The 56,611-nt window shown below is 69.5% G+C and carries 53 protein-coding genes and 2 pseudogenes (2 of these 55 only partly in view); 28 read left to right on the plus strand and 27 right to left on the minus strand.

What is annotated here, in order from left to right:
- From QLQ12_RS01065 to QLQ12_RS01085, 5 genes are all read left to right on the plus strand, one after another.
- On the plus strand, positions 1-387 hold the 3' end of the coding sequence (locus QLQ12_RS01065; protein WP_282756450.1) for a hypothetical protein. It extends 459 nt beyond the left edge of the window; the window shows 387 of its 846 coding nt (coding positions 460-846); the start codon falls outside the window, past its left edge; it ends in the stop codon at positions 385-387.
- Positions 384-1,445, plus strand: a complete 1,062-nt coding sequence (locus QLQ12_RS01070; protein WP_282756451.1) for an amidoligase family protein — start codon at positions 384-386, stop codon at positions 1,443-1,445. The genes QLQ12_RS01065 and QLQ12_RS01070 overlap by 4 nt, the downstream gene beginning before the upstream one ends.
- Positions 1,446-1,686: 241 nt before the next feature.
- Positions 1,687-3,156 (plus strand): hypothetical protein, encoded by a 1,470-nt coding sequence (locus QLQ12_RS01075; protein ID WP_282756453.1) that lies wholly within the window; start codon positions 1,687-1,689, stop codon positions 3,154-3,156.
- Positions 3,157-3,356: 200 nt separating this feature from the next.
- A complete protein-coding gene (locus tag QLQ12_RS01080) occupies positions 3,357-6,773 on the plus strand; it encodes a WD40 repeat domain-containing protein (RefSeq protein ID WP_282756455.1) in 3,417 nt (1,138 codons plus the stop codon).
- Entirely contained in the window at positions 6,766-8,580 is a 1,815-nt protein-coding gene (locus tag QLQ12_RS01085; protein WP_282756457.1) for a phosphotransferase, read from the plus strand. Before QLQ12_RS01080 ends, QLQ12_RS01085 begins: the two co-directional genes overlap by 8 nt.
- Here the strand turns inward: QLQ12_RS01085 and QLQ12_RS01090 are convergent, their stop codons facing one another.
- Complete coding sequence (locus tag QLQ12_RS01090; RefSeq protein WP_282756459.1) at positions 8,581-9,525, minus strand: Gfo/Idh/MocA family protein; 945 nt, start codon at positions 9,523-9,525, stop codon at positions 8,581-8,583. It abuts the gene before it with no gap.
- Positions 9,510-10,280: an SDR family NAD(P)-dependent oxidoreductase gene (locus tag QLQ12_RS01095; protein WP_282756460.1), complete on the minus strand. Its 771-nt coding sequence runs from the start codon at positions 10,278-10,280 to the stop codon at positions 9,510-9,512. The genes QLQ12_RS01090 and QLQ12_RS01095 overlap by 16 nt, the downstream gene beginning before the upstream one ends.
- On the opposite strand from QLQ12_RS01095, the gene QLQ12_RS01100 reads away from it, so the two are divergent.
- Positions 10,182-10,433, plus strand: coding sequence for a hypothetical protein (locus QLQ12_RS01100; RefSeq protein ID WP_282756911.1), 252 nt, complete (start codon positions 10,182-10,184; stop codon positions 10,431-10,433). The genes QLQ12_RS01095 and QLQ12_RS01100 overlap by 99 nt on opposite strands.
- A gap of 439 nt (positions 10,434-10,872) precedes the next feature.
- Here QLQ12_RS01100 and QLQ12_RS01105 read toward each other — a convergent pair whose 3' ends face one another.
- The gene (locus QLQ12_RS01105) at positions 10,873-11,640 is read right to left on the minus strand and encodes an alpha/beta fold hydrolase (RefSeq protein WP_282756462.1); all 768 of its coding nucleotides are present in this window, start codon (positions 11,638-11,640) and stop codon (positions 10,873-10,875) included.
- Between the two features lie 141 nt (positions 11,641-11,781).
- On the opposite strand from QLQ12_RS01105, the gene QLQ12_RS01110 reads away from it, so the two are divergent.
- A complete protein-coding gene (locus QLQ12_RS01110) occupies positions 11,782-12,738 on the plus strand; it encodes a LysR family transcriptional regulator (protein ID WP_282756464.1) in 957 nt (318 codons plus the stop codon).
- Between the two features lie 103 nt (positions 12,739-12,841).
- On the opposite strand, the gene QLQ12_RS01115 is transcribed toward QLQ12_RS01110, so the two are convergent.
- The gene (locus QLQ12_RS01115; protein WP_282756465.1) at positions 12,842-13,084 is read right to left on the minus strand and encodes a response regulator transcription factor; all 243 of its coding nucleotides are present in this window, start codon (positions 13,082-13,084) and stop codon (positions 12,842-12,844) included.
- A 108-nt stretch (positions 13,085-13,192) separates the two neighbouring features.
- Positions 13,193-13,783: a TetR/AcrR family transcriptional regulator gene (locus QLQ12_RS01120; RefSeq protein ID WP_282756467.1), complete on the minus strand. Its 591-nt coding sequence runs from the start codon at positions 13,781-13,783 to the stop codon at positions 13,193-13,195.
- A gap of 79 nt (positions 13,784-13,862) precedes the next feature.
- On the opposite strand from QLQ12_RS01120, the gene QLQ12_RS01125 reads away from it, so the two are divergent.
- The 3 genes from QLQ12_RS01125 to pdxY all read left to right on the plus strand — a co-directional run bounded on the left by QLQ12_RS01125 (position 13,863) and on the right by pdxY (position 16,909).
- The gene (locus tag QLQ12_RS01125; RefSeq protein ID WP_282756469.1) at positions 13,863-14,924 is read left to right on the plus strand and encodes an MBL fold metallo-hydrolase; all 1,062 of its coding nucleotides are present in this window, start codon (positions 13,863-13,865) and stop codon (positions 14,922-14,924) included.
- A 132-nt stretch (positions 14,925-15,056) separates the two neighbouring features.
- Positions 15,057-15,941 (plus strand): NAD(P)-dependent oxidoreductase, encoded by an 885-nt coding sequence (locus QLQ12_RS01130; protein WP_282756470.1) that lies wholly within the window; start codon positions 15,057-15,059, stop codon positions 15,939-15,941.
- A 116-nt stretch (positions 15,942-16,057) separates the two neighbouring features.
- Positions 16,058-16,909, plus strand: a complete 852-nt coding sequence (gene pdxY / locus QLQ12_RS01135; RefSeq protein WP_282756472.1) for a pyridoxal kinase PdxY — start codon at positions 16,058-16,060, stop codon at positions 16,907-16,909.
- A 59-nt stretch (positions 16,910-16,968) separates the two neighbouring features.
- On the opposite strand, the pseudogene QLQ12_RS01140 reads toward pdxY, so the two are convergent.
- Both QLQ12_RS01140 and QLQ12_RS01145 read right to left on the minus strand, forming a co-directional pair.
- Positions 16,969-17,148: pseudogene (locus tag QLQ12_RS01140) on the minus strand (aminoglycoside phosphotransferase); the annotation flags it as partial.
- Positions 17,149-17,251: 103 nt separating this feature from the next.
- Positions 17,252-17,875 (minus strand): TetR/AcrR family transcriptional regulator, encoded by a 624-nt coding sequence (locus QLQ12_RS01145; RefSeq protein ID WP_282756474.1) that lies wholly within the window; start codon positions 17,873-17,875, stop codon positions 17,252-17,254.
- An 83-nt stretch (positions 17,876-17,958) separates the two neighbouring features.
- Here QLQ12_RS01145 and QLQ12_RS01150 point away from each other — a divergent pair, with 83 nt between their 5' ends.
- Together QLQ12_RS01150 and QLQ12_RS01155 are read left to right on the plus strand one after the other, a co-directional pair.
- Positions 17,959-18,555 carry a flavodoxin family protein gene (locus QLQ12_RS01150; RefSeq protein WP_282756476.1) on the plus strand — a complete coding sequence of 199 codons (597 nt, stop codon included), beginning with the start codon at positions 17,959-17,961 and terminating at the stop codon, positions 18,553-18,555.
- The gene (locus tag QLQ12_RS01155; protein WP_282756478.1) at positions 18,552-19,628 is read left to right on the plus strand and encodes an NAD(P)H-dependent flavin oxidoreductase; all 1,077 of its coding nucleotides are present in this window, start codon (positions 18,552-18,554) and stop codon (positions 19,626-19,628) included. The genes QLQ12_RS01150 and QLQ12_RS01155 overlap by 4 nt, the downstream gene beginning before the upstream one ends.
- 87 nt (positions 19,629-19,715) lie before the next feature.
- Here QLQ12_RS01155 and QLQ12_RS01160 read toward each other — a convergent pair whose 3' ends face one another.
- On the minus strand, positions 19,716-20,234 hold the full coding sequence (locus QLQ12_RS01160; RefSeq protein WP_282756481.1) for a carboxymuconolactone decarboxylase family protein: 519 nt from the start codon (positions 20,232-20,234) through the stop codon (positions 19,716-19,718).
- A gap of 157 nt (positions 20,235-20,391) precedes the next feature.
- Between QLQ12_RS01160 and QLQ12_RS01165 the strand changes: the two genes are divergently transcribed.
- On the plus strand, positions 20,392-21,210 hold the full coding sequence (locus tag QLQ12_RS01165; RefSeq protein WP_282756483.1) for an SAM-dependent methyltransferase: 819 nt from the start codon (positions 20,392-20,394) through the stop codon (positions 21,208-21,210).
- A 221-nt stretch (positions 21,211-21,431) separates the two neighbouring features.
- On the opposite strand, the gene QLQ12_RS01170 is transcribed toward QLQ12_RS01165, so the two are convergent.
- Entirely contained in the window at positions 21,432-22,607 is a 1,176-nt protein-coding gene (locus tag QLQ12_RS01170) for a hypothetical protein (RefSeq protein ID WP_282756485.1), read from the minus strand.
- A gap of 455 nt (positions 22,608-23,062) precedes the next feature.
- Between QLQ12_RS01170 and QLQ12_RS01175 the strand changes: the two genes are divergently transcribed.
- On the plus strand, positions 23,063-23,533 hold the full coding sequence (locus QLQ12_RS01175) for a hypothetical protein (RefSeq protein ID WP_282756487.1): 471 nt from the start codon (positions 23,063-23,065) through the stop codon (positions 23,531-23,533).
- A gap of 271 nt (positions 23,534-23,804) precedes the next feature.
- On the opposite strand, the gene QLQ12_RS01180 is transcribed toward QLQ12_RS01175, so the two are convergent.
- The gene (locus tag QLQ12_RS01180) at positions 23,805-25,109 is read right to left on the minus strand and encodes a hypothetical protein (protein ID WP_282756489.1); all 1,305 of its coding nucleotides are present in this window, start codon (positions 25,107-25,109) and stop codon (positions 23,805-23,807) included.
- Positions 25,110-25,253: 144 nt separating this feature from the next.
- On the opposite strand from QLQ12_RS01180, the gene QLQ12_RS01185 reads away from it, so the two are divergent.
- On the plus strand, positions 25,254-25,421 hold the full coding sequence (locus QLQ12_RS01185; protein ID WP_282756491.1) for a hypothetical protein: 168 nt from the start codon (positions 25,254-25,256) through the stop codon (positions 25,419-25,421).
- A gap of 74 nt (positions 25,422-25,495) precedes the next feature.
- On the opposite strand, the gene QLQ12_RS01190 is transcribed toward QLQ12_RS01185, so the two are convergent.
- Both QLQ12_RS01190 and QLQ12_RS01195 read right to left on the minus strand, forming a co-directional pair.
- The gene (locus QLQ12_RS01190; RefSeq protein ID WP_282756492.1) at positions 25,496-26,485 is read right to left on the minus strand and encodes a GNAT family N-acetyltransferase; all 990 of its coding nucleotides are present in this window, start codon (positions 26,483-26,485) and stop codon (positions 25,496-25,498) included.
- 71 nt (positions 26,486-26,556) lie between these two features.
- Complete coding sequence (locus QLQ12_RS01195; RefSeq protein ID WP_282756495.1) at positions 26,557-27,240, minus strand: maleylpyruvate isomerase N-terminal domain-containing protein; 684 nt, start codon at positions 27,238-27,240, stop codon at positions 26,557-26,559.
- A 114-nt stretch (positions 27,241-27,354) separates the two neighbouring features.
- On the opposite strand from QLQ12_RS01195, the gene QLQ12_RS01200 reads away from it, so the two are divergent.
- The 4 genes from QLQ12_RS01200 to QLQ12_RS01215 are packed head-to-tail and all read left to right on the plus strand — an operon-like array spanning position 27,355 to position 34,120.
- A complete protein-coding gene (locus QLQ12_RS01200) occupies positions 27,355-27,714 on the plus strand; it encodes a CATRA system-associated protein (RefSeq protein ID WP_282756497.1) in 360 nt (119 codons plus the stop codon).
- Positions 27,695-29,116 (plus strand): CATRA conflict system CASPASE/TPR repeat-associated protein, encoded by a 1,422-nt coding sequence (locus QLQ12_RS01205; protein WP_282756498.1) that lies wholly within the window; start codon positions 27,695-27,697, stop codon positions 29,114-29,116. Before QLQ12_RS01200 ends, QLQ12_RS01205 begins: the two co-directional genes overlap by 20 nt.
- Positions 29,113-30,390: a hypothetical protein gene (locus QLQ12_RS01210; RefSeq protein ID WP_282756500.1), complete on the plus strand. Its 1,278-nt coding sequence runs from the start codon at positions 29,113-29,115 to the stop codon at positions 30,388-30,390. The genes QLQ12_RS01205 and QLQ12_RS01210 overlap by 4 nt, the downstream gene beginning before the upstream one ends.
- On the plus strand, positions 30,383-34,120 hold the full coding sequence (locus tag QLQ12_RS01215) for a CHAT domain-containing protein (RefSeq protein ID WP_282756502.1): 3,738 nt from the start codon (positions 30,383-30,385) through the stop codon (positions 34,118-34,120). The genes QLQ12_RS01210 and QLQ12_RS01215 overlap by 8 nt, the downstream gene beginning before the upstream one ends.
- Here QLQ12_RS01215 and QLQ12_RS01220 read toward each other — a convergent pair whose 3' ends face one another.
- Both QLQ12_RS01220 and QLQ12_RS01225 read right to left on the minus strand, forming a co-directional pair.
- Positions 34,121-35,248 (minus strand): restriction system modified-DNA reader domain-containing protein, encoded by a 1,128-nt coding sequence (locus tag QLQ12_RS01220; RefSeq protein ID WP_282756504.1) that lies wholly within the window; start codon positions 35,246-35,248, stop codon positions 34,121-34,123.
- 97 nt (positions 35,249-35,345) lie between these two features.
- Entirely contained in the window at positions 35,346-38,594 is a 3,249-nt protein-coding gene (locus tag QLQ12_RS01225; RefSeq protein WP_282756506.1) for a DEAD/DEAH box helicase, read from the minus strand.
- A 271-nt stretch (positions 38,595-38,865) separates the two neighbouring features.
- Here QLQ12_RS01225 and QLQ12_RS01230 point away from each other — a divergent pair, with 271 nt between their 5' ends.
- Positions 38,866-40,296: a carboxypeptidase-like regulatory domain-containing protein gene (locus QLQ12_RS01230; protein ID WP_282756508.1), complete on the plus strand. Its 1,431-nt coding sequence runs from the start codon at positions 38,866-38,868 to the stop codon at positions 40,294-40,296.
- A gap of 28 nt (positions 40,297-40,324) precedes the next feature.
- A complete protein-coding gene (locus QLQ12_RS01235) occupies positions 40,325-41,089 on the plus strand; it encodes a carboxypeptidase-like regulatory domain-containing protein (protein ID WP_282756509.1) in 765 nt (254 codons plus the stop codon).
- Between the two features lie 254 nt (positions 41,090-41,343).
- Here the strand turns inward: QLQ12_RS01235 and QLQ12_RS01240 are convergent, their stop codons facing one another.
- Complete coding sequence (locus QLQ12_RS01240; RefSeq protein WP_282756511.1) at positions 41,344-42,003, minus strand: hypothetical protein; 660 nt, start codon at positions 42,001-42,003, stop codon at positions 41,344-41,346.
- 234 nt (positions 42,004-42,237) lie between these two features.
- Between QLQ12_RS01240 and QLQ12_RS01245 the strand changes: the two genes are divergently transcribed.
- The 3 genes from QLQ12_RS01245 to QLQ12_RS01255 are packed head-to-tail and all read left to right on the plus strand — an operon-like array spanning position 42,238 to position 45,649.
- The gene (locus QLQ12_RS01245; protein ID WP_282756513.1) at positions 42,238-42,549 is read left to right on the plus strand and encodes a type VII secretion target; all 312 of its coding nucleotides are present in this window, start codon (positions 42,238-42,240) and stop codon (positions 42,547-42,549) included.
- Positions 42,550-42,557: 8 nt separating this feature from the next.
- Positions 42,558-44,990: a hypothetical protein gene (locus tag QLQ12_RS01250; RefSeq protein WP_282756514.1), complete on the plus strand. Its 2,433-nt coding sequence runs from the start codon at positions 42,558-42,560 to the stop codon at positions 44,988-44,990.
- Entirely contained in the window at positions 44,987-45,649 is a 663-nt protein-coding gene (locus tag QLQ12_RS01255; protein WP_282756515.1) for a hypothetical protein, read from the plus strand. The genes QLQ12_RS01250 and QLQ12_RS01255 overlap by 4 nt, the downstream gene beginning before the upstream one ends.
- A 245-nt stretch (positions 45,650-45,894) precedes the next feature.
- Here QLQ12_RS01255 and QLQ12_RS01260 read toward each other — a convergent pair whose 3' ends face one another.
- The 7 genes from QLQ12_RS01260 to QLQ12_RS01290 all read right to left on the minus strand — a co-directional run bounded on the left by QLQ12_RS01260 (position 45,895) and on the right by QLQ12_RS01290 (position 50,070).
- Complete coding sequence (locus QLQ12_RS01260; protein WP_282756517.1) at positions 45,895-46,143, minus strand: hypothetical protein; 249 nt, start codon at positions 46,141-46,143, stop codon at positions 45,895-45,897.
- Complete coding sequence (locus tag QLQ12_RS01265; RefSeq protein ID WP_282756518.1) at positions 46,140-47,333, minus strand: WXG100 family type VII secretion target; 1,194 nt, start codon at positions 47,331-47,333, stop codon at positions 46,140-46,142. The genes QLQ12_RS01260 and QLQ12_RS01265 overlap by 4 nt, the downstream gene beginning before the upstream one ends.
- A complete protein-coding gene (locus QLQ12_RS01270; RefSeq protein ID WP_282756520.1) occupies positions 47,330-47,644 on the minus strand; it encodes a type VII secretion target in 315 nt (104 codons plus the stop codon). The genes QLQ12_RS01265 and QLQ12_RS01270 overlap by 4 nt, the downstream gene beginning before the upstream one ends.
- An 8-nt stretch (positions 47,645-47,652) precedes the next feature.
- Complete coding sequence (locus QLQ12_RS01275; RefSeq protein ID WP_282756521.1) at positions 47,653-48,036, minus strand: YbaB/EbfC family nucleoid-associated protein; 384 nt, start codon at positions 48,034-48,036, stop codon at positions 47,653-47,655.
- 259 nt (positions 48,037-48,295) lie between these two features.
- On the minus strand, positions 48,296-48,907 hold the full coding sequence (locus tag QLQ12_RS01280; protein WP_282756523.1) for a PIN domain-containing protein: 612 nt from the start codon (positions 48,905-48,907) through the stop codon (positions 48,296-48,298).
- Positions 48,908-48,916: 9 nt separating this feature from the next.
- Positions 48,917-49,387 (minus strand): helix-turn-helix domain-containing protein, encoded by a 471-nt coding sequence (locus QLQ12_RS01285; protein ID WP_282756525.1) that lies wholly within the window; start codon positions 49,385-49,387, stop codon positions 48,917-48,919.
- 38 nt (positions 49,388-49,425) lie between these two features.
- On the minus strand, positions 49,426-50,070 hold the full coding sequence (locus QLQ12_RS01290; RefSeq protein ID WP_282756527.1) for a hypothetical protein: 645 nt from the start codon (positions 50,068-50,070) through the stop codon (positions 49,426-49,428).
- Between the two features lie 64 nt (positions 50,071-50,134).
- On the opposite strand from QLQ12_RS01290, the gene QLQ12_RS01295 reads away from it, so the two are divergent.
- The 3 genes from QLQ12_RS01295 to QLQ12_RS01305 all read left to right on the plus strand — a co-directional run bounded on the left by QLQ12_RS01295 (position 50,135) and on the right by QLQ12_RS01305 (position 50,901).
- Positions 50,135-50,347, plus strand: coding sequence for a type II toxin-antitoxin system HicB family antitoxin (locus QLQ12_RS01295; protein ID WP_282756529.1), 213 nt, complete (start codon positions 50,135-50,137; stop codon positions 50,345-50,347).
- A complete protein-coding gene (locus QLQ12_RS01300; protein WP_282756531.1) occupies positions 50,347-50,565 on the plus strand; it encodes a type II toxin-antitoxin system HicA family toxin in 219 nt (72 codons plus the stop codon). Before QLQ12_RS01295 ends, QLQ12_RS01300 begins: the two co-directional genes overlap by 1 nt.
- A 138-nt stretch (positions 50,566-50,703) precedes the next feature.
- Positions 50,704-50,901: a hypothetical protein gene (locus tag QLQ12_RS01305; RefSeq protein ID WP_282756533.1), complete on the plus strand. Its 198-nt coding sequence runs from the start codon at positions 50,704-50,706 to the stop codon at positions 50,899-50,901.
- Between the two features lie 366 nt (positions 50,902-51,267).
- On the opposite strand, the gene QLQ12_RS01310 is transcribed toward QLQ12_RS01305, so the two are convergent.
- From QLQ12_RS01310 to QLQ12_RS01325, 4 genes are all read right to left on the minus strand, one after another.
- Positions 51,268-51,867, minus strand: coding sequence for a helicase-associated domain-containing protein (locus tag QLQ12_RS01310; RefSeq protein ID WP_282756535.1), 600 nt, complete (start codon positions 51,865-51,867; stop codon positions 51,268-51,270).
- Entirely contained in the window at positions 51,837-53,357 is a 1,521-nt protein-coding gene (locus QLQ12_RS01315) for a hypothetical protein (RefSeq protein WP_282756537.1), read from the minus strand. Before QLQ12_RS01315 ends, QLQ12_RS01310 begins: the two co-directional genes overlap by 31 nt.
- 268 nt (positions 53,358-53,625) lie before the next feature.
- Entirely contained in the window at positions 53,626-53,940 is a 315-nt protein-coding gene (locus QLQ12_RS01320) for a transcriptional regulator (RefSeq protein ID WP_106131576.1), read from the minus strand.
- Positions 53,937-54,332, minus strand: coding sequence for a type II toxin-antitoxin system RelE/ParE family toxin (locus QLQ12_RS01325; protein WP_282756540.1), 396 nt, complete (start codon positions 54,330-54,332; stop codon positions 53,937-53,939). Before QLQ12_RS01325 ends, QLQ12_RS01320 begins: the two co-directional genes overlap by 4 nt.
- Before the next feature lie 362 nt (positions 54,333-54,694).
- On the opposite strand from QLQ12_RS01325, the pseudogene QLQ12_RS01330 reads away from it, so the two are divergent.
- Positions 54,695-56,094, plus strand: a pseudogene (locus QLQ12_RS01330) (IS701 family transposase).
- A 287-nt stretch (positions 56,095-56,381) separates the two neighbouring features.
- Here QLQ12_RS01330 and QLQ12_RS01335 read toward each other — a convergent pair.
- A protein-coding gene (locus tag QLQ12_RS01335) for a protein kinase domain-containing protein (RefSeq protein ID WP_282756544.1) crosses the window boundary here: on the minus strand, positions 56,382-56,611 show its final stretch. 1,273 nt of this gene lie beyond the right edge of the window; 230 of the gene's 1,503 nt are visible here — the last part of the coding sequence; the start codon falls outside the window, past its right edge — the gene reads right to left on this strand; the stop codon is at positions 56,382-56,384.

Here is a 56,611-nt window from a genome sequence, read left to right on the forward strand (position 1 = left end):
GTGAAGCCGGTCGCGAACCCGGACGTCTCCGAGGAGCCGGTCGATGTCGAGCGGAACAAGCAGACCGAGGAGTTCTTCCTGAGCGGCTACGACTGGGACGACGCCGTCCAACTGGCGAAGCTGTGGAAGATCGCCGACCCGGGCGACGCCAAGGCGGAAGCCGGCAGGCGTCTGCTCGCCGGTGAGACGCTGCCGGTGAAACCGGACAAGAAGCTGGTGGAGGAGGGTAAGAAGGCCCGGCTGGCGACCATCTTCTGGGACGCCGGCTACGACAGCGCGGACGCCGAGAAACTGGCGGTGCTCTGGAAGCTGGACGACACGTACGCGGCCAAGGTCGAGGCCGGGCGGCGGATCAAGGCCGGCGAGACGCTGCCGATCCAGCCGTGACCCCGGTGCTGCGCCGGCGTATCGGCTTCGAAATGGAGCTGATGGCCCCGCCCGGGGTCAGCCGGCGCACCCTGGCGATGGATCTGGCCGGACGCTGTGGGGGCAGCGTCCGGCCCGTCTGGCACCACGACAGCGAACCGTCCCTGGTTCCGGGCCTGGGCCGGTTCCTGCACCTCACGCAGGGGTTCGAGGTGCGCCGGCCGGACTCCGCGCTGCTCTGCACCCTGGTCGACGACGTCACCCTGCTGCACGGCCTGGATCCCCGCGCACCGGCGATCCCGGGCTGGTTCCGGATCCTCACCGACGACACCCGGCTGTTGCGCCTGCTCGCGGCGCGGTGCGACCCCGGTGGCAGCCTGCCGGGGGTCCTGGAGCCGGCGGCCCGCCTGTGGGGCACGACGGTGCAGCGGCACGGCGACATCTACCGGCTCGACGACTCGGCCGGCGCGACGGTGGCCCTGGCCTCCCCCGCCGGCGGCGAGCGGGAACGCCCCTGCGAGATCATCACCCCGCCGCTCGCGGCGGATCACCACGCCGCGCTGACCGAGTTGCTGGGCGCGGCGTCCGGGCTCGGATTCACGGTCCCCCGGGAGGCAGCCGTGCACCTGCACGTGGACGGCGGCCCCTTCCGGGAGCCGGCCGTGCTGGCCAACCTGGTGCGCCTGTTCGCGTTCTTCCGGGAGCCGCTGCGGCAGCTGCTGGCCACCAACCCGGCCTGCCGCCGCCTCGCCCCGCTGCCGGCTCCCCTGGTCGCCGCGGTCCAGGGCACGCCGACGACCGGCGAGCTGCGGAGGGCGGCCACCGACGGCGGCCTCACCAAGTTCTTCGACGTCAACCTGACCCAGGTGCTCACCGACACGCCGGTCCGCGACACCGTGGAGATCAGGATCCTGCCGGGCGCCGTCGACCCGGACGAGATCGTCGAGCGGGCCGCGCTGGTCGAGCTGCTGCTGGACCGCTGCTGCGACCCCGCCCCGATCCTCCCGCCGCCGGCCGATCCCGCGGCCGCGACCGAACACCTCCTGGAGATGGCGGCGCAGTCCCTGGCGACACGTTAGATCTCTTCTTTCGTACGGCTGGTCAAGGCGCCGTGGCATCCCGCGAGGCGCGCCACTCGCGGCCGCCGATCATTTTCTATTCAAGATCGAGAATGTGAATCGGTCGATCATAGGAGCCCAGCATCAGGCGGACTCCGCATATCTCAGGGGCTAAATGGCTGATGGCCCCCACTGAGATTTATGCCACACTCCCGGTGTGAAGTCATCCCCGCCCATATGGGGCCGACGACCGGAGGGCGGAATGATCCACACCGAGGAAGAGACGGTAATCGTCGGCGCCGGAATGGCCGGGCTGGCGGTCTCTGCCGGAGCCCGGCGGAGCACCTTTCTGATCGAGTCCGGCACGGAGACTGACCCCTCTCACAAGAACATTCTGCCGGGCCACCGCGCTCTCGATCTCTGGCATAGAACGAACCGGGACAAGACCTTCAAACGGCACTGGTCGACCAGCCGGGCGCCGCATTTCCGCACCGGTTCCGGCCTGCGGCAGAGGGTGGGCGGACGGTCCCTCTACTGGCACGGGGTCTGCCTGCCGATCGAGGACCGGGCGTTGCTCGACTGGCCGGCCGAGATCGTCGCGGAACTGACCTCGGCCGCACCCCACGCCTGTTCGTACGCCACGACCGGCCGGGCGCTGAACGGCTGGCTCGACGGCCACCGGACGGGTCACCGGCTCGACGAGTGCCGGGGCCCCCGCGAGGAGTCGTTCCTGGCGCACCTCCGGTCGGCGGGCTTCGCCGCCCTGCCGGTCCCCCAGGCCGCCCGCGAGGTGAGCGTCGACGGCGAGATCCGGCAGTTGCCCTACAGTCCGCTGACCGAGTCGCCGGACCGTCCGCGGCGGATCCTGACCGGTGGCCGGGTGCTCAGCGTCGTCCCGCACGGCGACCGTTTCCGGCTGACCGTCGCGCACGGCCGGGCGACCTCCGAGATGACCGCCCGCCGGGTCGTGCTGGCAGCCGGGACCATCGAGAACACCCGGCTCGTCGCGGGCCTGCGCATGCACATCCGCAACACCCGCGAGATGGCCTGCCCGGGGCTCAACGACCACATCGTCCAGGGCTTCGTCGCCAACGTACCCCGCGGGCTCTTCGCCCTTCCGAGGCCCCATGGGCGGGTCTTCTGCTATCTGCCGGCGCTGGACGAGGCCTCCTCGAACCTGTTCTGGGAGGTGACGCCGATCCCGGGGAGCGACACGGAGCGCCTGGCCGTGTGGACCATGGGCGAGAAGCTGCCGGGCGGCTGCTCCGTGGTGGTTCGTGCCGCACCCCGCGACCGGGCTCCTCGGGTGCACATCGACGGTATCCTGGCCTTCGACGATCTGACCGTGGTGCGGCAGCAGGCTCGCCTGCTCGGGGAGGTGGCCGAGCGACTGCTCGGCGTGCAACCGGGGGCGGTCTGGACCACACCGGAGGACTACGCGCGGGGCAAGCCGTCCTGGATGGAAGCCGTCCAGGCCGCCGGGCACGAGACCGGCCGGGGAAAGATCAGGATTCATCCGTACGTCTACCCGCTCGGCAGCGTCGACCACGAATCGGGCACTCTCCCGCTCGGCAAGGAACTCCGGCTCGACGGCGCCCTCCCCGAGGCGCCCGGCCTGTCGGTGGTCGGGCCCGCCACCTTCCCCCGGTCCGGAGCCGCCAATCCGTCCCTCACCACTCTCACGCTCGCCCGGCGTCACCTGTGCGACCAGCCGGCCGATTTCGGAGGGTGAGGTTGAGACTCGTCCGCGCCAGCCGATCGAAGCGGCGTAAGGGTAAGAACAGCGACCGCCAATCCGGAAACATGATCTCCGAGGTCAGTTTCATTCTGCTCGGAGCCCTTCTCGGAATCGTCACGAACATCGCCACGTCGCAGCCCGCGCCATTGGTCCGTCAAGTGGCGAAGATTTCTCTCCCGCTTCTCGTGGCCACGGTGATTCTGCTCGTCCTCGCCCGGGTCATGCCCTATTACGTGCAGCGGACGAATTCACTCGACCGGGTGTGGAATCCGGCGCTCTCCCCCTATCCCGGACTGGACCCGTTCACCTCCGACGACGCCGCCATCTTCTTCGGCCGCGAACAGGAGAGCCACGAGATCCTGGAACGGCTCGCCGACTCGCCGGCCGAGCCGAGCGGCCGCCTGCTCCTGATCATCGGCGCTTCCGGCATCGGCAAGTCGTCGCTGCTGCACGCCGGGGTGCTTCCGATGCTCAACCGGGTGCACCGCCACTGGGAGGTGATCGGCGTCTTCCGGCCGTCCACCAACCCGATCACCCGGATGTACGCGGCGGTCTCGGACCGGCTCGGCGTGCCACCTCCCGACGAGCAGGATCCACTCGCCGTCCTCACCGACCGGGCGGCCCGGGCCAAACCGGGCCGCCCGGTCGAGGCCCGCATGCTGGTCGTCGACCAGATGGAGGAGATCTTCACGCTGAACAGCGCCGAGCAACGCGACGAGTTCCTGCGCCTGCTCGAACGCAGCCTCGAGGCCGACCCCGGGTTGCATGTCGTCGGCATCCTGCGCTCGGAGTTCCTGACCGACATGCTGACCGGTCCGATCGCGTCGCTGGTACGCCAGCCGATCACGGTGGGGCCGATGGATCGCAAGGGACTGTTCCAGGCGATCGAGGGCCCGGCCAAATACGTCGGGCTCGAGTTCGAGCCGGGCCTGGTCAGCCGGATGGTCGACGACGCGCGCAGCGGTGACGCCCTGCCCCTGCTCGCCTATGTGCTGCAGGAGCTCTATCTCAAGTCCGGCCGCGACAGCGAGATAACCCAGGCGCTCTATCTGGACATGGGCGGGGTGTCGGGCGCGCTCGCCAAGCGGGCCGACCGCATTCTGGCCTCGTTCGGGGAGGACCGGTCCACCTTCGTCATCGACGTGATGCTGTCCTTCGTCACCATCGACGGCCGCGAACCGGCCCGCCGGCTGGTCCGCCGCGCCCAACTGTCCGGCGAGGCGGCCGACGTGGTCGGCGCCTTCGTGGCCAACCGCATCCTGACCACGCTGTCGATCGGCTCGGACGCCTTCATCGGGGTGTCGCACGAGGCGCTGTTCCGGGCCTGGGCGCCGCTGCGGCAGGCCATCGAGATCCGTACCGACTATCTGCGGCGCCGCGGCCAGGTCGAACGGTGGGCCGCCGAATGGGAGGCCGCCGGGAGACAACCCGCCTACCTGCTCAGCGGCGAACGGCTCGCCTTCACGCAGCAGTGGCTCTCCTCGGTCAGCACGCCTGAGAAGGGGCACGAGTTCGACGGCTCGGTCGACTCGCTGACGATGGAGTACCTGGAGATCTCCTATCGGGCCGACCGCACGGCCATGGAGCGTCTCGCCGACTCGGTGGCCGCGCACGCGATGGCGAGCCTCAAGGAGGACCCGGAGAAGTCGCTGCTGCTGGCCCTGGCGGCGGTGGAGGAGATCGCACCCACCGCACAGGCCTACCGGGCGCTGTGGGCCGCGGTCCACGCCTCCCGGCTGCGCGGGGTGCTCAAAGGGCACACCGACTGGGTGTTCTCGGCGGCGTGGTCGCCCCGGACCGATGTGGTCGCGACCGGCTCCCGGGACGGCGAGATCAAGGTGTGGGAGCAGAAGAACCAGTACCAGCCGCAGAGATTGGGCCGGCACAACGACTGGGTCCTCGGCGTCGCCTGGAACGCCACCGGCACTCTGCTGGTCTCCTGCTCCCGGGACCAGACGCTGCGGCTCTGGCACATCGGCGGCTTCCACCTGCTGAAGTCGGTGAGTCTCGGCTCCCCGTCCCGGTGCGTCGAATGGGACCACCGCCATCACGAGATCGTGGTGGGCACCGACGACGGCCTCGTCCGGATCTTCGACGAGGACCTGCATGAGGTACGCCGGTTCGCCGCCCACGACAAGGAGGTCCGGGCGATCTCCTCGTCCGTCCTGGGCGACATCGCGGTCGGGCTCGCGGACGGTTCGGTCGTCGTGCTCGACCGGGAGGACGGCCGGGTAGTCCGCCGGATCACCCACCACACCGACTGGATCCACTGCGTCGCCTGGTCGCCGGACGGCGCCGCGCTGCTGATCGGCTCACGGGACCGGTCCACCACCCTGTGGTCGGCGCCCACCTGGCGGATGACCGGCAGCCTCACCCACCTCGGCGAGGAGGTGCGGTGCGCGACCTGGTCGCCGGACGGCCGGCAGATCCTCTTCGGCCTGCACGACGGCACCGGACGAGTGTGGACCCACAATCTGTCACGGGAGCTCAGCGTGCTGCAGGGGCACGAGGACTGGATCCGGTGCGCGGCCTGGTCCCGCGACGGCAACCTGATAGTGACCGGCTCCCAGGACCACACCGTGCGGTTGTGGAGCCCGTTCGCCGAGGACGACGGATTCCTCATCGACACGGCCTCCGGCTGGGTGCACGCGATCAGCTGGGCGCCCGACTGTTCCATGCTGGCCAGCGGCTCCAGCGACTCCCGAGTGCGGATCTGGCGGATGACCGGCGACCTGGTCACCGTCCTCGACGAGCACCAGGACGACGTGGTGAGCCTCGACTGGTCGCGCGACGGCGGCCACCTCGCCAGCGCCTCCCGGGACCGGACCGTCACGGTCTGGCACGCCGGCACGTGGACGAAGGTGGCCCGGCTCCAGGGCCACACCCTCGACGTTCTCGGGGTGCGCTGGTCACCGAACTCCCGCTGGGTCGCGTCGGCCGGCCGGGATCGCCGGGTCTGCATCTGGGACACCCGGGACTGGACGCTCAGCGCCACCCTGCACGGCCACACCGACGAGGTGCTCGGCGTGGCCTGGTCCGCCGACGGGCAGTGGCTGGCCAGCGGATCACGCGATCGGACGGTCCGGATCTGGCGTACCGACGACTGGTCGCAGGCCGACCAGTTGCCCGGACACGTGGACGACGTCTTCGCGGTGTGCTGGTCGCCGAGCGGCGAGTGGCTGGCCAGCGGATCACGCGACCGGACGATCCGGATCTGGCGGGCCTCGACCCGGCAGTGCGAGGCCGTCCTGAGCGGGCACGAGGACGAGGTCCTGTCCCTGAGCTGGTCGCCGGACGAGCGGTGGCTGGTGACCGGGTCCCGGGACCGCACCTGGCGGATCTGGGCCTCCACCGACTGGCACGAGTTTCCGGTCTTCGGCGAGCACGGCGACGAGATCCGCAGTGTCGTCTGGTCACGCCAGGGCGACCAGCTCGCCACCGCCGGACGGGATTCGACCATCCGGTTCTGGCGGCCGATCCTCGACCTGGACGCCCTCATCCGGCTGGCGAAGACACGCACCTTCCGAGAGCTGTCCCTGACCGAACGGGAGCTCCTGTTGCACGAGCCGTTCCTGCCCTCACTGGCGCTGCCCGGGAGCGCCAGTGCCTGACGCGGTGCACGAGCTGCGCCTGCGCGGCGATCTGGCCGGAGCGTTCCGGTTGGCCGAGCGGGCCGGCGAGGGCCGCCCGGACCCGGCCGCCGCGCTGTGCGCCGCCGGCCTGCGGATGATGCAGGGCGCGTCCGTGGAGGCTCTGGACCGGATCGCGGCGGCGATGCGGGAGATCGAACCGGGCGACGACCTCCTGCTCGGTGACGCCCACCGGCTTCGGGCGCTGGTCCGGAGGTTCTGCTTCGCCCCGGAACCGGCGCTGGAGTCGCTCGACGTCGCCCGGCGGCACTACGCGGCCGCGGGCGACCCACGGCGGACGGCGCGGCTGCGGTCGGACGAGGCCCACCTGCTGCTGACCGGCGATCCGCGGCGGGCGGCCTCGGTCGCTGCCGAGGCCATCGCCGAGGCGGACCGGCTCGGCATGGACCGTGCGGCGGCCGAGGCCCGGCACGCGGCCGCCCTCGCCCTCGTCCAGCAGGGCGACCTCGGCGCCGCGGAGGCCATGCTCGCCGTCGCCCTCGCCACGCTGAGCCGCTCCGGGAGCAGGACAGCGCTGGCTCGGGCGAGATGGACAGGGTCGCTGCTGCTCCTGCGCACGGATCGGGTGGACGAGGCGCTCGCGGTCATGGCCGGATGCCTCGGCGACCTCCACCGGGCCGGCGCCTATCCGGCCTGGATCATCGCGGGCGCAGAGCTGTGCGGGTGGCAGGGGCGGCCCTCCGCGGTGTTCGCGGCGCTCGCGGCCGACGCCGCCGGCACGATGCAGGCGCCGGACGGGGCAGACGCCGTCGAAGCGGGAATCCGGAGCTACCTGGAGATCGTCACCGGCCTGCGCGTCATCGACGACTACCGCTTCGCGGCCGGCAGCACCGCGGTCATGGACGGCTTCCACAACCGCAACGTGCCCCGCGACGACCGGGTGATCCGGATCCCGCTGCCCGAGGCCGAGGTCACCGACCTCCAGACCTGGGACGAAGCGTTGGTCCTCGCCGCCGTGCGACGGCGGGTTCCGGCGGCTCCGGTGCTCCTGGCCGTCTCACGGCGGCCCCCGTTCCAGATCCACGAGCGCATCGAGGGGACGCGGCTCGATCTGCTCCATCCACGCGGGCAGGCGCTGCCGGAACATCTGCTGCGCCAGTTGACCGAGTTCCTCACGAGCCTGCGGGACCTCCGCCGCCAGGACCTGCCACCGTTGCCCCCGGACTGGCCGCGCGACGGCGACTGCACGGGGTTCGCCAACCGGATGCTGCACATCTCCCGGGCCATCTTCGAACGCCACCGGAATGCCTTCGGCGCGATGTGGGAACGCCTCGGATTCCCGATTGATCCACTCCGGAACATCGACTTCGGCCGGTTGAGCGGGCGGCCGTTCGCATTCCTGCACGCCGACCTGCACCGGGCCAATATGCTGGTACGCCCGGACGGCACTCTCTTCGTCGTGGACTGGGAATTCGCGACATGGGGCGATCCGGTTTACGAGCTGGCCGCCAACCTGCACAAGACCGGTTATCCGGCTGACCAGGAAAGGATCGTCCGCCAGGCCTGGGAAAAGGATCGGCCGACGCCATCACATGCCGCCCGGCTCGCCGACATCGAGCTCTACATCGCCCATGAAAGGGTGAAGGCGGTGCTCATCGACTCGGTGCGTTACGCGGGCACGCTGCGACGTCGGCCGAACGACCCGGACGCCATCACGCTGGTACGGGATCTGACCACGAAAATAGGTGAGGCATACCGTGTGTGGGGGTTTGACTCGCCTCCCCCGGAAAGCGCGGTGGAGGCCGCGCTGGCCGGGAAAGGTGAATGATCAGACGACCGCGCGGGCGATCCGGTCAGTGATCCGGTGGGTATCCAGCACGGCGGCCGCCGAGACCTCGCATCGTTCCGGCTTTTCCAGCGACTCGAGCACGTGCCCGACGACACCGGAGAAGCCCCGCCGCACCAGGATGTCGTCCCAGCTGCCGAACGACCGTGTCTGCGTGCTCCCGGCGCTCCGCAGGACCGCGGTGTCGAGATCGTCGACCGTCGCCGAGACGCCGTCACCGGCCAGGAACAGGCGCTCGAAATCCTGCCCCGCGTCACGGGCCATCGACACCTGGGCGAATCCGGCCGGGGCGGTGACGGTCAGCGCCGCCGCGAGCAGCCTCCCGCCCTCGGACCGCACCACCGCGCTCACGTCCCCCTGCGCCGTCAGCCCGCCGGCCCAGACCGCCAGGTCGACCACGTGGATCAGGTCGTCGTGCACGGTCTCGCGGGCCGGCCTGGCCTGCAACGACTTCCGGTGCTTCTCGGCCACGATCATGGTGGGCGCCGGAACGGCGTCCACCGCGGCACGGACCATCGGCGCGAAACGGCGGTTGAAGCCGACCGCGAGCAACAGCCCGAGGTCGGCGGCGCGCAGGGTGAGGCGCTCCACCTCGGCGAGGTCCTCGGAGAGCGGCTTGTCGACATAGACGTGAACGCCCGCGTCCAGGCACTCGCCGACGATCTCGGCGTGCGCGGCCGTGCCCGCGTGGACGAACACGATGTCCGGCCGCCGGGCCAGAACCTCGGTGACCGTGTCACAGACCTCGGGCAGCCGGTAGCGCTGGGCCAGAGCCTCCGCTTTCGCCCTGGTGCGGCTGGCGACGGCGACGATCTCGATGCCCGGGTCGGTGCCGAGCAGCGGAAAGTAGACCTTACGCGCGATGTCTCCGGCGCCGACGATGCCGATCCGGTGCCGCGGAGTCTCGGCGGTCACCGGATCGTCCACCCTCCGTCGATCATGATCGTCTCGCCGGTGATGAGCGAGCTGGCGTCCGAGGCGAGGAACAGCACCGCGCCCGCGACCTCCACCGGCTCGCCGATGCGGTGCAGCGCGGCGATGCGCTCGATGATGTCGGCCTTGTTCGCCGGGTCGGCGATGTGCTTGGTGATGCTGCGAGTGTTGATGAAGGTGGGCGCCACGGCGTTCACCCGGATGCCGTGCTTGCCCCACTCCACGGCCAGGCACTTGGTCAGGTGCGACACCGCGGCCTTGGTCATGCAGTAGACGGCCTCGCCCGGCAGGGCCACGAATCCGGCCTGGGAACCGACGTTGACGATGGCGCCACGACCGCGCTCGATCATGTGACGGCCGACCGTCTGACTGGTGAAGAACGTGCCCTTGAGATTGACCGACAGAGTGAAGTCGAAATCCTCTTCACGGACGTTTTCGGCAAGATTTCCCGGGCCGCGGCCGGCATTGTTCACGAGGATGTCGATGTGCCCGAAATGGCCCACCGCGGCATCGACAGAAGCGCGGACCTGATCGAGGTCGGTGACATCCATCTGCAGCGGGAGAGCTTTGCGGCCGAGGGCTTCGATCTCGGCCACCACACCATTGTCGTCATCGCGATTACGGAGCCCGACCGCGATATCGGCCCCCGCGTGAGCGAGAGCGAGAGCAATGGAACGGCCTATGCCGCGAGCGGCGCCCGTGACAAGTGCGACCTGTCCCGAAACGTCAAATCGCGGGAATTCTGTCACGAGTCCTCCTCGGTGAGATCAACGGACGAGCCGGCCATGATCGACAACGACGGACCGGTCGAGTGCAGCCTAGCGGAAAAGAAACTTGACGACGATTGTCATGACATCTCGATCACCCAGGTTATCAACTGTCGTGAATCTCGTTCACATTGATAGATCGCGAAGGCCTGCCCGGACGCCGAACGCCGGACGCGGGGCGCTCGCCACCATCAGGTCCGCCACCATGACCAGCGGAGGCACGCCCGCGCTCCCAGCCGCCCATCCCCGCAACCGACCCTCACACCGATTCCGGCCGCTGGCGCACAGCCGCTCGCCCACAGCCGCAGCCACTCGTCCACAGGCGCTCCCCCGTTCGCGGCCGGGAGCGCGGTCGTCGCACGGGGGCGTTGCGACGTTGCGGGAATCGGCGGCGGGCACGTCGCGGGACGGGGTGGCCGTCCGGCCGGGACCTGCCCGGCGGCCGCGCATCGGCCCGGAGTGGGACGGGCCTCGCGTGGTAGGCGCGGGAGGTGTGGTCCGGCGGGGCGGTCTGGCCGTACCGGAAAGGGATTTCGGCGTCGCACGGACCTCGCGCCGGCGGGAGTGGCCGATGTCAGGGGGTGTTGAGGAAGGCGAGTAGTTCCCGGGTGAAGGCGGGCTCGCGGACCGCGCCGAGGTGGTCGCCGTCGATGACGGCGAGGCGCGCGTTCGGGAGGGCCTTGGCGAGCAGTTCGGGGCGGGTGGCCAAGGCGTCGTCGCGGCCGGCGACCAGCAGGGTGGGAACGGTGATCGTCTCCAGCGGGATCGGCTCGGCGTGCACGGCGGCGGCCTGGGCGGCGAGAGCGGCGCGGTCGCCGCCGACCGCGTCGACGAAGGCGCGGAAGCCGGCCGCGGCCGGGTGCCGGATCCCGGTGGGGTCGTCGGCCTGGAAGGCCTCGCGGACGGCTTCGGCGGGGATCACCCGGGTGTCGACGCCGCCGAGTTCGACGACCGCGGAGCCGATGCCGCCGATGGCGAGGCGGCGGATCCGCTGGTCACGGGTGGCCAGCAGGAGGGAGACGACGGCGCCCATCGAGTAGCCCGCCACGTCCACCCGATCGATGCCGAGCAGGTCGAGGAGCGTCGACACGTCCTCAGCCATCCGGGACTCGCCGTAGAAGACGGGATCGCTCGGTTTGCCGGACAAGCCGTGACCGCGGGCGTCGATGGCGACGACGCGGCGGCCGGTCGCGGTGAGCGCGGCGACGACGCCGGGAAGCACCCAGTTGGTACGGCCGTCGGCGATGAACCCGTGGTGCAGCAGCACGGGCGGCAGGTCCGACTCGCCCTCCCACCGCTGGTAGTAGATCTCGATGCCGTCGGTGGCCTGGAAGGTCGGCATGGATGGGCTTCCTCTCGTCCGGCTAGGGCGCTCGACAGCGTATGCGGCGAACTCGCCTCCGGTATCGGGGAGATCGCCGGTGTGGTCACCATCTGCGACGCGGGGGGATTACCGCATGAAGATCGCGATACATTGCGGGCTGTGACCCCCACACAGTTGCGTGCCTACTCCGCCGTGGTCCGATGCGGCTCGGTCAAGCAGGCCGCGGCCCAGCTCGAGGTCTCCGAGTCCGCGGTGTCGCTGCACATCGGACAGCTCCGCAAAGAACTGGGCGATCAACTGTTCTCCCGCACGGCCAACGGCCTCACGTTCACCCCCGGCGGGCTGCGGCTGGCCAGCCGGGCCACCGAACTGCTCGGGCTGCAGGACATCACCGTGCTGGAGGTCAGCGCCGCCGGGCAGGGGCGGCGGCTGCTGCGGGTCGGGGCGTCCTCGCTGTTCGCCGAACACGCCGCCCCCGGGCTGATCGACCTGTTCGCCAAACGGGCGGCGGACCTCGACGTCGAGTTGAGCGTGCGGAATCCGGGCTCGTTCGTGGAGGCTCTGGCCGAGCGCGGCATCGATATCGCCATCGGTCCGGGGCCGGCGCTGCCCGACCCGGCCGTCCGGTGCCGGCCGGTCATGTACTACAAGGTGGTGACGGTGGCGGGGCCGGACCATCCGCTCGCGGGCACGCAGCCGTCACCACGCCAGCTCCGGGATCAGACGTGGCTGCTGGGCCCTTCGGCGGCCGCCGATCGGGGCGCTGTTCCCAGCCTGCTGCGCCGGCTCGGCGTGCCGGACGACCGGCAGCAGATCTTCCAGAGCCATGCGGCGGCCATCGAGGAGGCCAAACGAGGCCACGGTGTGGCGGCGGCCCTGTCCTTCACGGTCGCGCCGGAAGTGCGCAAAGGGCATCTCGTGCAGTTCTGCGGGCCGCATGCCGGGCTGGAGGAGGTGTGGCAATCGCTGACCCTCGCGGACACCGGGGCGCCCGCGGCGGCGGCCGAGTTCGCACGGTTCGCCTCCACGCCGCGGGCCATTCAGGCGATGATGCGCGGGACCGGGGTCAATGTGGCCCGTTTCCGCCCATCGATCCACGTCACTCTCTGGAGCTGAGTCCGGGCTCGGGCACGGAAAGGGGCGGGACGGACATCGCGCCGTGCGAGCCCGCCCCACCGTCGTCGCCGGCGACGCGCTGCCGGCCTCGTGCGGATCTCGGCTAGCGCAGCACCCCGGCCCGGAATCCTTTGGCAACGGCGTGCGCTCTGTCGTTGGCGCCCAGTTTTCGGAACACGTTCTTGAGATGGCTGTGAATGGTTGCCGCGCTCAGGTACAGGTCGGAGCCGATCTGCTTGTTGGTCTTGCCGTCTGCCACCAAGGTCAGAACCTGTAGCTCGCGGTCACTGAGCATGCCGGTTCGGCGGGGAGACCGGCGGGGCGAGGTTCGCAGAAAATCATCCATGGTTGATTTATCCCTGCGAATACGTACGTGCCGCCGGGTCGGTTTCCGGACCCGGCCGCCCAGCGCGCTCCGGGTGTCGCGAACCCGACGGCGCGGGCGCGGCGCTGCTCAGGGGGCGTAGCCGCGCAGGATGAAGGCGATCGTCTCGTCCAGGCTCTGCGCGACCTGCTCGGCGGTGAACCCTCCGCTCAACGCCAGATCGGTCATGCCCTGCAGGGCCGCGACGAGTGGCACCGCGCGCAGGATCACCAGGCCCTCGCGGACCTCTCCGCGGCGCTGGCCGTCCTCGATCAGGTCCGTGGCCAGAGCCATCAACCGCTTCGTGGCCGAGATCAGCTCCGCGGGCGCGGTGGGTTCGTGCTTACGCGAGAACATCAGCTCGAGGAGGGCCGCGTTGCCGGTCGCGAAGGTCACGTACGTGCGGGCGAGCGCGGTGAGCCGCTGGGCGAACGAGTCGCCGGCCCGCTCCAGCGCCTCGGTCATCGTGGCTGTGAGGCGGTCGAAGCCCTCCATCGCCAGCGCGTCCAGCAGGGCCTGCTTGGTCTTGAAGTGGCGGCTCGGCGCGGCCGGGCTGACCCCCGCCTCACGGGCCAGTTCCCGCAACGACAGCTCGCCGGACCCGCGGTGGCGCAGGGTGTCCTCGGCGAGGACGAGCAGAGTGGAGCGCAGGTCCCCGTGATGGTAGGAGCGGGTCTTCATGGCGCCAGCCTATCGTGATGTAAACGACGAACACATTGTGATCATTGCTTACATTGTTATCAGCGCCTACATTCAAGGCATGCCGGAGAGCTCCTTCCCGAGCCCGTCCAACATCGCCGCCCAGATGGGCGGGAAGCCGACCGGGGCACGCCGCGCCCGCGTCGAGGCCTCGCCCCAGTTCGCCGACGGCAAGTTCCGCAACAACGTGCCCACCAACTCCTCCCTGTCCCTCACCGCCATCCCGAGGGTCGCCGTCGGTGCGTTCACGGGCATGGAGGCCCGCCGCCCGCGCCGAGCCGTCCCCCTGATGACCAGCCACTCCGCCGACGCGCGGGGCCTGCACGTCACCTGGTACGGCCACTCCACCGCACTGATCGAGATCGAAGGACACCGCGTCCTGCTGGACCCGGTGTGGAGCGAACGCTGCTCCCCGTCACCACTAGCCGGGCCACGGCGGTTGCACGAGCCGCCGATCCCGCTGCACGAGCTGCCGTCGATCGACGCCGTGGTGATCTCCCACGACCACTACGACCACCTCGACATGGCGACCGTCCAGCACCTGGCCGGGCTGCACCCCGCGATCTTCGTGGTGCCGCTCGGTGTCGGCGCGCACCTGGAGCGCTGGGGCGTGCCCGACGCCCGCATCGTCGAACTCGACTGGAACGAAAGCACCCGGGTGGCCGGCGTCGAACTCGTCGCCACCCCCGCACGGCACTTCTCCGGGCGTGGTTTCAGCCGCGACGACACGCTCTGGGCCAGCTGGGTGATCAAGGGACCGACCCGGAAGGTCTTCTACTCCGGTGACACCGGCTACTTTCCCGGCTTCGCCGGGATCGGCGCGCAACACGGCCCGTTCGACGTCACGCTGGTGCAGGTGGGGGCATATGGCGCCGACTGGCCGGACATCCACATGATCCCCGAAAACGGCGTGGCCACCCACCTCGACGTTCGCGGCGGCCTGATGATCCCGGTGCACTGGGCCACCTTCGACCTGGCGGCGCACCAGTGGTCCGAGCCCGCCGAGCGCACCTGGCGCGAAGCCAAGGCCCGCGACGTCCGGCTGGCCATCCCCCGTCCCGGCGAGCGGGTGAACGTGGACAGCCCGCCGGAGATCGACGCCTGGTGGCAGCAGGTCGCCTGAGGCTGTCTCCCCGCGCCTTGTCATGACACACGTGACGCCTTTCCCGCCACCGGATGCCGGCGGCCACCGTGCCCGGGCCGGCTCAGCGGTACGGCGGCGGATCTCCTCGCCTTCTGCCGCTAGATTGCGAGCATGCAGATCATCGGCTTGGTGGGTGCCGGCCACATGGGCTCAGGACTCGGCTGGGCGTTGCGCGAGGGCGGGCACGACGTCGTCACCTCATTGGCGGGCCGGTCGGCCCGCACGGCACGCCTGGCGGATGCCGCCGGGCTGCGCGTGGTGCCCGGCCTGGCGGATGTGGTCACCGAGGCGGACGTGATCCTCGTCGTCACGCCGCCCGGAGCCGCGGTCGGCGCCGCCGGCGACATCGCCACGACGGCCGCGATCCCGCACGTCGCCGAGCGGCTGGCGCGAGCCGGGCAGAGGACCGCTCGGCCGCTCGTGGTGGACCTCAACGCCATCTCGCCGGCGACCGCGACCACGGCCGCGACGGTGATCACCGCCGCGGGCCTCGACTTCGTGGACGGCTCCATCTCCGGCCCGCCGCCGACGGTACGGCCTGGCGCGACCCTCTACCTCTCCGGGCCCCGGGCCGCCGAGATCGCCGAGCTGCGCTGGACCCACGCGACGCCCGTGGTGGTCGGCGAGCACGTCGGCGCCGCGAGCGCGGTGAAGATGTCCACCGCGTCGGTCTACAAGGGTTTGATGGGGCTGATGGCGCAGGCGATCCGTGCCGCGTCGGCGCACGGTGTCCTGGAGCCGGTCATGGCCGACCTCGGCGAGAGCTTCGGAACCCCGTACGAGGTGGCCCTGGCCTCGACCAAGGCGCACCGCTATGTCGCCGAAATGCGGGAAATCGCGCGGTCCCAGGCCGCGGCGGGCCTCACGCCGGAACTTTTCGAGGCCTTCGCCGCCGTCTGGGCCGACATCGCGGACCGGCCGCTCGCCGACGGCCGGCCCGAGACCCTGTCCCACGCGATCACCGCGCATCAGGTGGCCGACGGTTTGCGGGAATGAGCGCCGGGTCCCCTCGGGATGCTCGACTGTCCGGCATGAAGGGCTCCTGATCCGTGGACGCGCACTCCGTGGCTCCGCGCCCCGGCAGCCCGCAGACGGATCTCTAGGCTCAGGCCATGAAGGTCTTATCCATCCAGTCAGCGGTCGCCCACGGCCATGTCGGGAACTCCGCAGCCGTGTTCCCGCTGCAGCGCATCGGTGTCGAGGTCGTCCCGGTTCCGACGGTGAACTTCTCCAACCACACGGGCTACGGCGCGTGGCGGGGGCCGCTCATCCCGCCGGCCGATGTGGCCGAGATCCTGCTCGGCGTGCAGGAGCGTGGAGTGTTTCCGCAGATCGACGCCGTGCTGTCCGGATATCAGGGCGGGGTGGGCATCGGTGATGTCATCATCGACGCCGTGCGGCGGGTAAAGGCCGCGAACCCCTCGGCGATCTATGCGTGCGATCCGGTGATGGGCAACGCCAAGTCCGGATGTTTCGTCGCACCCGAGATCCCCGTCCTGCTGCGGGACCGGGTCGTGCCGATGGCCGACATCATCACCCCGAACCAGTTCGAGCTGGGATTCCTGACCGGCACCGAGCCGGCGAGCATCGAGTCGACCCTCGCCTCGGCCGACCTCGCCCGCGCCATGGGCCCGTCGACCGTGCTGGTCACCAGCGTGGAGCGCCCCGACCGGCCGGAAGGCGTGATCGAGATGCTTGTCGTGGACCGCGCCGGCGCCTGGCTCGTGAGCACCCCGCACCTGCCGTTCAAGGCGAACGGGTCCGGTGACGTCACGGCAGCGCTGTTCACCGCCCACTACGTCGAGACCGGGGACCCGGCGGTGTCGCTGGAGCGTACGGCCTCCAGCGTCTTCGATCTGATCGATCTCACCTACCGGTCCGGGGAGCGTGAGCTCCGGTTGGTGCAGGCCCAGGAGTTCTACGCCGCACCGCGTATGCAGTTCAGCGCCAAGCAGGTGCGCTGAGCTCGGCCCACGTCCGGGTGCGGTCGCGCCCGGACGTGGGAAGACCGATTCGGCGCGGGCGCGTCCGCCGACCCGGTCGCCCAGGGAAGCCGGACGGCTAGGTCGTCACCGAGCCGCCATAGTTGGTTGTCCCATCCACGGGCGCCCAGCCGGACCGGACGATCGGCGAGGTCGGGGTGCTGGTCGCGGACCAGATCCCGGACCAGTTCCGCGGTGATCTCAATCTCGGCGTGGGTCATGCGGAGCAACGGTAGCCTCGCGGCGCCGCCTGTCCACCCGCCGACGGACGGATCCGGTGAAGGGCTGTTCGATGCCGATCACCTTCACACCCCGCCGGGTGTGTCAGCGGGCGGTTGACGCGTGGGCCGGCGGGTCGGCCGTCACGAGGCGTCGTACGTGCGGCCACAGATCGTCGAGTGATCCCACGTCGCCCGCGAGTTTCGCCAGCAGCACGGCGCCCTCGATCTGGGCGACCACGGCGCGTGCGGTGGCCCGGTCGGCGCACCCGGGTGCGACGCTGCCGTCCTCAGCGCCGTCGGTGAGTGCGGTGTGGACGAGCTCGGCCTGTTCGTCGAAGGCGGCGGTGAGGCGCTGCTGGACGACGGCCTCCTGATTGCTCAGTTCTATCGCGAGGTTGCCCAGCAGGCACCCGTCGACCCGGCCGGTTTCCTGCCACGCCTCCCGTTGTGTCGCGACGAGCCAGGCGATGAGCCGCTGGAGGCGTTCGACGGCCGGCTCCGGTCCGGTGAGCCGCTCGCGCCAGGCGACACGTTGCCCCTGCCAGTGGGTGTCGATCACCTCGACGGTGAGGGCCTGCTTGGACTCGAAGAAGTGGTAGAAGCTGCCCTTGCGAACGTCGGCCCGGCCGCAGATCTCGGCCACGCCGATGGCCGTGTAGCCACGGGTGTGCATGAGCTCACAGGCGCTGTCGAGCAGCCGGTCACGAGCGGTACTGGTGCGACCCATGGCGACGAGTATACGGGCGGTCAACTATCTTTTAGTTGACCGGTCGTCTACCGTGATGTCATCGCCTCTTGAAAGGAGCGCACATGTCCACCAGAGTCGCCATCGCGTATCACAGCGGCTACGGCCACACCGCACGGCAGGCGCAGGCCGTCGCGTCCGGTGCGGCATCGGTTCCCGGTGTCAGCGCCGCCCTGTGCGACGTCGCCGTGCTGGACGCCCCGCTGTGGGAGACGCTCGCCGACGCCGAGGCCATCATCTTCGGCACCCCCACCCACATGGGCAGCCAGTCCGCCGTCTTCCAGGCCTTCGCCGAGGCCAGCGGCCCGGTCTGGGCGCGGCAGGGTTGGCGCGACAAGCTCGCCGCCGGCTTCACGACGTCCGCCGGAGTCAGCGGGGACAAGCTGAACACCCTGTCGTCGCTGGCGGTGTTCGCCGCCCAGCACGGCATGCACTGGGTCTCGCTGGGCCTCGCGCCCGGCTGGCTCTACAGCAGCACCGGCGATGTGGAGGATCTCAACCGGCTGGGCGGCTTCCTCGGCGCGATGGCACAGGCGCCGTCCGACGCTGGCCCGGCCGAGGCGCCGGCGGGGGCCGACCTGCGCACCGCCGAGCACCTCGGCCGCCGGGTCGCCCAGGTCGCCGTCCAACTGCGCCACGGCCGGCTGGTCGGTGCGGCATGAACACCCGGCTCACCCGGCTGCTCGGCACCGATCTCCCGATCATCCAGGGCCCGTTCGGCGGTGGCCTGTCGAGCGTCGCACTCGCCGCCGCGGTGAGCGGCGCCGGCGGCCTCGGCTCGTTCGGCGCGCACCACCTGGACCCCGGCGCCATCACGGCCCTCGTCGCCGACCTGAAGGCAGCGGTGCCCGGAGAGCGGCCGTTCAACGTGAACCTGTGGGTCCCGCACCCGCGGGAGGCGGCCCTGCGCCCGGCGCCGGCCGACCTCGACCGGCTCCGGCCGCTCTACGACCGCCTCGGCATACCGGTGCCGACTTCGTACGCGCCGCCGCCCGCCTTCGACGATCAGGTGGCGGCGCTGCTGGCCGCGCAGCCACCGGTGATCAGTTTCGTCATGGGCACGCCGTCCGCCGGTGTGGTGGCCGAGGCCCGCCGCCGCGGCATCGTGACGATCGGCACCGCCACCACCGTCGACGAAGCGGTGGCCGTCGAGGCCGCGGGACTCGACGTCGTGGTGGCGTCGGGCAGCGACGCCGGAGGGCATCGGGGCGCCTTCCTGCGCCCGGTCGCCGAGTCACTGGTCGGCACGTTCTCGCTCGTTCCGCAGGTCGTCGACGCCGTCGGCATCCCGGTCGTCGCGGCCGGCGGGATCGCCGACCATCGCGGCGTCACGGCGGCGCTCGCTCTCGGCGCCGAGGGCGTCCAGATCGGCACCGGATTCCTGGCGACTCTGCAGTCCGGGGCGAGTCCCGTCCACAAAGCGGCGCTCACCGGGCCCGACGCCCGGATCACCGTGCTGACCCGGCTCTTCTCCGGCCGGCCCGCGCGGGCGATCATCAACCCGCTGATCCGGGAGTTCGCGGGCGAGGAGGCGTACGTGCCCGAGTACCCGGTGCAGAACGCGCTCATGCAGCCGCTGCGCCGAGCCGCCGCCGCGCGCGACGACTCCCGGTACGTCAACCTCTGGGCCGGCCAGGCGGCGTCGCTGTCACGGCCGATCACCGCCCAGGAGTACCTCGCCACGCTGGTAGCCGACGCCGCGGACCGGTTAGCGGCAAAGGACCGGCCCGCCTGACAGGCATCGGCTGAGCGCCCGAGCGCCGGTGGACGGACGGCTGCCGGCCTCGGCGCTACATTTTCGCGGTGGGAGAGGCGGCGGTGTTCACACCGGGGGCCGCACGTATCCGTGCTCGGCCAGGGCTTGGGCATGCCTGTCATAAGCGCTCGGATCCGTCGGAGTGAGCGTGTCGAGCCCGTCCACATATCGATTGAACATGCTGAACGCCGCCGCGATGAGCACGGTGTCGTGAACGGTGCGGTCGTCGGCCCCGGCCGCGCGTGCCTGGGCGACGTCTTCGGCAGTCACCGACCGGCCGTCCACGCGGACCTTGTCGGCGACGGCCAGCAACGCGACCATCAGGGGATCCGTCTCCGCCGAGGACGAGCCGGACCCGTCGTCGCGGCGCAGCCGCCGCGCCACGGCGTCGTGGGTCCGGGCGCAGAAAGCGCATTCGTTACGGCCGGACACGTACGCGGCGATGGTCTCCCGCTGCGCCGGGGTGAGCGGCGAGGGACCTCGCAGCAAGGTCTCGGCGAGGCTGTTGAGCGGACCGGCGGTCTGCGGGTAGCCGGCCAGGAGCCCGGCGATCCCGGGCAGCGGCGGCAGATCGATGTGCGGCACACCCCACGTCATCACGCCTGGCCGCCGATATCCACGTCCGAACGGCCACCCTGCGGCGTCCGACAGGCGAGGATCTTCCCCAGCGACCAGAATGGATCTCTCGCACCGAATCTCGTAAAGTCTGCCGTCTCGCGTCACGGACGACAGGGAGATCTTGGTGAGTACCGGCAACTCGGACCTCGCGGCCCGCATCGATATGACAAAACCGCATCCCGCGCGACGGTACGACTACTGGCTCGGTGGCAAGGACAACTTCCAGGCCGACCGCGACGCGGCCGAGGCGATCGCCGCGGTGTTCCCCCACATCCGCACCGCCGCCCGCGAGAACCGAGCCTTCATGCAGAGGGCGGTGAGGTTTCTCGCCGCCGAGGCGGGGATCCGGCAATTCCTGGACATCGGCACCGGGCTGCCGACCGCCGACAACGTCCACGATGTCGCGCAGCGGATCGCCCCCGAGTCGCGGATCGTCTATGTGGACAACGATCCGCTGGTGCTCGTGCACGCCCGAGCCCTGCTGACCAGTTCTCCGCAGGGCGCCACCGCCTACATCGACGCCGACGCGAGGACCCCGGACAGGATCCTCGCCAATCCGGCCCTGCGGAACACGCTGGACTTCTCCCAGCCGGTCGCGCTGCTGCTCGTGGCCCTCCTGCATTTCGTCGAGGACAACGAGAACCCGTACGACATCGTGCGGGAACTGGTCGCCGCCCTGCCCGCCGGTAGTTACCTGGTGCTGTCGCATGCGACGTTCGACCCGCTCGACCCTGACACGATCGCCGCAATGAACGGGGTGAACAGAGGCATCAAGCCGATGTTCTGTCCCCGCCCGTTGGCGGACGTCTCGCGCTTCTTCGACGGCCTCGACCTGCTGAAACCGGGGATCGTCTCGGTCTCCGACTGGCGGCCGCAGCCGGGGCCCCGCCCCACCCCCGCCGAGGCCACCGGTTACGGGGCGGTCGCACGAAAGATCCGGTGACCACGCGGAACGCCACTCCGAGGGCTCACGAACGATTCCCACGGGTCCGTTGTAGGTTCTCCACCAAGATGTCGGGGGGTCAGCGCGCTGACCTGGTGGGCGGTGCGGGATTCTCACCGATCTGGCGCTTTTCTTCATGGTCTTGGTGCGGCAGGAATGACTGGTCCCGGTGGGGAGCGGCCCGCTGCTCAGAACCAGCGACTCACCACCGCGTCCCGCTTCTATCCCAGGCGGCCGCTCGTGGCAGCACGTACGTCCGGGTGTTCGATCGGGTCGTCACGCAGGTAGCGCAGCCGCTCGCGCGTCATGTCGGTCAGTGGCGCGCGTTGCACAGCCAGCATCCTGACGTCGGTCTCACAATCCCAGAGCCCTTCCACCAGGAAGCGTTCCGCGCCGGTCGGGTCGAGTGCGACGAGCGCCCGCAGGTAGGCCGGGCGCTCGTAGGAGTGCGGGCTGTACCACAGTCGGCGGAGCCGGGGCGACGCCGCCGTGCTGGCCGATCCCCCGATCCGCGCCAGGCCGACGACGAGTTCGTCGTAGCCGCACAGGTCATCGGGTCTTTCGTCGAGCCAGTCCAGCCCGGCGACGACGGCGGGAGCATCGCTGTCGGCGCCGTGCGCTGCCAGCAACCGGAACGCGGTCCAGCGCAGAGGATGGCCAGGAGTGGCCGCCCACGAACGCGCAGCGGGCACCGCGCCGGCGCCCAGCTCGGCCAGAGTGAGGCCCAGTAGCGGCGCGATCTGCGTCGCGGCAGCGCCATCGGCGGCGAGCATGCCGTCGACGAGGTCGAGCAGGCGCAGGTCCGGTGGGCGGCGGCGCAGCTCTCGCAGTGCCGGGCGCCAGTCAGCGGCGCGGGCCGGCTCGGCCAGCAGGTCGAGTAGGGCATCGTCGGATTCGGCGGCGTACGGCCGAGCGAGAGGACGAACGCGCGCACCGGCGGCGTGGACCGCGGCGGCGATGCGCGGATCGCGTTCGGCCCAGCGGGGCCACGGCGGTGATCGCCACAGCACATCCTCGCTCGCCGCGGCGTCCAGCCGACCGATCAAGACGGGGTGCAGGTCGTCCCAGTACTCGGTCGGCCAGGAGACGGCCACCGTGGTGAGCGCTTCGAGCCAGCGCTTCCCGTGGGTGATGTAGCGGCGCACCTCGTCGACGACTCCGTCGATGCCGGCCCGTCCCAGCACCTCCAGCACGCCGAGGGTCGTGGCGAACTCATGGTCGTCGTCGGCCTTTGCCGCGGGCGCGTGAAACAGGCCCGCGGCGATCGGTTCGACCGGCAGCCGCAGATCCCGCACCAACCGAGCCAGATAGACCTCGCGCTCGTCGACCTGCCAGTCCCAGCGGTAATCCCGGCGGAGGCAGTCCGCCACCAACTCCGGAGCCGCCGGGTCGGACATTGCGAGATGCGCGCCGCGGCCGAGCCCGCGCTGCAGTGCCCCAGCCAGAGACCGTGGACTGCGGTAATGCCAGGAATGATCGCAGTCGTCAGTAGTACAGCTCATCGGCAGGCAGTGTGCCGTATCCACCGCGACCGTGTCTGGCGTTTTCTCGCGCCGGCCGCCGCGCAGCGATATCCACCCACGACGCGGCGACGCCGTCTCTCACAATCTTGGCGGAACCGCCGACCCAGCCGCCAAGATCGTGAGAGTCCGCCATCGGCGATGAGAACCTACAGTCGGGTGGGTTCTCCTCTGAGTTGGCGGCGGTCAGCGGGTGAGCATTGAGCGGACGTCGGGCCGGGCTTGTGGTGCGCGGTGCTTGACCCTCGACCTGATTGAGGGGCAAAGCTCTGTCCCGGGTTGGACGACGCGCGGCTCTGCGCGTCGCGGGACCGCTGACCGGAGGACGAGCCATGACCGATGTCGTGATGGAAGAGATCCGCAAGGCCCAGGAGCTGAATGTCGCAGGCGACCAGGCCGGTGCCCGCGCTGCCCTGGAGCGTCTGTGGGGGACCACCGACGATGCCCTGCATCGGTGCACCATCGCCCATTATCTCGCTGACCTGCAGGAGTCGGTGGAGGATGAGCTGCGGTGGGATGAGCTCGCGCTGGCGGCGTTCCCGGATCTCACCGACGAGCGGACCCGCGCTTTTGACGACTCGTGGCGGGCGCGGGCTTTCCTGCCTTCGTTGCACCTCAATCTGGCCGACGTCCACCGTCGGGCCGGACACCAGAAGCAGGCGCGGCACTTCCTGGGCAAGGCCACCGCTGCGCTCGACGAACTCCCGGCGGATGACTACGGTGCCATGATCCGCGACGCCCTCGGCAAGGTCCGAGAGGCCATCGACGCCGGCTCGACCGCACCCTTGGTGCCGACAACGTAGGATGCCCGACCGGCGATGATCAATCCGCCGTGGGAAGGCGGACGATTTTTGCATCGGCGGCCGGCGTGCTCGCTGTTGCATCGCGCCTCCTTTCGTAGGGGTGAGGTCGTCCTTGTTTCGATTGCTCATCTGCTCCGGTGCTGGGGCGGTGCTGGCTTGGCTGGTGCGTAGCGGTCGAGGAGTCTGCGGGTGCTCGGTTTGCGGAGCTGTTCGAGCAGGTGTCGGCCGGCTGAGGCCCTACAAGTCGGGACGGTCCTTCCGTAAGTACGGGTCAGGTCGGGAACGAGTCGGGGTCGACGTCGGACGAGGTGGCGTTGCCGCCCAGGACCTCCTGCAGGCTGATCTGCCAGATCGTGTACTGACGCGAGGTGGTGGTGAACTTGAAGCTGGAGTCGAACTTGCTGAACTGGCAGTCCCGGGTGAAGCGCTTGCCGTCCCAGTCGGTGCCGCTGGAGATGAAGACCTCATAGGTGCCGTCCTTGATGCGGCCCGTGGTGACCTTCTTCTGTCCTCTGACGTAGACGGAGACGGCCGGCTTCTTGGCGCCGACCTTCACCAGATTGACCACGGTGTCCACCGTGTTGCCGTTGTCGATCTTGAGTTGGCCGCTGCCGCCCGTGGTTCGGGTCAGGTAGCTGCCGTTGGCCTGGCGACGGTTCTGATCCTCGGTCGCGGCGGGAAGGAACGAGCCGAACCGGTACTTCGCGCCCGGGTCGGCGGCGGCGAGCGCGGTGATCGCGGTCCGCAGGTCCGCGGCGGCGCCGGCCCGGGTGAGCGCGGCGCTGGCGGCGCCGCCGGTGCAGACGCTCCGGCTGTCGGCGGAGCTGGACACCGAGGTCAACTCGTTCTCCAGCGAGGAGAGCGCGGAGACGAGGTCGCCGTGCGCGGAGACGACCGCGGCCGGCGCCGTCAGCCCGGACAACATGGACGCCTGGGTACGGACCGTCTCGGCCAGGGCGTCGGCGGCGGCGGCCACGGCGCGCGGCGTGGTGGCCCGCCCCAGGGTGCCGACGGCGGCGGTCAACTGCTTGTCGGCCTCGTCGAGTGAGCTCTGGAAGGCGGCCGGATCGAGCGGGGGCGCCGTGGCGACGGCCTCCTCGGTCGGCCGGGTCGTGGTCGTGGTGGTGGTGGAGGTGGTGCTGCCGGTGACGCCGCTGCTGGTCTTGGCGTCACTCCCCCGGAACAGGGTGGGCGCCAGGCAGATGCCGCCGACGAGGGTGATGCCCAGGGCAACGGCGATGATCCGGGCGCGGGGGCCGAACCGGCGCCGGGCGGGTGCGGCGAAGCCCGACGAAGGAAAGGCGCCGGCGGCCGGGAACGATCCGGCGGGAAGCACCCGGATGGCCACGGCCACGGTGCGCGTGGATGCTGTGCCGGTGGCCGGATCGACCCAGGGCAGGTCGACGTTCTGCACCGTGCCGTCGCGGGCGCCCGGCAGAAAATAGATCATGACGGGCGTGCCGTCCGGTGGCGCCGCGATCGTCTTCGCTGTGCCGGCCGCGGCCTCGGCCGCGCTCAGCTCGACGACGACTTCCGCGGGCCCTTCAGTGAAGCCACCCCCCGTATTCACTTCCATCCTCAGAGTATTGGAGGGTTCCTTTCGGAAGTCCATCCATGATGTTCAGTCGCGTCATCGAGACGGTTGCGATCACCTTCGGTTTCCCGTCCGGCGGGACGACCACGAGCGTTCGGGTGGACCTCGCCCTCTATGGTCGTCACCATGACTGAGCCAGCCCAGCCGGACCCGGACGACAGCGAGCGCGGCATTGTCGCCTCTCCAGTGCTACCCGTTCCCGAAGCGGCCGCAACGAGTCCGTGGGCGCTGATCGCGCTCGCGGCCGGCGCCATCGTGAGCGTGGTGCTCTGGCGCAGACGCGCCAAAGCTTGATCCATCGCCGGGCGGCGGAGCGCTCCGCCGTCCGCACTCCCCCGCCGCGGGCGACGGCGTCTTCCGAACCGGCCTCAGGCCCGCGGTATCGGGGCTTCCATGACGTGCATGGATTCCACCGGGCGAAACCCGAACGCTCGATTGGTGGCGATCATGGCTTCGTTGCCGTCGGCCGTCCAGGTGTGCAGGTGTCGTACGCCGGGGAAATGCGCCGCGAGTCGGGCGAGGTTGGCTGACTTGAGCACAGCGCCGAGGCGGCGGCCGCGGTGAGCACGGAGCACGAACGTGTCGTCCTGCTGGGCATGAAGGCCGTCGGAGTTGACGAAGATCCGGGTGTACCCCGCGGGCGTACCGTCTGCTGCGCTCAGCAGCGACGTGACCAGCCCCCAGCCGGCAGCGGCCAGCCGCTCATCGCCGCGCAGCACTTGGGTGGCGGTGACAACGACCGGCTCGTGGTCGCGTTCGCCGACCGGGACGTCCCGTTCCATCAGTGTGCGCATCACGGCCAGGTCGGCCGCCGAACCGGACGCCACCGGACCGAGCCACGAGCGAAGCCGATATCCGGAGGGTACGTCGACCGGCCGCGACTCGGTGGGCAGTCCGAGCAGGTAGCGGCGCTCCGTCAGCTTGCTCTCGAAGCCGCGCACGAGGGCGAACCGGCCGCCGGCGTGCTCGGCGAGGGACTGCGCAAGGGGCACATGGAGTTCGGCGGAGACGACGTCGCGTCCGTGCGCCTGGGCCACCGCGATGGCCGCTTCGTACAGAGCCGTGCCCGCGCCACGGCGGCGATGCTCCGGCGCCACGGCCAATTCGAACTCGGTCGTGTGCGTGTTCGCCGTCCGGGGCAGGTTCACGATGACACCGCCGAGACACTCGTCGCCGTCCCATGCGCCGTACGCCTGGCGGTCGAGGAAGGCGTTGCCGGCGGTCGTGCGCAGCGATGTCAGCATCGACGCGACGCCGGCCATGGTCGGCTGCTTCCGGCCGGCGACGCTGCCCGCGCGAAACGCCGCGTACCACGGGCCGGATTCGGGCCCGTGAGGGTCGAGCGCGCGCACCTGCATCCGGCGATCATGGGGCTGGCGCACACGGTCACGCAACCCGATTCGGCCCACGGTCCCCGCCTTTCGAACCCTCAGCCCAGCGTGAGCCACCGGAGGCCGAGCCGCTCGACCCGCGCGACGTCCGCGGCCTCGATCGGCTGCCGCCCGGTCGCCCTCCGCAGGAACCCCGGTCGATCCCAGCCCAGCTCGCGAACCGCGTCCCTCCACTGCGGACCGAGCTGCAACTCCATCAGGACGTCTCCGGCCTGCCGGCTCAACCAGGGCGTACGCCCCAGCGCGTCGGCGACGTCCAGGCCGTGAACGGCGATCTCGACCACCCGGGTGAGCAGGAACTGCGACAGCAGCATCGCGTCCCCATGCCGGGTGAGCACCACCCGGTCCTCCCGCTCGGCGCGGCAGAGTCGATCCACGCGTCGCCACGTCGCGGTGAAGTCCTCGACGAGCGCCGCGCCACCGCTCTGTCCCGCCGCGTAGTCCTGCGCCAAGCTGATCCGGGCCGCGTTGGTCCGCACGGTGAAACGGTCGTCCGGCCGGTAGTACTCGACCGCCGAAACCTCGGCCCTGTCCGGCTCGGCGGCGGCCAGCATTCCCGGCAGCCAGGCGATCACCACTCGCACATGCCCCACGAGCTCGCGGACGGTCCACGGCTCACACCTGGTCGCGAGACGCCACTCGTTCTCGGACAGGCTCGCTACCGCCCGTGAAAGAGCCTCCGCCTCGATGCGGAACGCGTCCAGCGCACGGTTCAGGGTCATGCCGATCAAGCTATCAACGGTGGTGGGCGCCGGAACCGGTGGCACATCCAGTGCGACGCCTGCCGGCCGGATCGCATTACCGTCAGCCGAAATGGACTCGACTGGAGGTTTCGTGTGATCGAGCCCGTCGACCCCACCGTTCGCCTGCTCCGAGCTGTGCCGCACTGGACCCTGTCACCGGCCCTGTGGGAGGAGGTCGACGAAGTCGTTCAGCGGGTGCACCGGGCACTGCGGGCCGGCGACATCGCCGCCGCCAGGGCCGCGGCATCGGTGCTCTCGCTGTGTGGACCGCATCGGGTCGGCCGCTCGGTCAACGCACGCATGGGCGCGGTGACGGGCGCGGGTGTCTCGACCGGCACCCGTGACCTGATCAATGAGCTGGTGCACCGGTTGACTCCGCCGCCGACGGAGACCGGGCAGACGGAGCCGGCAGCCGCGTCGCACGCCGAGCGCCATGCCGCCGTTCCTGAGTAAGCCGGCCGTGCTGACCCACCATTTCTTCTCCGCGAGCGGCGTCCGGTCCGGCGCCCTTCGGGAGGTGTGGGACACCGCCCGCGCGCGGGGGCTGGCGGAGCCGATCGCCGGCCTGCCCACGGTGCTGGGCGAACCGTCGGACGCCGCCTACCTCGACCGGGTGGTCGTTCTCGGCGCCGGCCGGCGCGGCGACGCCACAGGTGTCGAGGAGATGGTCGCGTACCAGGTCCAGGACGTCGTCGTGCTCAGCGTGATGTGTGCTCCGGAGCACGGCGACTGGCATTCGCTGGGCGATGTCCCCCGCGTCGGGCACGGCTCGATCGGCAGCGTCGTCCTCTACCTCGGGCTGGTGCCCGACGCGGCGGCGACACCCTCGCCGCGGTCGTACGCTCGCCGTCTCCGGCCGTTGGTCCCGGCGCCCCACGACGGCGGATGGACCTCGGCCGGGGAACGCCGTCACGCCGGCATCACCGTGTGGGAGCTGCCGTCGGGTCGTCCGGAATCGGCGCTCGCACACCGCCGGCTGCTAGCGGTCGCCCCGCTCTCCGGCGAGGATGCTCTCGACCGCTGGTTGTGGAGCGACGACGAGCCGGGCCTGGTGCCCTTCACCAGGTACCTGATGCATGCGGCGAAGCTGCGGTACCAGCACGATGTGCTGGTCCGGGACCTGGCCGGGCTGCGTGGCATCGCTTCGCGGGCCCGGGACCGTAGCGCGGGGCTGGCGTTGATCCTGTCGGCGGGCCCGGTGGACGGTCTGCCGGACATGGCCCGCGGCCTCGCCGCTCTCCAGGCCGAGGCCATCACTCTGGTCGCATCGCTGACTCAGGTGCGGATCATGGCGCGGACGGTGGACACCGCCATCGAGAACATGACGTCGTCGCTGGGCGGCGTGCTGGAGAGCGATCGGTCACTCGGCCGTTGGGTCGCCGACCAACTGCGCAATGAGGAGACGTACCTGTCGGCCGCCGTCGACGGCACCGAGCAGGTCAGCAGGGTGGGCGCGGTCGTCATCGACGCCGGCACGCGGGAACGGCAGGAACACCTCATGCTGCTCCAGGCGTCACTGCTCGGCTTCCTGCTCACGGCGCTGGCGGCGATCCAGAGCCTGGAGTACGACCTGCCGCTTCCCGGCTCCCTCAACGCGCCGGTGATCGCGGTGCTGGCGTCCACGGCGCTGTGGTTGCCGGCCGCGGTCCTGCACTGGCCGCCCGGCTCGCGCAAGCAGCGTTCCCGGCGGGTCACGGATCGGCTTCTCCTCGCTCCGGTGGCCGGTGCGATCGGCTGGCTGGCGACAAGCCTCGGGTGGGCCGTCACCAGCGGTGGGGCAGCGCCGTGGCCGCTGACTGCCGGCGCGGCGGCGTGCTGTGCGGTCGTGTCGATGCTGCTGGTCGGGCGCCGATGAGCCGGGCCGTACGGCTCGGTCCGCTCACCGTGAACGCCGATGAGGTCGACGGCTCCCGCGTGCCGGTCTTCCTCGACCAGTCCCGCGCCGCCCGCGACGAGGGACGGCTCGTTCTCGTCTCTCGTCGGCCGCCCGGCGTCAGCGGGGCGGGCCGTGACGGCGAAGGCTCGCTGGCCGACCTGGAGTCGCTGGTGGAATCCATCGGCGACTGCGCGGCCGTTCCGCTGGCCGCCGGCGTTCCCGGCCGTTCCCGGGACGCGCCGGAGTGGCCGCTGATCAGGTCGGCGCTACTCGGACTGCCGGCATTCCCGTGCCTGGTGGGCCGGCCCGACGACGTACGCGCGGTGATCGAGCGCGCCGGCCTGTCTCAGCCGGACGCGTTGATGTGCCGATCGCATCCGGTTCGCACCGACTTCCGGTCGCTGGTGCAGAGGTGGTGCGCCGATGACGAGTCCACAGAACAGGTTCTGCACCGGCTGCGGTCCCACACCGACGCCGAGGGGGTCGCCGCGTATCTCCTGGGTGAACTGCTGGCGCACTGCCATCGCAAGCACGTGCTGCACGGCGACACCCGCAGGTCCAGCTTCGGGTTCACCGCGGACAGCGGGGCGGTGATCATCAAACAGAAGGCCCGGATGCTGTGCTCGCCACCGACTCCCGGGCAGTGCGCCAGCGACCTCGCGCCCCTGCTGGAGTCGTTCTCCGGCGGCGCCTGGCGGGCATTCCGACTCGGGTACGCCCACGACTGGCCGGACGCGTCGCAGGTCCTCGACTACGTCGAACTCGGCGACACGACCGGCTGGGTCGGCGCCATGGGCCGCCGGCGGTACGCGGACGCGGCCGACCGCCTCGACCGGGCACTCGGCGCCCGCACCCCGGACGACCCGCCGGGACATCTCACGCTGCTGGTCAACCGTGCCTACTCCTACAGCAGGCTGGGCCGGCACGACCAGGCCTGCACCGATGCCGACACCATGCTGCCGGCGGCCGCGACGCTCATCCCGGAGCTGCTGCCGGTCGTCCAGTTGCACGCCGGTTTCGCGTACCTGCGCGGTGGACGGTACGAAGCCGCCGCCCGCATGCTCGTCACGCTGATCGCGGGACCGCGTACTCCGACCGTGAAGAACCTCGCCGTGCGGGCGTTGCGTACGGCGTACACCGGCCCTGGCGCGATGGTCCCCGATGATGACCTGGCCTTCCTGGTGAGACGCGGCCACCAGGTGACGGTTCTCCAGCCGTTCGACACTCTCAGGGAAACGGAAGCCGATGATTGACGACGCTCTGGCGGACGCCTATGCGCGCATCCGCGGCTACCAGGAGGCCGGGCAGGCCGCCGCGGTGCTGGACGCGGCGGTGCCGGAACTCATCCGCCGCGTGGTCGCTCTGGCCAACGCCCTCGACGACGCGGACCCCCGGCGGGTGATCGCCGTCCACGCGGTCGGAACCCTGCGCTGGTGCCGCTTCCAGGCTCTGCCCGCCGGCCGGGAGGCGGAACGTCAGGCCGAGATGCTGGCGGCGATCAATCATTTCGACCAGCTGTATCGATGCGATCCGAAGTCGGCCCCGCCGCCGGAGCTGATCCCGCCCGAGATCCGGGCCCTGTTCGACCTGCCCGCCGACCTCGACGCCGAGGACATGGGCGGCGCCGCGGCACTGACCGACGTGCTCACGCTGCTTCAGTCGGCGACGGAGATCGGGCCGTTCTCCACCTATCTGACGATGCTGCGCGGAGGGCCGAAGCTGAAGACGCCCGGGCATCTTCATCATCCGCTGAGTCTGGCCTACCTGGCCATCGCCCTGCGTCTCAAGGGCCAGCGATTCGGTGACCACGGCGACCTGACCGAAGCCGTGCGACACGGGCGGGCAGCCGTCGACGCCGCGCCGCCGGGACACCTTCACCGGTCGATCTGCCTCGGCGCCTACGGCAACGCGTTGCTCGCCACGTACCACGCCCAGAGTGATCCCGACGCGCTGGACCTCGCGCTTGTTGCGCTGCGGGCCGCGCTCGACGCGGCCGGGCCCACGGACGAGAACCGGCCCGCTCTGTTGTGCACCCTCGGTGGCGCGCTGACGGCTCGCGCCGTCCGTGACGACGACGGCCCCGGTCTCGACGAGGCGATCACCCTGCTGCGAGAAGCGTTGCCGGTCAGTTCCGGCGACACCCGAACCCACCATGGGGTACGGGGAAATCTCAGCCAGGCGCTCACCGAGCGTCATCGTCGCCTGAGGAATCCCGCGGATCTCGATGAAGCGGTCAGGCTCGCGTCGGAGTTCTCCACCACAGCGCCGCCGGAGAACTCCGGCGCCGAAGGGCTGCGCGCGTACCTCTCGATGATGGTTCCGGAGCTCGACGTCTCGCCGGGACGCGGCGAACCGGAACCCGGCCACCACGCCGCCCTGAGCCGGCAACTACTGCATCGCTTCATCGAACTGGGCCGGCGGCCGGATGCCGACGGCGCGGTCCGCCATGGCAGGCTGGCGGTCGAGGTCGCCGCCGGACGTCCGGATGAGATCGCAAGCCTCGTTCAGCTGGGCGCGGCGCTGCAGAGCCGGCTCGACCGCTACGGCGATCCGGCCGACCTGCGCGAGGCGGTGGAGAACGGCCGCCGGGCGGTGCGTCTCGCACCCGCCGGCCATCCTGAGCGGGCGGCGGCGTTGTCCCACTTCGGGGTCGCCCTGCGCACGAGGTTCGGGGCCGCCGGCGACGCACGCGACCTGGACGAGGCCGTGGAGGCCGGCAGGGCGTCGGTCGACGCGGCCGTGTCGGCCGGCGACCGGGCCGGCTGCCAATCCAATCTGGCCCTGGCTCTGCGAACCCGTGCCGACGTGAGCGGCAACGTGACGGACCTGGACGAAGCCGTGGCCGCCCTGGAAGACGCCGCGGCCGCTGTGCCTGCCACCAGCCCTCGCCGGCACACCATCGTCGACAACCTGGCGGAGACACTCCGCAGGCGCAGTTTCGACGCCCATCGACCGGAGGATCTCGATGTCGCCATCGAGCGACTGGGCGAGACGTTGCGCGACACCGACGAGTCGGATCTGCGCTGGGGGTTCACCGCCGCGGCGATGGCGTCGGCCCTGCGGCAGCGCTACGACAGCCGCCGGGATCCCGATGACCTCGAACTGGCGGTCGTGCTGGGCCGGCGAGCGGTGGCGGCGCCCGACGCCACCGGCTCGACGTCGTTGTTCCGGCTCACCTGCCTGGCCCGCGCCCTGCGGGTCCGCGGGGAGCTCAACAGCGACCCGGCGGATCTGACCGAGGCGATCGATCTGTTCCGGCGTGCCGGCGGCCTGCCCGGCAGCACGCAGGACGGCGGCATCGGCGCGGTGAACCTCGGCGCCGCCCTGTGGACACGAGCCGCGCTCACCGGCAGCACGACCGACACCGCCGAGGCCACCGATGTGCTGAACGCCGTCGTCGCCTCGGAGTTGCCGCCGCGGATCAGAATCAATGCCGCGGTGGTGTGGGGCCGAGCAGCACGATGGCTGCCGGGTGACGGCCGGTCCGCCTTGCACGCCTTCGAGTCCGCGGTGAGCCTGCTGCCGTTGCAGGCCTGGCGAGGGATCGACGACCGCAGCCGCGAGCGCGCGTTGACCAATCTGAACGATCTGCCGGCCGCCGCTGCCGGTGCCGCCATCGCCGCGAACCGCCCGGACCGGGCCGTGGAGCTGGTCGAGCAGAGCCGGGCCATCGGTTGGACACAGCGGCTCGAACTGCGCTCGGAACTCGGCACGCTGACCGACGCCGCGCCCGAGGTGGCGGCCCGGCTCGCCACGGCGCGTGCCGCGCTCCAGTCCCTGGAACAGGGAACCGCACCACCGTCGCGCGAGGAACGGATCACCCTCGCCCGCGCATGGGACCGGGCGGTCGCCGCGGCCCGTCAGGTGCCCGGCTTCCATGGTTTCCTGCGTCCGCCGGAGGCGCACGAGTTGTACCGGGCGGCAGCCGGTGGGCCGGTGGTGGTGATCGGCGCGGTGGAGCCCCGGTGCTCGGCGTTGATCGTCACGGTCGACGGCGTCACCACCGTCGAACTGCCCACCACGGCGCAGGAGATCCAGAGCCAGACGCTGGGTTTCCTCGCCGCTACCCAGGTGCTCAGCGGCCCCGATGTGCCGTTACGGCTGGCGACGTCCCGTGAGGAGTTCATCAGCGCCTTCCTCGGCTGGCTGTGGGACGCCGTCGCCGGTCCCGTGCTGGACGCGCTGGGCATGGGTCCGGTCAGCGACGACGCCGCGCACTGGCCACGACTGTGGTGGTGTCCGGTCGGTCCGATGAGCCTGCTGCCTCTGCATGCGGCGGGCCACCATGCCCGGGGTGACGGCGCCGCCGTCCTGGACCGGGTGATCTCGTCCTACACACCCACGCTCGGCACGCTGATCGCCGCTCGGGAACGCCCCGCCGATCCAGCGCCACAACCCGAACCGCTGCTGGTGGTCTCGGACGACTCAGGCTCGCCGCTGCCGGCCGCCTCGACCGAACCGGAAACCATCGGCGAGCTGCTGGGCGGGCATCCCATCACCGTCATCGCCGGCGCGGCGGCGACCGTCGAGGCGGTACGCGAGGCCCTCGGCGCCCACCGCTACTTCCACTTCGGTGGCCACGGCCGGACGAACATCTTCGCGCCGTCCGAAGCCCGGATCGATCTCGCCGACGGCTCCTTGGGCCTGAGCGAACTCACTCGCGCCGTGCGGCCGGACAGCGAGTTCGCCTATCTGTCCGCCTGTCACACCGCGCAGGGCGGGTTCTCGGTGCCCGACGAGGTCATGACGTTGGCGTCGGCCGTGCAGTTCGCCGGGTGCCGGCACGTGCTGGGCAGCCTCTGGTCGGTGCCCGACGCGGCGGCCGGGCAGTTGGGCGCCTATCTGTACCAGGCGATCACCGACCACGGCCGGCTCCGGCCGGACCGTGCCGCCCGTGCTCTGCATTTCAGTGTCCGATGTCTGCGCCGAGAAGCGCCGATGCTGCCGAGCGGGTGGGCGCCCTTCGTGCACGCCGGTCCATGATCAGTCACCGTCGGCGTCTCTGGCGGTCCGGCGCCGGATCTCCTTGACGCTGACCACGTCGCCGCTGATGGCGTCGGTCGTGCGCCAGAAGCCGAGCCCATCCGTTGAAGTCTTCGACTCCGGCGCATCGGCGCCGAGGTCCTCCATCTTGACGGCCCGCCCCGCCGCCGACAGCGAGGGGTAGATCTGACCGTGGAAACGGACCTGGCCGTCGGCGAGCAGCTCACCACGACGCGTTATGCCGCGATAGTCGCCGTGCAGCGTGGCCCCCGGTGCAAGCCGTCCGGCGGCGATCATGTCGGTCACCTTGATCAGCCGCTCCTGGGTGGTCACTGCCTGCCTGGTCCGCCGGGCACCGGCGGTCGACGTGCCGGTTCGCGTGAATGTCGGGGCCGCCGTAGGCGAGGGCCTCGGAGATGAATTCCCCGAGGCGCTTGAGGGCGGGGTCGACTGACCGGTGGGTACCGGGAAGTCGAACGAGGCGCGTGCCCGGATCAGGCTTGTCCGGATCGCGTCGGAAGTCAGTCGAGGCAGACGTCGGTCGAGCAGAGCGACAAGCTCGGCGGGCGGCTCGGTCTCGCTGAACATGCTGGTCAACACAGCATGAACTTGACGATCGACGAAGAATCCGTTCCACAACTCGTCGATGCGGTTGTCCCGCATGTTGTCCTTGCTCAGCAGGCTGAGCAGTTCCACGGCAGGCTCCGGGTCGTCGATGCGTACGGTTCGGAACAGTTTCTGCTCGATGGGAACTGGAGCATGCGCGTTGTAGATCCGCCACTCCATCCCGTCGGTCAGCGCGACCCACTCGACCCCGGCAGCCGTCGCATAGGCGATCGTCTGATTGGCCCATCGAGGAACGTCCAGGTTCTCACCGAGGCCCTTGGCCTCGATGAACAGCTTCGGTGTCCGCAGCAGCAAGAGCGCGTAGTCGACCGGGTTCTCGGTGCTGTTGCGCCGATATTCGTGGGAGACCTCGTCGGGATCTCGAAGATCCCAGCCGAGCGCCTCGATGATGGGGCTGATCAGGCTCGCCTTGGTGTTCTGCTCGCCCAGCCTGCGGGGACTACGCCGGAAACGCTCCAGTCGCTCACCGCACTGCTTGACGACATCTCGCAGTTCGAGCACCGCTCACCCCCGGCTGTCACGTGGCCGCTCATCCGCCGCGGCGTCGGTTGTGGAACCGGTGCTCGCAGCGAGTCAACGAGCCTATCCTGCCGCAGGACTAATCGAGGAGGTCGCGGATGTCGGCGGCCGTGAGCGCGCCGGAGGCGAATTCCCCGCCGTCCATCACCCCGGCGAACAGTTCGGCTTTGCGCGCCTGCAATGCCATCACCTTCTCCTCGATGGTGTCCCGCGCTACCAGGCGATAGACCATCACGTTTTGGGTCTGCCCGATCCGGTGGGCCCGGTCCACTGCCTGCGCCTCCGTCGCGGGGTTCCACCACGGGTCGAGCAGGATGCAATAGTCGGCCTCGGTCAGGTTCAGGCCGAACCCGCCGGCCTTCAGGCTGATCAGGAACACCGGCGCGGCGCCAGTCTTGAAATCCTCGACCACCCGCTTACGGTCGCGGGTGGCGCCGTCCAGATACGCGCACGTGATGCCGGCCTGCTCCAGCCGGTCGCGGGCGCCGCCGAGGAAGCGGGTGAACTGGCTGAACACCAGGGTGCGGTGCCCCTCCGCGACGATGTCAGTGAGTTGCTCCACGAGCAGATCGAGCTTGGTCGAGGAGACCGCGCGGTGCTGTTCGCCGACCAGCGCCACGTCCAGGCTGGCCTGCCGCAGCAGCGTCAGCGAGCGGAAGATCTCGAAACGGTTGTTCTCCAGGTCGCCCAGCAGGCCGAGCACCTTCTGCCGCTCACGCTGCAGGTACCGCTGGTAGACCTGGCGATGCCTGGGCGACAGATCGACCTCGATCGTCTGTTCCTGCTTGGCCGGCAACTCGGCGGCCACCTCGCTCTTGCGGCGGCGCAGCACCAGCGGGCGGATCCGCCGGCGCAACTGGGCCAGCCGCTCCCGGTCCCGTTCGCGTTCGATCGGATGGCGGTAGTACTCGGTGAATCGGTCGAGCCGGGGGAACAGACCCGGGGCCACGATCGAACAGAGCGCCCACAGTTCGGCCAGGTTGTTCTCCATCGGCGTACCAGTGATGGCGATCTTGAACGGTGCCGGAAGGCGGCGGGCGCATTTGTACGCCTGCGACTGCGGATTCTTCACGAACTGTGCCTCGTCGAGCAGCAGGCCGGCCCAGTCCAGCACCGCGTAGTCGTCGTACTCCAGACGGAACAGGGTGTACGACGTGACCACGACGTCGGCTTGTCCGATCGTCTCCGCCAAACCGGCGCCTCGCCGGGCCGCGGTCGAGGTGATCGCCCGAATCTCGAGGTCCGGGGTGAAGCGGGCCGCTTCGGCCGCCCAGTTGTGCACGACACTGGCCGGCGCCACCACCAGGAAGCGGCCGCGCTTGCGGGCATGGCACAGCAGGGCGAGCGCCTGCAGCGTCTTGCCGAGGCCCATATCGTCGGCGAGGATGCCGCCGAGGCCGTTGTCGTGCAGTGCCGCCAGCCAGCGGAAGCCCTCCTGCTGGTACGGGCGTAGCTCGGCGCGCACCCCGGTGGGCACCGGCTGCTCGAGGAGCACGCCCGACTGGCTCAGCGTGGCCACCGTACGCTGCCAATCCGCCGCCTGACCGGCCAACTCGCCCAGCTCGCCCAGCTCGTCCCAGACGCCGGCCTGGAACCGGCCGACCCGCAGCACGCCCGGTGGGCTGTCGGTGAGTTCGCGGGACTCGGCGATCAGTTCGCGCAGTTGCCGGAACTCCGGCCGGTCCAGGCCGAAGTAGACACCGGTGGGCAGGATCAGGTACTCCTGCTCCTGGGCGAGCGCGACGAAGAGCGCCTGGAAGTCGACCTGCTCGCCGCCCACCTCGACGCGAACCGACAGGTCGAACCAGTCCTGCTCGCCCGCCTGTGCGGCACCGGTGAACGTGATGACCGCCGCCGCGTCGGTTTCCCGCAGATCCCAGTCGTCCGGTTGGATCACGGACACACCGAGGCCGGCCACCTCGGGGAGCACCATACTCAGGAAATGGATCATGGCGTCGCCGCTCAGCGCCGACTCCGCGGCGAGCCGGGGTCCCCGCGGGCCGGATTCCAGCAGACCGGGCAGGCGGGGGCCGGCGAGATCAGCCACCCGCCGTACGAGATCGGCCTGCTCGTCCAGCAGCTTCGGTGACCAGAGCGGCTCGCCGTGCCGCCCACCACCGACCTCGACCACCCATTCCCAGCGCAACCGGAGATGATGCCGGCGTTCCGCGCTCAACGTCACCGTCAGTGTCGGAGCACCCACCTGAGGCAGACTCACGGCTGGTCCGGCCGGCACGACCTCCACCTGCCGCACCAGGCTCGGGTAGAACTCGGCGAAGAACCGCTCCCGCTGCTCGCCGGGAATGTGGATTCCCGGCGCCGTCAAGGCCTTGCGTGCCGCGCGCGGCAACGGACGGGCCAGCGGAGCCAGCCGCAAGACCGGCTCAGCCGGCTCCGCTGTGCCGTCCCCGCTCCACGATGCGATGCCGTGCGCCGGCTCGCCAACGAAGAGAGTGGTCTCCACGTCGACCGATATGCCGTCGACCTGCAGCACGGCTTGCAGCGACAGGTCATCGTCGACGTTGTTCACCTGCATCGACACCCGCGCCGGGCGGCTTGCCACGACCACCGGCCGGGCGTTCTTGCCGTGCTGCACCAGCGGCAGGCCGGATTCCTGCGCCTCCGCCAACAGGTCCCAGATCCGTCGGCTGCCGAACTCGTCGAGGTAGATGTTCGCGCCGGCGCCGCTGTAGTAGTGCGAGTGGGAGCCGGACAGTGTGACGATCTCGGTGAGCAGCCGGCGGTGATGTTCGAGGTCCGGCGAGCGTCCCCCGGCGTAGCCGAGCGAGTGCCAGCTGATTCCGGTGCGTACCCAGCCCTTACGGCCCGGCACCACCGGGCGTATCGAGACTCGCCGCCCTGTCCGGCGAACCCGTGGAAGGTAGGCTTCCACCAGCTCGAACTGCAGGCCGATCCTCGGCTCCGAAGGCTGCGGGAGCGGTGGTGTGCCGGCCAGGTCACGTACCCATGCCGACAGCTTCGATTCCCATCGGCCGGCCTTCGGCCGCCGCTGTGCCGGCGCCGGTGCCGGTGCCGGTGCGCTCATCGCCCGCTCGTCCCGCTGAACGGCGATCATCAACGCGATCAGATGTACGCACTCCGCATCGGCACAGGTGCAGAAGCCGTTCAAGGCGGGCTCGGGACCGGGGACGACCTCGCCGGTCACCACCCCACCGTCGCGGACCTCGCCGACCGCCGTCCCCGAGGGGCCGATCGTAGGGTTGACGATCTGCCCGTCGGCCAGTGCTGCTCGCGCTCGGAGAAAGACGCGGACCCCGGCCAACTCGCAGAGAATCGCTTCGTCCGGAGACAAGACCAACTTCGCCATCGTCGCCCTTCGCCGAGTCCGGGGCAACTCTAGACGGGCCGGCAGAAACGCCGCACGCTGCGTACTCAATATGAGGGACGTCCGGCCGGCCACGCCCGCTATCGTTCGCGGCCGGAACGTGCCGGTCCTCGGGATGATTCGTGCTGTGATCGCGGCACGGCGTCCCCGCTCACGGTGCGGTCGAAGCGGCCCCCGAACTGCGGTGACAGGCGCGAAGTTCCATGTACCGATGAACGCTAGGATCCCCCCACGCACGACACACGGGGAACCGATGAGCCGCATCCGTCTGGCTCGTCTTGGATATGCCGTCGCCGTCGGGATGCTGGCCGCGGGGGCTTTCGCCGCGCCGGCCCTCGCCGCCACCGGCACGGTCCAGGGCGTCTTCACCACCAGCACCGGCATACCGATCGCCAACGCCAGCGTCACCGCCTATTCGGTCGAGGGCGACCGGCTCAAGGACACGACGACGAACTCCGCAGGGGGCTACCGCCTCACCAGCCTGCCCGCCGGAGGCATACAGCCTCAGTTCAACAGCAACGGCCTCGAACACTGGTCTCCGGGCGTCACTGACCAGGAGCAGGCCACGACCTACCCGCTCGCCGCGGGCGGCACCCTCACGGTCGACGAGAAACAGCCTGCCACCGGCACCATCGCCGGGCACTTCAGCGGCGCGCCGGTGCCCTACGCGAACGTCACCGCCACGGGCATCGACTCGCGGACATGGCTCAACAGCAGCACCGACGAGCAGGGTGCCTATGCGATCGAGGCGCTGCCGGGCACCTTCAAGGTCTCTGTCAAGTGGGACAGCGCTCTGCAGTGGTTCAAGGTCTCTGTCAAGTGGGACAGCGCTCTGCAGTGGGCCGTCCAGGCCGCCGACGAGGACGCCGCGACCACCGTCACCGTCACGGCGGGTCAGACCATCACCGTCGACGACCACAAGCTCCCGACCGGCACGGTCGGCGGCCACCTGACCACGAGCGACGGGTCGCCGCTGGCTGACACGCGCGTCACCCTGTGCCGCGGCCAGGACCAGGTCGGCTGGGCCACCACCGAGGCCGAGGGCGACTACTCGCTCGGCGAGGCGTTGGCCGGCGGCGACTACACGGTGCCCTACACGGCCGGCGACGGTCCCGAGATCTACGTGCCCGGCACGGCCGATCCGGCCAACGCCCGGGAGTTCACCGTCGTGGCGGGTCAGCAGACCACGATCGACGACACCCGGCCTCTCCCGGCCACCGTGCACGGCACGCTGACCGGCGGCGACGGCAGTCCCAAGGCGGGCTACCAGGTCACGGTCGCCCTCGTCAGCACCGACAACTGGGTCCAGGCGAACGCCACCACCGGCGCCGACGGTGCCTGGACGGTGCGCGACGTCACCCCGGGCGACTACCGGGTCTCCTTCGTCGGTCCCGACGGCGGGCGCAGCCAATGGGCGTACGGCAAGAGCACCGAGGACACCGCCACGCTGATCCCGGTTCCGGGCGGCGGCGACATCACCGTCGATGACACCTGGCTGCCCGGCGCCACCCTGGTGGTGAACGCGGTCGACGCCGCCACCGGCGCCCCGGTCGACGACTGCTGCGTCTGGATCACCTCGCCCGGCGACGGCTCCGGCTGCGCGACCACCGGCGGCCTGACCACCGTCACCGACCTGCCGGGCGGCAGCTACCAGATGGCGGCCACCCCGGGCGAGGGTAGCTAGCTACTACCTCGCCTCCGATTACCAGCCGGTGAGGCTGACACCCGGCGAGACCACCACGGCGACGGTCAAGCTGACGCTCGGCGGCAAGGTCTCGTTCACGGCCACCGACCGGGTCAGCGGCGCCGCCGTCGGCCGCGTGTGCCCGGTGTTCGAGGTGCTCGGCCACGGAGGCCTGCCGGACGGTTACGGCGACTGCACCGACGGCCCCGGCAAGGCGACCTCGGGCAGCGTGGCCGCCGGCACCTACGAGATGTATGCGGCCGCGCCCACCGGCTACGGCGACCAGCAGGCAGCGGCCCGCATCAAGGTCATGCCGGGCAAGACTGTGACGGCGCCGGCCGTGCTGCTCGACAAGGCCGGCACCATCACCGGCGTGGTCACCGAAGCGGCCGGCAAGCCGCTGTCCGGGATAAACGTGGCGTGGAGCGCCTGGGGCGACGCCGGTCCGGCGTGGGACACCGACACCAACGCTCAGGGCCGCTACACGATCACCGGCCTCGACCCGTACGCGTGGCCGTTGCTCTTCAGCGGCGCCGGCTACCCGCAGCAGTGGTCGGGGCACGGCGGCAACTGTTTCCGGGCCGAGACGGTGACCGTGCGCCCGTCCGGAACCACCACCTACGACCTCACCCCGGTGGCCGGCTCGACCCTGACGGGAGCAGTGACCGCACCAGCCGGCGCGACGTGGCGGATCCACGCGTTCAACGCGGCTACCGGCGACCAGATGGGGACCTTCGACTCGTACAACGCCGGCCCCGGCGGCACGAAGAAACCGAATCTGACACTCGGTTAGGCGCCCACGGGGCGGACCAATCCGGTTCGCCCCCGTCCCGCCCCGTCCCGGATGAAGTCCCGTGCGGCGCGGCGACACCCGATCCGAAGCCACGCGGACCGTATGCCACCGAGGCCGGATGCGGCCGATGCGAACTCTTTGTATCCGTCGTTTCGCAACTCGCGCTGCCGCTCAGCAGCCTGGCGCACGATGGTGCGGATGATCGGATATCGCTCGGGAGACGGCGCGGAGCCGCTTGAGCCTTTACGTCAGAGCTACTCAACGAACTTGAGACTGACGACCTTCAACCTCACCGCTTGATCATCGACGATCGATTGAAGGGTCATTCGATCCGGGACCTGAGCCAGGGTCCGTCGCAGGCATTCGTCGCGGCCGTGGACGCCGTCGGGCCGATAGCGCCACGATTTCGACAATTCCTCGACGAACTCCGCTTGAGCCGCCATGACCTGCTTCGACGGGCTGAACCTGGCGAGGGCGAGCAACTGTTCCACGTCATGACTCGGCCCGCGTATCGAGATAGGTTGCGAAAGCAGGTGATCCCGGTAGGCGGCCAATACCTCATCCAGGGCAGGAATCCGGCCCAGCGGCAACGGCGACTGAGCGCGCAAACGATCAGCCGCATCCCGGACTGCGTCCTCGTCGGCCGTGGACGACACGCTCTCATCGACGCCGCGCCATCCGGAGAGCCTATGCCCCAGACTCAGCGAGATTCCCGGGAAGTTCATCGTTAGCGGGTGCACATGTGCGGTCGGGAAGTACTCGACGCGGCCCGGCACCTGAGCGAGGGCAACGCCCTGGAGAATCGGCCCGATACGGCGCAGAAGACGCATCGGCCGCCAGATTTCGAACCCGGGAAACAACTCCTGCCACGTCCGGCTGATCCGCCGCCGAGCCTTCGCATCGATACCCGCCACAAAACCACCGTATCGGACCCGACGCGCCGTTCACCGACGCTGAGCTAACCACCGGGTCGGCTACGGGCCCTCGTCGTCGCCGTCGTGGCGCAGGGCTGCTGACCGCCGCGTAGCCATCCCGGCGCCGATGTCGGGTAGCGGACGCAGAATGTGGACCGGCGCGGCGAACCGGATCATCGATGTCGGCGTACCTCCCTGTAGAGACGCGACTCGCGCGCGCAGAGGAGGACATCGATGCAACCTGACCTGCTGAGGGTTGATGTGGTGGCCCTGCGTGTCATGGGCAGGGATGTCATCGATGCCGCCGCGACGTTGCGGGAGACGGTGAAGGCGACCGGACCGGGCCTCGCTCCCCCGGCTGAGCCCGGTTCTGCGGCAGCAACGGCAGCGCGGGCCGCGGAGAAGGCGTGGCTGACGAGCCTCAATCGGCTGACCGTCCAGGTGGATCAGCTCGGCCGGAAGATGACGAGAGCCGCCGACAGCTACCAGGCGACAGACCAGGCCGGTGCGGACGAGTTGCGGCCCAGCGGATCGCCGGGGTTCTGATGAGCGAGATGACGCTACAGACCCTGCTGTCGTTCGACGTCACTTCCTGGCATGCGGCTGCGGACCGATGGCAGCGACTCGCGCAGGGCATCGACGATGCCACGGATCAGATGATCCGGGGCACCCGCGATCTATCCTACGCCTGGCCGGACGGAGCGGGCTCAGCGGCCGCGGCCCAGGAGGCCACCGCGCAGCGCGCTGCGGTGAGCAACACCTACTACCCGGCGAAGCGTATCCGGGAGGCGATGGATCAGCATGCGTACGCCATGAGCGCGCTGCGGCAGCAGGCCGAGAGCATCGTTGCGGCCGCCCGGCAGGCCGGATACAGCGTGGACACGGCGGCCGTCACGATCACCGCGCCCGCGGCCGCGTACATGGGTGGCAACCTGGACCGGACCGGCCGGGAGACCGGCGCGCTCCTCAACGACCTTCGTTCCATCGTGGAGTACGCACGGGCGCAGGACGACTCGACGGCCGGCCTCATCAATGACAACGTGCCATCGGCCCAAGCCGGTTTCGGGACCAGCCCACCCGGCGCGATCTCCCGAGCTGCCGAGCTGGCGCAGAAGCTCAAGGACCCGACGTACCAGCCCACCGCCGCGGAACTCGGCGAGCTGCGAGACCTGATCGAGACGTACGGCAAGGACAAGGTCTTCGCCCACGACGTCCTCAGCGCTCTGGGGCCCAAGGGCCTACTGGAGCTCAGCGGCACGCTGGCGACGTACCAGCTCGACCGGCCCGGAAGAGACACCGACGACGTGCTGTTCAGTCGCGACACCGCCGACATCGTGCGGGATCTGCAGAACGGCCTCGGGGTGATGCTGGCAACCGCGACCACGGAGACCGGCGCCACGACCGGCCTGCGCGGCGAGACCTACATTCCCGGCGCGTACGAGCTGTCCAGTCAGTGGGTCACCGACCTGATGACCGCCGGGCGCAGCAAGATGGACATCGGCGATCCCTCCAGCCCAGCACGGTTCGTGGAGGATGTCTACGGCTACCAGCTGCTCGGTCCGCTGCTGCACAGCGGCGGCTACGACGCCGGGTTCCTGTCCACCGTCGGCGGGGACATCGTCGACTTCGAGATGGAGCAGGGCAAGGACAGCGCCCTGTGGACCGAGGCACGCGGGGAGAACCTTCGCCTCGACTGGGCTCAGGACCACGACGACAACTTGGCGCCAGCCGGCTACGACCCGGTGAACGCCCTGATGGACGCTTTGTCGCGCAACGGTGACGCCACCCGGGACCTTCTCACCGGCGTCACCCACTACACCAGCGACGGCCCCGACGGCGGCCGGCTGCCCCGGCTCGACTACCTGCTCACCGACCGGGAGTGGGACGCGACCGCCGACGTCCCCGGCGGACCCGGCTGGACGGCCGAGCTGATGAAGAACGGCGACGACTACCGCAACGGCGCCCTCGACAGGTTCGGCATCGCTCTCGAACGCGCCACGACCGACACTCCCGGGCCGGACGCACGACGTCTCGTCGAGTCGATCATCTTCGAGACCAGCGCCGACGAGCAGGCCAGGGGTTACGCCAACCGTGAGGATTCGACCAAGGGCGGCGAGACCGTGGAGTTCGCGAAGAACAATCTGATCCGCCCGGAGTTGCGTGACTCGATGGGCAACATCGTGTCGGCGTACATCGTCGACGTGAATCACAACATCGCCGACGGACGACCGGTGACGGATGAGTCCATCAACGTCAACCGTACCGATCTCACCCGTTTCCTGGCCGACATCGGCAAGGACGAAGGCGCGCACCAGACGGTCGCCAACGCCGAGGCGGTGTACGCCGCCGCCAAGTACGACGAGATCCTCTCCGGCAGGCAGAATCCGAACGACGACATCAACGGCAACCTGCGTGCGATGGAGGTCGTCGCCCACAACTATGGCAGCGTGCTCGGCGCACTCGACTTCGGTGCCGCCGAGGCCCACCATGCGACAAGCGCCGAACTGGACGAGAAACACAACACGAGCGTCGAGAACCGGTACAGGGTCGTCGGCCCGCTGGCCGAAGGAGCCGTGGGCGCGATGACGTCCAAGGTCCCCGGCCTCAGCGACCTGACCACCGCGATCGTCGGCGATGTGATGGAGGATCTCGAGGAGGGGGCGAAGGTCGACAACCACGGCCGGGCGACCTACGAGGTCGGCACCATGCTCGGCGCCGGCCGGACCACCGCGGTCGACCTCACCGAGGTGGCGCTCTACAACAGCGGCAAACTCGAAGGCCTGCCGGACGGCCTGATCCAGGACGGCCGCCCGAAGCCGGTGAGCGAGTGGGGCGACGAGGATTACCGGGATTGGCGAACCTACAAGGGCGGGGCGGGCCAGAGCACGGTGGGTAACGCCGCCGCCCAAGCCGGAGACTCTTACCAGAACGGCTATGAGTGGACCAAAGGTCTCCTGACCGACTGGAAGGACGGGGAACCCAAGTGAAGATACGCGCTGCGGCGATCGTCGCCGTGACGGTGGCCCTGGCGACGGCGGGTTGTACTGATTCCGACGAGCCCACGAACGTGGGTGCGTCCGCATCGGGCGTGCCGAGCGGTGCGGCCCCGTCGTCGATGACTTTCGAGGAGGCGTACCGGCGGCTGCCGATGGCCGGGCCCGAAAACGCGCCGATCATCTGGGACCTGTCTCAGACAGCGGACACCGAGGAGGTCCTAGCCGCCCGGCGGAGTCTGGCGTTCTGGTACTGGGAGGGGAGTTCGACAGACTGGACTTCGATCATCCCAATCGGACGGCTCCTCTTCACCGACAGGTTCTACCAGCAGTCCCTGGCGCCGTTCGCTGACGTCACGAACAACGAGGAGCCGTCGAGCGGCCCGATCTGGGTGAAGACCATGGGCGTCGAGAAGACCGGCCCGGACCAGGTGAGGGTGACCTTCTGCACCGACCGCGGCCACTGGCGCGACGCCGATGACGAGCCCGGGGTCCGCAAGGACCGCGCGAACCTCGAATCGTACGTGTTGAAACACGAGCAGACCGGCGACGGCGAACGCCGCTGGCTCACCGACAGCCTGATCGACAACGCTGTCGACCGCGAGGCGCAGTACGGCGCGGAGTGCACGAAGTGGGCTCAGCACCAGCCCTGACACCCGAGGCCGGACCACCTACGAGGGCGGTGCGACGTGTCGATGCCGCTGGGACACCGTTGGCACGGGCCGCGGCAGGTAAGCCGCCGTACGCCGGTCCATGCCCTTGCGTCAGCCACCCGCAACCGAGGGAGACCACCCCGCCGTACCGCGTCAACGGACACCACCGGCCGATCTTCATACGCCCACCGCAATCAGGCTCTACGGCGATGCCGAAGACATTGCTGACGACGCATCTAGGCTAGTCACTTCCGGGCCAGGACCGCGCCTTCCCGAACGGAGTCAACGACGTCTGCGTCAACGGCGACCGTGGTCTTCGACGATGCGGCGTGCAGTTCGATGGATCTCACCACCGCAAGGCCGGAGGGCGAGCCATCGTCCAAGACCGTGAGTTCGTCGCCGATGCGTAGAGCGTCACCCTCCAGTTGCCCGGTGACGAACAGCCAAGGGCGGCTCGACAAGCGGTGCACTCGCTCGATGGTGAGCCGGGTCATGTGCGGTTCCTCCTCCATGTCTCGACGAAACTTTCCTCAGCCTCGTATGCCTCATCCTCCAACGGCCCGGTCATGGTCGTGATCCGGCCTTCCTCGTGCTGGCGGACGTGCACGCTTTCATGTCCGAGCGTCCGCACCAGTGTCTCCTCGTCCTGGAATGCAGCAGGGCCTAGCTGGACGCCGAGCGAGTCAGTCCTGGCCACAGCACCCTGGAAATCCAGGTAAGCGATATCGTCCGCGCTCTCGACGACTTCGACAGGCACTCCCCGAAAATCAACGCCGGCCATTTCGGCAAAATGCTGGACGGTGTCCGCAGTTCGCGGCAAACCGACATCCTGATCGAGAACCTCACGATTCGACAATGCGCCGGCTCGCGAGTACAAGCTGACGCCACGAGGTGGTGCGGAGCTTGCCGGGTCGGTGCGGCTGAGTCGCCCCAGGAGCTGTTTGAGGCGGTCGAGTATGCCGGTGAGTTCGTCGAGTTTGCCGTTCAGGCGGCGCAGGCTGTTGAGCAGTGCCCGGATGAAGTGCTGAATCCGGTTCACCCACTTGGCCACCAACGCTGCCACCTGGCCGACCACCACCGGGGTGGCCAGGCCCAGCGTGACGCCTTCCATGGCCAGCCACTGCGGCAGCCGTACGGCGAGGGTCGCGACGAACTGGGCGATCAGGTCCCGCACGATCTCACGGACCAGCCCGACCAGAAGGCCGGCGCCTTCGACGGCGTACGAGATCGCGTTCGTCACCGTCGCGATCCCGTCGACCACGGCGAGTTGTTCGTTTGCGTGGGCGCGGTAGGCGTCGCCGGACGCGCCGTACCAGTCGGCGGTCTGTGTCCGGACCGCGGCCGCGTACTGCTGATGGGTTCCGGCAGCGGACGCTGAGACGTTGCGCCAGGTTGCCGCGTGCGCGGCGATCTCGTCCGGCTTGCCGGCAAGCCAGTCAAGGGCATCCTTGAGCGGCTTGACATGCTCCAACAGCCAGCCGACACCCCACGCCATCAACGAGCCGAGCGGATCGACCGCCACCGCCAGGACGTCGAGACTGCCCCCTACCCCGCCGAGCGTGGCATCGACCCAACTGTTGTTCCGGATGCCGTCGCTGACCTGCCGGGCGTCCTCGGCCAACCCCAGCCCGGTGGACCAGGTCGTCGAACTCTGCGCCTCCGCGACCAGCGGATTGCCGCTCACAACGGCAACTCAGGCCCTCGGCCCACCTCGGTCAACCGGCCGGCGCTGTCGACATCAACCGCTTCCATCGACGCCGCGGTGGCACGTAGCTTCAGCGCCGTCTCGGACAAGGCGTCCACCGCGCCGTTCAAGATGTCCACAGCGCCACTGAACAGGGGACTCAACATGCCTGGCAGGAACTGGCAGATCTCCCCGTACGCCTGATGATCCATGCTCACCTCGCGCACCGCCGACCGGGCCACGGCCATCTGATCGGCGGCCTCACTGACCGCGCCGGCGTGCTGCCGGACAACTGCGGCCGGAAACCGCATCACCGCACTCATCGGCCGTCGCGTCCGTCCGGCGCCGGGAACCTGGCCTCGAACGAGTCGATCACCGCCCGGCCGGCCTCGCTGTCCGCGCCGACCGTCGCCTGCACCTGCTCGGCCACCTTCGCGGACAAGACGGCCTGTGCCCGTCGCATCACCGCCACGATCTCCCGGCCCAACTGCGGCCCGGACACCGCATGCACCCGGTCGTCCAGCTCAAGGAGTTCCACCTGGCCGGACGAGCCCACCGTCACCCGGATAGCCCCGTCACGGCCTTCCGCCGAACCGGTCAGCGCGGCCACCCGCCGCGACAACTCGACACTACGTTCAGCCTGCGCGTGCACCTGCGACGCCCACGAATCCAGCCACTCCTCCGCAGCATCGGCATCTTCCACTGAGTCCCACCTTCATCGACGTCCAGCACACGCTATCGACACCACGCCAGAGGGAGAAGACACCCGAACCCGAGGCGCCGAGCGCGGCCCGTCCTCGGGATCCCACCCAGCCGGCCGAACCACTCTCGGTTCGCGCGAAAACTCCATTCGACGAGCATGTCGCGGGCCGGACGTTGCACCATGCGAACCACCCGATCATCGTCACCGGCGATTCACTGCCGGGGCGTTTGGCCAGTTCAAGGGGTATTCGGCCAGCCCGTTAGCCATGATTTATACCCGCCTTCAGCCGCCTCGGACGGGTGCGCCACCAGGCCGGGAGATCTAGATGGCGTCGCACTTCAGCCGCGAATCTGGGCACGCCGGTGCGCTGTAGGAGGACAAGGATTTCCGGCACGGTGTTCGGCGCTCGCCGATAGGACGCGGCTTGGTGGCGGAGAACGTCCATGGTCAAGCCGGGGTAGAGATCGAGTTGGTCGAGGAGGAAGTCGTCGGGGTGGATGGCTGCGATGTCGTAGGGCTTGAGGGCCGGCTCGGGGAAGTCGCTGAGGTTGAAGGTGACGATGACTTCGGCATTGGCGCGTACGGCGGCAGCCAGAACGTGCCGGTCCTTCGGGTGGTTCGTCATACCGTCGATGAGTGACTCGTAGCCAGTGACCGGGACGTCGGGGAATGACCGGCTCATCTGGCCGAGCCGCCGATCGACCCGATCCGCTGGTAGCCCACGCGCTATGAGGTTGCGACGAAGTTCGACGAAGATGTCGGCCGACCAGAGCGGCCGGTACGCGGAGGCTTCGGCGAGGCGAAGCAGCGTGTCGCACAGGTAGGCCGGGTAGAACACGCAGGTGTCAAGGAACGCGGGGAACGCCACCATGACGGGTTGTCACCTCGACGGCGGGGAGTCGAGGGTGATCTCGTACAGGTCGTCGTCCTCGGCATCGGCGGCCATCTGGTCCAGTGCTCGGCGGCGTTCGGTGCGGGTGCGTTCGGAGTAGTCGAGGATGTCACGCAGCAGGACTCGTCGGTGCCGGCCGCGCAGGCTGTGCGGGATCTCGCCGTCGGTGAGCAGGCGGACCAGCGTGGGTCGTGAGATGTTGAGCAGGTCAGCGGCTTCTTGGGTGGTCAGCATCGTGTTGTGCGGGGCGATCGAGATGGCCATGCCCTGGGACAGGGCGCCGACGACGTCGCGCAGTAGTTCGTAGAGCTCGGCCGGGATGTCGAGCTGCGATCCGTCCGGGCCCACCAGCTTCGCTAGGGCGGGAGTCTGGGCCTCGGCCAGACCGCGCGCGAAGCGCACCAGGTCGGCGGGGTTTTCGGGTGGCAGAACGGTCCGTTCACGCAGTGTGCTCGACATGAAGCCAGAGTACCTCTATTCGAAAAATCCGAAACTTGCTACGGCCTGACGAAGCCCAGTGCCCGGTACCCGGGCATACGGCGCTGCAGCGAAACGGCAAGAATCGGCGTCGCCGGGTCGTGGTAGTCGTGTACCTCCGCGACGTCCTTGCCGGACGCCGCTCGGATGACCCGGCCGGCGCACTGGACCAGGAGGCCGTCGAAGGAGATCGGCCCGGCCAGGAACAAGGTGTCGAGTACGGGTGCGTCGAAACCCTCGCCGATGAACGGCGTGGTGCCGATGACCAGGATCCCGTCGCCGACCTTCGCCTCACGATGGCAGCTCGCCACGATCCCCGACGAGCGCAGATCCACCTTCCGGACCACCACCGCCACCCCGAGAACCTCGGCCTCGAACGGCACCGCCAGATCGCCCTCAATCATGGCAAACAGGCCACTGAGCTGCTCATGCTCGTCGTAGCAGTCCACAACCGCCTCGGCAACCAAGGCATCGAGCTCGGCATCACTGAGCGAAGGCACCCGCGCAGGACAGAGAACCACCTTCGGCGCTTCGCCAGCAGCCGACGACAGCGAACCACTGGACTGTGGTTCGCATGCAAGATGAACGTGGGCCGGACGTTGCACAATGCGAACCACTTGACCGTCGTCGCCGTTGACCCGCTGCCAGGACGTTGACCAGCTCACGGGGCAGAAAATCGCGGCCGGAGTAGGCTGACCACTGATCGCCGAACCGCGCTAGGGTGGCCACATGGCCGAATCTCGCACGATAACGGTGCCGGTCGTCGTGGAGCGCGACGAGGACGGCGTGTGGTGCGCCCACGCCCAACTGCGCCCTGGCCTGGGCGCGCACGGCGAAGGCGACACCGAGGAAGCCGCACTCGAGGATCTCCGCGAGGCGCTGACCGGCCTCATTGAGGAGTTCGGCGTACCTCGCGAGCTCTCCATCACCGTCGCGGCCTGATGCCTCCGCTTCCATCCCTCTCCGGCACCCGCATCGTCCGCGCATTGGAGCGGCATGGCTTCAAGGTCGCAAGAGTGGCCGGCAGCCACCACATCATGCGACACCCGGACGGACGTGGAACCACCTTGCCAGTGCACGGCAACCGCGACGTCGCCAAAGGAACCCTGCGCGGCATTCTCAACGACGTCGGCATGACGATCGACCAACTCGCCCCCTGATCTCGTCCTCTCCCAGGACGGATGCACCGCAACCGCGGCGCTCGGAGGCCGATCCAGCAAGACGATCAAGAGGTCAACCGCTCCCGCACATCCAGCCGACGCGGTCCCCACTGGAACGCGACCCTTACTCTCGCGATAATGACCTTCGATGCGCTCTCGGACGTTGAACTACAACGCTTCGAACACGACGTCCTCCACCGGCCCGAGAAAGCGCGGAAGACGCTGACCAAGTGGGCTGGCCTTGTGTGGTACGAGGATAGGTACGGCGAGCGATATGGCGTCCCGTCCCCGGACTCATCCGGCGCTGCCTCACTCGTGAACGTCTCCATGCGGTGATAAGAGCCAGGCTGCCCCATCTCGACTCCGAGATCGGCAACGGGCGATCATGTGACTGCCGCTATCTGAAGCATCCCGCGCATCACGAGGCACCGTCATTCGCCGCCAGCATCAACGCCCCACTCCCAACCCAGCACGATCGCCGTCGGCTCGTTCATCAGCGGCTGCACAGGGCCAAGCCGTAGGGAACCACAGCCCGGCCACTGGGCTGTGGTTCACATGCAAGATCAACGTGGGCTGGACGTGGCACCATGCGAACCACACCGTCGTCATTCCCGGCCACCCATTGCTGGGGCGTTTGACCAGCTCACGGACTATACGGACGCGCCATGACGGGTGATATCGGCGGTCGTCACGTGGCCGGAGTCAGCGGTGGCCGAGCAACTTTCGTGCCATCGTCGCCGGATCTTCGAGTGCAGGCATAGGAAACACCTCGCCCGTATCGGCTTGGGGTGGCGGCGGCGGTGCGACGCGGCGACGTTGCGGAACCTCGATCACCGGGCTGCCATCAGCACGGACGCCCGAGGGCGCATACCCCGCCGCGCGCAGCGCGGCGAGCGTGTCGGCCTGTGGCTTGGCGCTGACCAGTACGGTCGGGGCGAGCCGGACCAGGGCCAGGGCCCGCAGTGAGCGGGTGTTGAGGATCTCGGTCAGCAGGGTCTCGTCGTCGCTGCACAGACAGCAACCGGCAGCACGCACCTGGACCCGGCCGTGCCGGCGGGCTACGTCCTCGATGAGATAGGTCAGGGCCTGCGGCACACGGCCGCCCTCGGCCGCCTCGGTGAGACGCGCGATCAGGTCCTCCGAGCCGCACCCGGCATCGAGGGCGGCGCGGACGCTTGCCGGAGAGAAGCGCCAGGTCCAGGCCCCGCTGCGAGCTTCTGGTGTGGCGATGCCGTCGAGCAGGGTGAGAAGACCCGCCGATGGGGTGCCGGTCACCACCGCGGTGAGGTCGTTCTGCAACAAGACGGAGTCGCGGGACCGGGGCAGCATCGTTTCGGCGTGCCCGCGGGCGGCCTCATGGCCACCGTGGAACAGGGCACGGCGAGCGAGGTCACCGTGCCATGGGCGAGCAGAGCCAGCCGGTGCGCTTCCCGCCAGATCCCTGTGACGTATCGCTCCAGGTCATCGTCGCTGTGGTCGGTCAGGACGGGGCTCTCCCAGCTCAGTCGTGCCGCGAGGGCGCCGGGATCGATGGATTGTCCTTCCGGAACGACGCCGAGGAGAGTACGCATGGTGAGGGCGCGCAGGCCGGTCAGGATCAGTTCCTCCTCCTCGTCCCAGTACAGGACGCGGGCGGAGGGCCCGGTCGGATCGGGCGGCGCGAGCGGAGAGGCGGGCATGGTCAGCCAGTCCTTGATGACGTCGAGTAACTGGTCGGCGGGCTCGGCGCCCGCGAACCCGTCGTAGGCCGTCGACGGTGTGAGGCCGGCCTGCGATGCCTCAGTCAACCCGCCTGCCGCGAGCAGTTCGACGGTCAGACGGGTACGGTCCTCGTCCTGACCGGATGCCTTCGCGAGCCGGCGCAACTCACGCACACCGAGGCCACCCGTCTTGAGCAGCGGGACCGGGCCCGCGCTCATCGCTTCGACCACCGCGGTGACCGCCGCGAGAGTCTCCGTCGCGGCGGCCGCCGCCTCCCGCTCCACGAGCGCCGGATCGATCGGCTCGAGCGGCATCACCGGCGGCCGCGGCCGAAACGGAGCCCTGAAGTCCTCACGCAGGGCAAGAGCGACCTCACGTGGCATCTCGTTGACGTTCCACATCGAACGTACAAGCAGCCCACGCTCAACAGCCCACGGCAGCACCATCCCGGGCGAGCCGAACACCACCCCCGGCCGGCCAAAGAGAGAGTCCGACTGCCGCGCCAGGTCGTCGAGCTGACCGCGGACCTCGGCAGGCGCCTCGGCCACGAGCCGACGCACATTCTCCGACTCGGCCAGCCAACCGGCGAGCGCCGTGATCAACTCGTCTTTACCTCGCCCCGTGGCGGAAATGCCGTACAGCTTCGCCAGCTTTCGCAACTCGGTCATGTTCCGCGTGACGAGAAGGTCAGCGGCACCGGCCCCGAGTTCCAGCGGATGCGGCCACATCTCGCTCAGGTGAGCTGCGGCAAGGCCGCCGGCCCTCGGCCAGACGAGAACGAGTGCCGTGAGCCGCCGCAGCGCCTCCGCCAGGTCCGCATCATCTTCCGGTACACCCAACAGCCCCGCGAGCCGCACCGTGGTGCAGCAGTCACCCAGTGCGGCAGCAGCCTCGCCCACCTGCAACTGCGGCAAGGCAAGCAACGCGCAGGCCGCCGCCATCGACGAGGGATGCAGCAGACGTTCGGCGAGCTTGTCGACGGTCTTGGGAACAGGTTCGATGGTCGCGTCACGCCGCGTCGCAACGAGGCCAGCGAGCTGGTCTTCAGTCAGCGTACGAAGGTGGGCGGCAAGCATGGCGTGAGAGGACACGCCGCCAACCTACGGGCTGGCGGGACCGTGACCGACGTCCCGAACCTCGAACGAGGGATTGTGTCGCATGAATCCCGGTGCAGACGCCTCGCGCCGGATAGTGTCGGCCCTGCCCCACGCCTGCCATCGAGCCAGCTACCGGGCGTCGTACACGTACGGAATGCTCACGCCGTGGCCGGCCCGGAGACGTCGAAAGCTTCCGCGGGCGCCGCAGCCGTCTCCGCCGTACAGCCGCGAACCCTCGATCGTGAACGCCCCATGCTCGGCTTCAGGCGATCTGCCGAAGGTCGCTGCCGTAATCGAAGATGATCCGCATCCGGGCACCCAGCGCCCGCGCATACCGGCTCAGCGTCGCCACCTCATTGACATCAAGGTCGCCGTTCTCGATCTGGCTCACTCGCCCCGGCGAGACACCCATGAGCTCAGCCACCTGCTTCTGAGTCAGCCCCAGGCGCTTGCGCTCTTCGGCCAGATGAAACGCACTGACCCAGGCCTCGGTCCGGGCTCGCTCCCGCTCGATGGCTTCGTCGTCCCCGTCGTGCAGCTCCGCACGGAGGTCCTCCCAATCGTGGAACTCGCTCATGAGCTCTCCCTACGCTTTCTCTCCGCAGCGAGCCAACCCTCGTACGCTGTCTCGGCGATCGGAATCGCCGTCCGGTACCACCGAGTCCAATCGCCTGCCTTGTTCCCAGCCACCAGCAGCACCGCCTGCGACCAGGGATCGAACACGAACAACACCCGGATCGCGACATCCCGGCCCGACCTCGGCCGCAGCTCCTTGAGGTTGCCGATGCTCGATCCCTGCAACGTGTCGACCAGCGGGCGTCCCAGACCTGGCCCGATCTCAGCGAGCATGTCGATGGCGACGTTCACCGAACGGTAGACATCCGGGTCGGACTGCCGTAATGCTCGCAGCCATTCCCGCACGTCACCCGTGGTCTTGATCGACCATCGACGCGGTGAACCCTCAGGCATGACCTGACTATAGCTCGGACTAAACACCGACACGCGATTTGCGCAATGCATCAGTTGGCCTACACGGAGTTGCTAGTCAACGAGTTGTGGGCCGGACGTTGCACCATGCGAACCACACCACGGCCGTCGCCGGCAGCCCACTACCGGGGCGTTTTACCAGCTCACGCCGCATTCAGGATGGAATGTGAGCGGGTCGGAGCGCGCCCTGAGGGCCGTTCGTGGCATCCGGCCATTCCGGCATCCGCTGATGGATCAAGCCTTAGAACAGCCTATTACGGCAGCCGCCATTAGCAGTCTGACCTGCTGGGATGCGGTGGGGGTGGTGTCCGACATGGACGCAGCCGCCTGTTGATCATGTGTTTGTGAGGACAACAGGATCGAAGGCGGCTGCTGCTGCCAGGATAGAGGCTGAGCGAACGGTCGGAGCACGGGCCGTGCTGTTGGAGCTGGTGCGGCCGTGTTTCGCCCGGACGCAGACCTGGCAGCACGCCGGCCGGTACGTGTCGGCGCTGGTCAGCGAGATCCCGAAACGCAACGGGTGGACCATCGCGGAGCAGGTCGGCGACCGTACGCCCGATCGGACACAGCGGCTGCTCAACCGGGCGGTCTGGGACGCGTCGGCGGTGATGGGCCGGGTCCGCCGGTTCGCCGTGGACGGCCTGGATACCGTGGCCGACCGCAGGCGACGCCGGGGGCTGCGGATCGCCGCTTTGGACGAGACCGGCCAGCAGAAGGCCGGTACCGCGACGGCCGGGGTGAAACGGCAGTACCTGGGCTGTGCGAGCCGGATCGCCAACGGCATCAACACCGTGCACCTGTCGTACGTGCGAGAACGCACCGGGCATGCGCTGATCGGCGCCCGGCAGTGGATCCCCGATGAGCAGATCGCTGATCCGACGGTCACGGCATCGATGGGTTTGCCCGCTGACCTGGAGTTTCGTACCAAAGGCCAGCTGGCCATCGACCTGTGCACCGACGCGTACGCCGTCGGTGTCCGGTTCGATGTCGCCTGCGGCGACGAGGTGTACGGCAACTGCACCGCGCTGCGGGAGTTCTTCGAACAACATGACCAGGCGTACGTGCTGCGGGTGGCGTCCACCTTCATGCTCGCGCTGAACCCGCAACCCCGGCTGACCTGCGCGAAGGCTGTCACCCTGCTACTGGCCGACGACCGTCGGTGGGAGATCCGCTCGGCCGGCGCAGGCTCCAAGGGGCAGCGCTGGTACGCCTGGGCGTGGATTGCGACCGTCTCACCACGGCACCACCTGCTGGTCCGCCGCCACCTGCGCTCCGGTGAGCTGGCCTTCCACTACTGCTACGTGCCCGCAGGACAGATCCTGACCAAGGCCCGGCTGGTACGTGCCGCCGGGCTGCGCTGGCCAGTCGAGGAGGATTTCGAGTTCGCCAAGGACTCCTTCGGCCTGGACCAATGCCAGGCCCGGCTGCACACCGCCATCGCCCGGCACACCGTGCTGGTCATGGCCGCCCTGGCGATCTGTGCCGTCGCCGCCGCCAGCTCAAAGACCGCACCGACACCCAGGCTCCTTCACCGAACACCCCGGGCCAGCGACCACCCGCCGAGCCCGGCATGATCCCGCTGACGGTTCCCGAGACCAAACGACTACTGGCCGCAGCACTGCGCCAGCCGAAACCAGCCGACCACGACATCCACTGGCGCAACTGGCGTCGCCGTCACCAGGCCCGAGCACGCTGGTTCCACCAACGCGCACGCCTCCGGCGAGAGTATGTCCTGGCCAGCTAGCAAATGGCGGCTGCCGTACTATGATCCATATCAATGACGGATCGGAGGAACGATGTATCCCGCTGAGATTGACCCGTCCCTTACTTGTCCGGGAACAGGACAAAAGGGAAACGTGGAATTTCAGACCGGCGGCGACGATTGGTACGTAGAATGCCCGGTTTGCGGCATGACGTGGGCGGGTGGTAACGACACGGTCGAGCCTCACGAGGACTGGCGAACTCGCTGAGGCTGTTCCGGAACCGAACAGGAGCCGCAGGCAACCGATCCGACAGTTGCACGGGAACAGGTCACGTCAATCGCTTGAGCTGCGCAACTCGGCGATCCAGCGTCCTGACGTGAACAGAGTCGCCACCAAAATCAGCGACGAGCTGAGGACGCAGGGACTCCAACAGATGTATGCCATCCGCTGCCTCGCCGAGTTCGGGCAGCAGCATTCCGAGTTGATACGACGCGTCGCGCCGCAGGGTGCCGTCGATGGTGTCATCAGCGAGAACCGCTCGCAGGTAACGCACTGCGG

Origin of the sequence: Actinoplanes sandaracinus (genome assembly GCF_030009775.1) — a bacterium.
In the GTDB taxonomy this organism is placed as follows: Bacteria; Actinomycetota; Actinomycetes; order Mycobacteriales; family Micromonosporaceae; genus Actinoplanes; species Actinoplanes sandaracinus.

Bases quoted from the DNA above. Each gene is read 5' to 3' on its own strand.
- QLQ12_RS01195 (WP_282756495.1), bottom strand. From the start codon at position 27,240: ATGACCCTGAACCGTGCGCTGGACGCGTTCCGCATCGAGGCGGAGGCT.
- QLQ12_RS01205 (WP_282756498.1), top strand. From the start codon at position 27,695: ATGCCGCCGTTCCTGAGTAAGCCGGCCGTGCTGACCCACCATTTCTTC.
- QLQ12_RS01225 (WP_282756506.1), bottom strand. From the start codon at position 38,594: ATGGCGAAGTTGGTCTTGTCTCCGGACGAAGCGATTCTCTGCGAGTTG.
- QLQ12_RS01210 (WP_282756500.1), top strand. From the start codon at position 29,113: ATGAGCCGGGCCGTACGGCTCGGTCCGCTCACCGTGAACGCCGATGAG.
- QLQ12_RS01125 (WP_282756469.1), top strand. From the start codon at position 13,863: ATGCCGGAGAGCTCCTTCCCGAGCCCGTCCAACATCGCCGCCCAGATG.
- QLQ12_RS01285 (WP_282756525.1), bottom strand. From the start codon at position 49,387: ATGTCGAGCACACTGCGTGAACGGACCGTTCTGCCACCCGAAAACCCC.
- QLQ12_RS01245 (WP_282756513.1), top strand. From the start codon at position 42,238: ATGCAACCTGACCTGCTGAGGGTTGATGTGGTGGCCCTGCGTGTCATG.
- QLQ12_RS01120 (WP_282756467.1), bottom strand. From the start codon at position 13,783: ATGAAGACCCGCTCCTACCATCACGGGGACCTGCGCTCCACTCTGCTC.
- QLQ12_RS01105 (WP_282756462.1), bottom strand. From the start codon at position 11,640: ATGCCGACCTTCCAGGCCACCGACGGCATCGAGATCTACTACCAGCGG.
- QLQ12_RS01280 (WP_282756523.1), bottom strand. From the start codon at position 48,907: ATGGTGGCGTTCCCCGCGTTCCTTGACACCTGCGTGTTCTACCCGGCC.
- QLQ12_RS01250 (WP_282756514.1), top strand. From the start codon at position 42,558: ATGACGCTACAGACCCTGCTGTCGTTCGACGTCACTTCCTGGCATGCG.
- pdxY (WP_282756472.1), top strand. From the start codon at position 16,058: ATGAAGGTCTTATCCATCCAGTCAGCGGTCGCCCACGGCCATGTCGGG.
- QLQ12_RS01190 (WP_282756492.1), bottom strand. From the start codon at position 26,485: ATGCAGGTGCGCGCGCTCGACCCTCACGGGCCCGAATCCGGCCCGTGG.
- QLQ12_RS01180 (WP_282756489.1), bottom strand. From the start codon at position 25,109: ATGGAAGTGAATACGGGGGGTGGCTTCACTGAAGGGCCCGCGGAAGTC.
- QLQ12_RS01170 (WP_282756485.1), bottom strand. From the start codon at position 22,607: ATGTCCGACCCGGCGGCTCCGGAGTTGGTGGCGGACTGCCTCCGCCGG.
- QLQ12_RS01300 (WP_282756531.1), top strand. From the start codon at position 50,347: ATGCCTCCGCTTCCATCCCTCTCCGGCACCCGCATCGTCCGCGCATTG.
- QLQ12_RS01295 (WP_282756529.1), top strand. From the start codon at position 50,135: ATGGCCGAATCTCGCACGATAACGGTGCCGGTCGTCGTGGAGCGCGAC.
- QLQ12_RS01115 (WP_282756465.1), bottom strand. From the start codon at position 13,084: ATGGATGATTTTCTGCGAACCTCGCCCCGCCGGTCTCCCCGCCGAACC.
- QLQ12_RS01155 (WP_282756478.1), top strand. From the start codon at position 18,552: ATGAACACCCGGCTCACCCGGCTGCTCGGCACCGATCTCCCGATCATC.
- QLQ12_RS01130 (WP_282756470.1), top strand. From the start codon at position 15,057: ATGCAGATCATCGGCTTGGTGGGTGCCGGCCACATGGGCTCAGGACTC.
- QLQ12_RS01270 (WP_282756520.1), bottom strand. From the start codon at position 47,644: ATGCGGTTTCCGGCCGCAGTTGTCCGGCAGCACGCCGGCGCGGTCAGT.
- QLQ12_RS01260 (WP_282756517.1), bottom strand. From the start codon at position 46,143: ATGACCCGGCTCACCATCGAGCGAGTGCACCGCTTGTCGAGCCGCCCT.
- QLQ12_RS01150 (WP_282756476.1), top strand. From the start codon at position 17,959: ATGTCCACCAGAGTCGCCATCGCGTATCACAGCGGCTACGGCCACACC.
- QLQ12_RS01325 (WP_282756540.1), bottom strand. From the start codon at position 54,332: ATGCCTGAGGGTTCACCGCGTCGATGGTCGATCAAGACCACGGGTGAC.
- QLQ12_RS01145 (WP_282756474.1), bottom strand. From the start codon at position 17,875: ATGGGTCGCACCAGTACCGCTCGTGACCGGCTGCTCGACAGCGCCTGT.
- QLQ12_RS01185 (WP_282756491.1), top strand. From the start codon at position 25,254: ATGACTGAGCCAGCCCAGCCGGACCCGGACGACAGCGAGCGCGGCATT.
- QLQ12_RS01215 (WP_282756502.1), top strand. From the start codon at position 30,383: ATGATTGACGACGCTCTGGCGGACGCCTATGCGCGCATCCGCGGCTAC.
- QLQ12_RS01320 (WP_106131576.1), bottom strand. From the start codon at position 53,940: ATGAGCGAGTTCCACGATTGGGAGGACCTCCGTGCGGAGCTGCACGAC.
- QLQ12_RS01175 (WP_282756487.1), top strand. From the start codon at position 23,063: ATGACCGATGTCGTGATGGAAGAGATCCGCAAGGCCCAGGAGCTGAAT.
- QLQ12_RS01230 (WP_282756508.1), top strand. From the start codon at position 38,866: ATGAGCCGCATCCGTCTGGCTCGTCTTGGATATGCCGTCGCCGTCGGG.
- QLQ12_RS01075 (WP_282756453.1), top strand. From the start codon at position 1,687: ATGATCCACACCGAGGAAGAGACGGTAATCGTCGGCGCCGGAATGGCC.
- QLQ12_RS01305 (WP_282756533.1), top strand. From the start codon at position 50,704: ATGACCTTCGATGCGCTCTCGGACGTTGAACTACAACGCTTCGAACAC.